Below are 40,844 nucleotides of genomic sequence, written 5' to 3'. Positions count from 1 at the left end.
CGGAAAGCGTGCACAAAAAAGTGCCAACAAAGTCGGAGACTTTGTCGACACTCTGTAAGGAGTCACTAACAAGTTGTTAGTGACTCCTCTTTTAATTCCATTTTTTATCGTAAGCAATCATAGATGCTACTAATGGGCATTATTTAAGCTAAGTTAAAGTTATCTAATACTTTCCATTTTTCATCTTTCTCATCGTAATAAACTAAAGAAAGTTGTTCAATTGTTTCTTTATAATCAATACCCGCTAATTTCAATTGTCCATAAATATCTTCGAACTCTTGGCTTGTTAGTCCTTGCGCAATTGTAAAATGTGGTACAAATGAGTGATCTGGCACGCCATGGAAATCACCATTGTTAAATTTGTAGAATAATTTTTCTAAAGTTTCAGTTTTTTCAACTTTAAAATAAATGACATTGGTAATCGGCGCGAAGTTCGATGCTTTTGTTGCATGAACATCCACGGCTGGTATACCCTCAAGTCTAGATTTAATTGTCTCTTTGACAGATTCTAAATCGCTATCGTTTATTTTAAATTGCCCCTTAATCGTGATATGCGGCATAATTGACGCATAATGAGCATCATAACGCTTACGATATGCATTCACTTCATCTTGAAACGCTTTTGACGGAATTAATGCTAATCCTAAAATCATTTAAATTCCTCCTTTGTTTAACATAATTACATTATATCAAATTTCTGAAAAATTCGTTACTTTAAACTAAATTTTATTCAGATTATTAAAATGAAATATTATCTGACAAAAAATACTTTAGCAAATCATCGAGTAAATGCTTCCATGATTTCCATCTATGGCCGCCTTCAAACTCTATGTAATGATGCGTGAAGTTATTTGCTTCAATAATCGATTTCAGTTCACGGTTAGGCGTTAGAAAATCTGCACGCTTACCGTTTGTTGGTAACTCAAAGTCTGCTTCTTCTAAACCAACCGCATGCCATATTGTTAACTGTTCTTGAAATTGACATCGTTCAATTAAAGTTTGAATCACTTCATCATGTTGTGGACTTAATAAACCAACTTGACTAAAAATTCTTGGATAAGATAAAGCTGTCATTAAAGCTACGCTTCCAGCTAAACTATCTCCAAGTACTATACGCGCATTACCTACTTTATATGTAGGAAACGTTCGATCAATAAAAGGTAAAATTTCGTTCGCTACTGCTTTAACTGTTAAATGCGTACGCGCACCTTGTGGATGAAATTCTGCACGTCGTTTATCAACGTCTTCATAATGAAAGCCAACAAAGATTGCTTTTTCAATTTCATTCGCTTCACGTAGACTTTCATAACTTCTATGAATTCTTCCAAAACTAAAAAAATCTAAACCATCAAAACAAAATACAACTTTATACTTAAATAATTCCGAAAAATCTTTTGGTAAATAAATAGATAGTGTGACATCTCGTTCTAATAATTCGCTAGGAAAACTAATTTTATTAATTCTTCCTGGTTGAAAATCATACATAAATAATGCGCCCCCTAGTAGTCTTAATGACATTGTACCAAGAGACGCATTATTTTAAAATATTTCAACTTAATTTTTTATAAAATGAATACTGAGTTATTCCTCAAACTTTTCTTCTTTTAGTCGTTTAGGATAATCTTTATGCCAAAAGACAGCATTAGGCAATTTCTTAGGATCTGGTTTATAAATTGCTTTTTTACCTGATCCAAGGTCTTTCTTCTGTTTCTCATAATCTTTCAAGGCGTTAATTGCAGGCTTATGCAATATCCAAATTGCAATGATATTTAGCCAAGCCATCATACCTACACCTAAATCACCCATCATCCACGCTACATCAGCAGTTTTCACTGCACCATACACTGTAGCTGCAATGAGAACAATTCTAGTGATATTAATATAAACAAAAGTCATTTTTTTCGAACTTTTTCTAGTTAAATACGTAATATTGGTTTCAGCAATATAGTAATATGCCAATATTGTTGTAAAGGCAAAGAAGAATAGTGCAATCGCAATGAAGTATGACCCTATTCCTGAGAATGCAGGATCGAAATGATAACCACTTCCTTGGAATGCTTTATCAATACCAGCTTGCGCGTACATTGCTGTACCAGAATAATCTTTATCTCCATTCGACATCTCTACAAAAATACCATTATCTTTAATCAAACTGGCTTTACCGTCTGACATGTCAGCATTACCAGTGACATTATATGTACCTGAAAGTAAAATGATTAATCCTGTTGCCGTACACACAAAGAGTGTATCAATATATACTGAGAATGATTGTACTAGCCCTTGTTTAGCTGGATGAGATACTTCTGCTGCAGACGCAGCATGTGGTCCCGTCCCTTGGCCTGCTTCATTTGAATATAGACCTCTTTTAACACCAATTTCAATCATTGCCCCAACGATTCCACCAAATGCTGCTTCAAACCCAAATGCAGATTTGAATATTAAAGCAAATAGCGCTGGAACTTGTTCAATATTAATAAATATAATAACAACTGCCATTAAAATATATAAAATTGCCATAAACGGAACAACTGCAGTTGCAGCGTTTGCAATCCATTTAATACCACCGAATATAATTAAAGCAATTAATACTGCCAAAACTATTGCGACTAGCCAAGGATCAAAACTAAACGCATTTTTCATTGAACTAGAAATTGCATTGGATTGAACACCTGGTAATAATAAACCTACTGAAATTACTGTTACTACAGCAAAGATTAAACCATAAATTTTACCGAGTTTACCTTTGATACCATATTCGATATAGAATGCTGGTCCACCTCGATACTGCCCCTTTTCTTCCCTTTTATAAATCTGACCGAGTGTAGATTCAATAAATGCACTACCAGCTCCTAAAAATGCTGATGCCCACATCCAAAATATCGCACCAGGACCACCAATGAATATGGCAGTCGACACACCTACAATATTACCAGTACCTACACGACCTGCTAATGATAGTGCAATCGCTTGGAAACTGGATATACCTGTAGGTGATTTCTCCCCTTGAAACATTAGACGTATCATTTCTTTAAAATGTCTAACTTGGAAAAAGCGCATCATAAATGAAAATAATACCCCTGTAAGTAACAAACCATAGACTAAAGGCTTGCTCCATACAATATCATACAACCACGTAAGTAAACTCTCTAACATAACGTATCCCCCTTGTTGTACCATTATGTATAATGATATTTTTTATCATTATACACATATAAAAGGTTCCGCGCAACGCATTTCATAAGTTATCTTTTTCACAATTTATATATTTTTAATTGTGAATTAATAATAAAAATTTTTAATGACTTAAATTCTCCAATGAAATAATTTTACACTATTTAATGCATTATGTGACTTTAGTTAATATTCTATAAAGTTATTTGAATCGATTTCATTATTCATCGAATTGACATCAATTTTTATCTTTTGTTCTGTAGCTATTTGAGATATACTGAATAGTACTTCAAATACGATTTTTTAGGAGGAAAAGTCCTATGCTTAATAAGGTTTGGTTTAGAACAGGTGTTGCCTTACTTATCCTGTTTTTACTAATCAAATTAGTAATGGAAGTCCATAGTGTCTTCACACCATTTATTGTTATTATTCAATCAGTGTTGTTACCACTGTTACTTAGTGGCTTCTTATTCTATATCTGTTTACCTTTTCAAAAAATACTTGAAAAAAACAAAGTCCCACGTTGGGGTAGTATAACAATTATCTTGATTGCGTTAGTTATTATTATAAGCAGCTTTGTAGGTTATATTGCACCGCTGATAATAGAACAAATTTCAAGATTAATTAAACAAATCCCAGCGCTACAAAATGAAGTTCAACACATTGTTAATTTTGCTTTAGATCAAATGGAAAGATTACCAGCAGATGTAACAGACAGAATTAATAATATGATTAAATCAATGAGCGATGGCGCTACTAGCTTATTATCTAATTCATTAGGATTCGTGACATCATTTATTTCTACTATGTTTCTACTCATCATGGTGCCATTCTTCCTAATTTATATGCTAAAAGACCACGAAAGATTTATTCCTTTTATTGCAAGATTATTTAAAGGGGATAGAAAAGTGTTCGTAGTTGAATTATTAAAAGACTTAAACGAAACAGTTAAATCTTATATTCAAGGTCAAGTAACTGTAAGTATTATTTTAGGTGTCATTTTATATATTGGTTATTCTATTCTAGGACTTAACTATACTTTATTACTTGTTATGTTTGCCTGTCTGGCCAATATGATTCCATTCTTAGGCCCTTGGATGGCATTTGTACCTGCTGGAATCATTGGCATTATACAAAGTCCAACGGTATTTATTTGGGTCTGTATCATTACACTGATTGCACAACAGCTAGAAGGAAATGTCATTACGCCAAACGTTATGGGTAAATCTTTAAGCATACATCCATTAACAGTCATTGTTGTGATTTTAGCAGCAGGTAACCTTGGTGGTTTTGTACTCATTCTTGTTGCTGTGCCATTATATGCTGTTATTAAATCTATTGTCCGTAATGTATTCCGGTATAGACAACAGCTTATTGAAGCAGCTAATAGTGACGTCAAAGATTAGCTCGTTTATAAAAATTGTTATTTAACTAAAAAAGCTGAAAGATCCTTTACATTAGTAAGGATTTTTCAGCTTTTTAGTTTGTCATCATAGTGCCACTTTTTATAGTTTTAAAAAACACCTCTAACATGCAATGTTAATTACTACACATTGCGCATTAGAGGTGTTTTGATTATTATTTAACGATATGATAACCACTGTCAACATGAATGTTTTCACCAGTTACTCCACTAGAGAAATCACTTAATAAGTATGCTGCAGTTTTACCTACTTCTTCTTGATCAACATTACGTTTTAATGGGGCACGTTCTTTTATCTCATTTAAAATCGTATTGAATCCGCCTACGCCTTTTGCACTTAAAGTACGTATTGGACCTGCTGAGATTGCATTTACACGAATATTGTCTTCACCTAAATCTAATGCTAAATAACGGACATTTGCTTCTAAACTTGCTTTAGCAACACCCATAACATTATAATTTTGAACAGCAAATTCGCCACCTAAGTATGTTGTAGCTACGATACTACCACCTTCAGGCATCAATTTTTTAGCTTCACGTGACACGATTGTTAATGAGTATGAACTTATGTCTTGCGCTAATAAAAATCCATCGCGAGAAGTATCTATGAAACGACCACGTAAATCTTCCATATTTGCAAAAGCGATTGAGTGATAAACACCATTAATGTTTCCAACTTCTTCGCCAATTTTAGCAAAACCGTCGACAACATCTTCATCTTTTTGAACATCAATTTGATACATATGATGTGTTTCTTGATTCAATTGTTCTACTAATTTTTCTAACTCTTTTTTACTTCGATCTTTACGATATGTAAATACTAATTTTGCACCTAATTCATCTAATACTTTAGCTACACCAAATCCGATACTACGTTTATTAGCAATACCCATAATGACAAACGTCTTATTTTCTAAATTAAACATGAGAATAACTCCTTTATTAAAGTTTTCATTTTAAACCGGTTCGAGAAATCATCAGAAAGCTTTGACTCATTGACTCGATTCCAATTCCAATATCCCTTATTTTAACATTGGTTTGATTGTTTAAACAGTTTTTTTACTATATATAACCTATTTAATTAATATCTACGCTTTCTATCAAATGAAAGTTATTTTAAACCTAATTATAAAAGTAAGGCGTCAGAGGTACATAAAAATTACTTTTTTAACTTAACGCTATACTCGTTACTAATAATAAAATTCTAATTCACGTTTCAATTCATCTACATATTCTTTAGAGCCTGTTACAATCACTCTATCTCTATAGCGTAATTGCGTATCACCATGAGGCACGATAGACTCATTATTTCTAATGATACGTACAAAGATAATATCGCCATCGAATGGGAAATTACGTAATTGAATTTGGTCATATTGATGGTTTAACATTGCGATTTCATATAATGAAGTTTCAACATTACTTAAAAGATTAAGCATGTTTGGTGTTTCAATTAAACCTTTCAGTAATATCTTGTTACTCAAATAACTACTGAATACTTCTATGCCTTCTTTTTGTAGTTCAACATCACTAGAGCTTGATTCTAACCTACAAATTACACGTTTAACGCCATGTGCTTTAGCCATCAAAGCAACTTTTCGGTTAATGTCATCGTCATTAGTTGAACAGACTACAATGTTTCTTTCAAATAAGCCTAAACGTTCCAACAACTCTTCTTCATAATCAGCAATTTCAATCATAGAAATGGCGTCAGATAACTTGCGTTTATCACTTAAATCATTTCTATAATAAAGTGAAACTTGATAAAGCTGTGAAGTTAAATTTTGAGCAATAGGTATTGTTAATTGGTTTTTACCGATTAAGCTAACTTCAATTTGTCTTGTTGCTTCATCTGGCATTGGGAACATCTTTTTAAAGACAATAGGTACAAATACACATGTAATAACTGAACTTAGTATTAAAATACCTGATATTTCACTAGAAATAGTACCTAATTGTTCAGCGATTTTCGCCGATGCGATTACTAAAGATAGTGTTGAAGTTAGTAGAAAGGCCGAAGAAATCGTTGTTTTCATATCAAACCATCTACGTATGTAAAACACAGGAACTAATTTCGAAATTAAAAATGCTAATATTAAAAAGGGTATAATTAATAATAACGATGGTTCTTTAATTAACTCTGGAATGTTTAAATCTACCCCTACCATTATAAAGAATATAGGAATAAAGAAACCATAACCAAATGAATCTAACTTCTCTACCATATCTTCATCTGGACCTAATAATGATACAACGACACCTGCTAAGAATGCCCCAAGTATATTTTCAGCACCTACGCCTTCTGCTAATGCTACTAACAAAATGATCAATGCAAAGACTGCACGTATTCCAATTTGTGTCGTACCATCCATCAACATTTGCAGGAATTGCGCTTTCTTGAAGATACCTCCTAAGAAATAAAAGATAAGTGTAAATACCACTAAACTACCAATTAACCAAAGTGATGTGCTGCCAGAAGCATGCATCGCACCATAACCTGTAAGTAGTATCATTGTCACTAAATCTGCTAGTACAGCAACAAGTAGGATAAATTGTCCTATTGTAGTGCGCATAATATTCATTTCTTTTAAAGTTGGTACTACTACACCTAAAGAAATTGTGGAAATAATAATTACCATAAGTAAAACATCATCTATTAATCCGAACCATTTAAACATATAAGCAAATACAATTGAAATAATCATAATAGCCATAAATACAATAACTGCTAATTGTAAATGCCCAGGTTCTTGTTTTTTAGATTTTTCTTCTTGTGTAGTCGAACTTTTATCTTTTTTAAATGCTTTAAAATCTATTTCTAAACCACTTAAAAACATTAAAAAGATAAATCCTAAAGTGGATAAAATATTAAGCATCGCATCGCGCTCTACTAAATTTAAAAATGAGTGACCAATAACGATACCCATTAATATTTCAGCAACTACAACAGGTAAAAAACTAACACGTAGTCTATTGACTAAAATTGGTGTTAAAAATGCCGCTAATACAACGACAACAAGCGATAGAAATTCCATATAACCCTCCTACGTTAAATAAGACATAAATGACGTTGCTAAACCAAAATAAATTAACATACTTACGATATCATTAATTGTTGTAATAAAAGGGCCACTCGCCACTGCGGGGTCGATTTTCAATTTATCCATAACTAACGGAATCATTGAGCCTACTAATGTACCGACTGTCATTGCTATCGTCAAACTAGCGCCTACAATCACTGCTAATATGGGTTGACCATAAAGTATCAGTATAATTAAAAATAGCAATATTGAGCAAATTAAACCACTTAAAAAACCACTTCCAGTTTCTCTCAGTGCTACTTTGAATTTACTTTGCTCGTAAATTTCACCAGTTGAAATATTACGCACAGAAACGGCAAGCGATTGTGTACCAGAATTACCTGACATCCCACTTATAATTGGAATAAAGGCAGCTAATAATGCCACTTGCGATAAAGTATCTTCGAATGAGCCTAAAATTGTGGCAGTAATCATACCTAGAAATGTTAATATGATTAACCAAGGCAAGCGTTTTCTAGCTGTTTTTATAATGGAATCATTCGTCGCATCAACATCTGACACACCGGCTAAGCGTGAGTAGTCCTCGCTAGCTTCTTCATCCATAACATCTAAAATATCATCGATAGTTATAATACCAAGTAAATGATCTTGATAATCTACTACAGGCATCGCAATAAAATCATAATCTCGCATTTTTTGAGCAACATCTTCTTGATCATCTGCCGCATTTGCACTGATTACACGTTCACTCATAATATCTTCAATATATGCATCATTTTCAGCCACAATTAAATCTCTTAACGAAAGTACGCCTGCGAGTTGTTTATTATCATTCACTGTGAAAATAACATAAATTGTTTCGGCATCTGGTGCTTGTTCTTTTACATGCATCATTGCTTCTTTAACTGGCATTGTCGCTTTTAAAGAAATATACTCTGTCGTCATGATACCACCAGCAGTATCTTCTTCGTAGTGTAGTAATGCTTTGATTTCTTTAGCATCTTCACGTTTCATTAATGTGAGTAAGCTAACAATTTTTTGCTTAGATAACTGATTCATTATATCTACAGCATTATCATAAGACATGTCTTCTAGCACTTTACTCGCATATTCGGCATCCATAGTGTCAAAAAGTGATTCATATTCATCTTCGTCAATTTCTAATTGCTCAAAGAAATCAGCTACTTCTTCTGGTGATAATACTTCAAATATTCTTTGTCGAATTTCTTCATTGCTGTCTTCAAAGTATTCACTTTGTTCATATGTATGCATCGCTAAAAATTCATTTCTAAATTCATCGATATGGTTTTCAAGCAACAAATTATCTAACAACGCTTGATCATATACTTGTTCGTCCTCTAAAGTGATTGAATCCTTTTCATTAGCCAATGGCCCCACCTCCATGAATGTTAAAAATCATATCATATTAAATATAGATTCTATTGCGCTATACTCATCATTAATCTCAATCTTTTTATACGTGATTGGATGAATAAAAGTTACGCGTACACAGCGTAATAATTGATGTGTATATATTGGATGCTTTTCTCCATATAAATCATCGCCCACGATTGGATGTCCTATATGTTGAAAATGCACACGTATTTGATGTGTCCTACCAGTTAATAAATGTACTTCACTCAAACTATAATCTTCAGAACGTTGTAGGCATTTAAAACGTGTTCTCGCTTCTTTACCCTTCACGTTAACTTGCCGTTGAATAATACTAGCTGGATCTCTTGCAATAGGTGCATCAATCAAGCCTTCATCTTTCAAACTCCCATGGCATATACATAAATATCGTTTATCAACCTGTGTCTGAGACATTAAATGATGGATAAATCCATGTTTGGTAAAAATAACGATGCCAGATGTATTCCGATCTATCCGAGTTACGATATGAGGGTTAATTGAGAGGGATGATTGTTTAAAATATCCTAATACTTGCTCGACTAAACTCAAATGTTTATGATCTCTCGACGGTGCACAATTTTGAAGTGCAGGTTTCGATACAACAAGTAAATATTCGTCTTCGTATAAGATATTCAATCTATCCGTAAAAGGCAGCAAATTCGAACTTGGCGTTTCATGCCCTAAATGAACTTGAAGCACATCGCCAATTTCTAACTGTTTTCTAACTGTAACTGGCTGTCCGTTAACAACTAAAGCGCCATTATGTTTAATGGCGCTTATAGTCCGCTTAGAATAATGGTTTTTTTGTAAAAATGTTCTTACCATTTCTGGACATTCAATATCATATGTGAATTTCATTACTCATCTTCCCCACTAGAGATAAAGGAATCATGTACTCTTTTCCAGAAAGGAAATGGTCTAAATCTAGCAAACCTTACTTTTTCATTAGCTACTCTAAATTGTATAGCATTAACGTTTTTATGTTTAATACTTACATGATCAATAGTAGTTAATATCGTGTCATGGTTAACAGGTGTTATCAAACAGGTATGGTGTTTAGGCAATACTAAAGGCGAGCCTACTGTTCTAAACACTCTATTATTAATTGATGCAATTTCTGCAATTTGCATTGCTTCTAGAGATGGATGAATTAACGCGCCACCTAAGGCTTTGTTATACGCCGTTGAACCTGATGGTGTAGATACACATAAACCATCACCTCTAAATCGTTCAAATTGATTACCTCGTATGTTCACATCGACCACTAAAGTAGAACCATTTTCTGTTTTCATAGTTGCTTCGTTTAAAGCTAAATATCTTGTTTCGTAACCATTATCGTTATAACGCACAATAATTTCTAACAAAGGATATTCTATGACTTGGAATTCTGAATTATTAATTTCAATAATTAACTTTTCTACTTCATGTGGTAACCAGTCCGCATAAAATCCTAAATGACCAGTATGTACCCCTACAAACGCACAACGAGATAGCATGTGGCTATATTGATGGAAAGCTTGTAACAATGTCCCGTCACCGCCCACTGATATAACTATCTCTGGATTATCTGGGTCTTCAACCATTTGAAAATCCTTCATATGGTTAATCATTTTATGTTTCAGTGCATTCGATTTCGAATCACCTTTAGATAGTATCGTATAACGCATGATCACACCCCCTAATCATTATTATGTTTCTTAGAGCGTTTTTTAGAATAATATTTTTGTGCTTCTTGAATTTCTTCTTTGATTTCTGACATTTCTTCATCAAGTAAAAACGCTGCTTCTGCTGCCCGTTCAAGGCGATGTTGAATCTCAGGTGGGTAATCTCCATCATATTTATAACGTAATGTATGTTCAACAGTGGCCCAAAAGTTCATGGCTAGCGTTCTGATTTGAATTTCTGCTAATATTTTCTTTTCTCCTTTTAGTGTTTCAATAGGATATTCAATAATAACATGGAATGAACGGTAACCACTTTGTTTGGTATTACTAATGTAATCTCGTTCTTCCACAACTTTAAAATCTTCACGTTGTCTTAATAAATTAACTACAACTTCAATGTCATCAACAAATTGACACATTAAGCGTAACCCTGCGATATCATACATTTCTTCATGTAATCGATCAAAAGAAATTTGACGCTTATTTGCTTTATCAATAATGCTAGTCATTGGTTTGACACGACCAGTTACGAATTCAATTGGCGAAGCATTGTCTTCTACTTCATATTGTTTTCTAAGGCCTTTTAATTTAATTTTCAATTCGTCCACTGCTTGTTTATATGGAGATAAAAATTGATCCCATTGATTCATAATGCCTCACTCCGCTTCACTCTAATTCGAAAGTATCTTCTACAACGGAAACAAACGCTTTACCATAATTTAAATTACCTTGTATGTTATCCAATATGTAATTAAATTCCCTTTCGAACTGCTGTAATTCTAATTTATCATTTATTATTATTTTCTTACCTTTGTTTTCATGTAGCATAGACCAAGTTTCTTGAACAAAAATTAAATATGAATACGATTGTCCATCATCCAAGATGTAGGCAAAACTATAATTATCACTGTCAACAAGCATTTGTCCTGCTTCTTCCAGACCTTCTGTAGACGCTTCTGTATAACAATTGATACTATCTTCTGTTACTTTAATTTCATTTACATAAATACGCATGCTTGTTCCTCCTTATTCTCCATCATTTTAACATAATTCTATCGCACATAACACGTTACAAGGCTAATGTTACGACAACAATTTAGCATAATACCTAAAGTATTTTAAATTTAAAATGCAGTTCAATTTAAATTATGTCGTAAGTGTTTTAGAATAAATCATTATATGCATTAAAGGAGTGTTTCTCGTGGCAACTAACAATGAAATTGAATTCAAACAATTATTATCTCAATCACAGTACCAATCTATATATAATAAATATTTCCCAGATATGCAACCCTTCAGTCAAACAAACTATTATATAGATACTGAGCAATTTGATTTACGCTCACATAAGTCTGCACTAAGAATACGCGTAAAAGATGAATACTATGAAATGACCTTAAAGATACCTGCCGAAGTTGGCTTAATGGAATATAATTTTGAAACAGATGTTATACCCGAATTAAATAAAAAATTAGTCGAGAATGATTTACCATTAGAAATCACCGAACAATTAACTAAAATGAATGTTGACATTAATCAGCTTGTTATTCTTGGTGCTTTGACTACTTCACGTTTAGAAAAAGAAATCCAAGGCAATTTACTCGTTTTAGATAGAAGTGACTATTTAAATTATCAAGATTATGAATTGGAATATGAAGTTGAAGATTATGATGATGGTTTAATTCAATTTGAAATGATTCTTGAAACATTCGATATTAAACACGAAACACCCGAAAATAAAGTACAAAGATTTTTCAATCGCAAATCAAATTTGAACAACAACTAATTGCGCACAAGTTTAAAAAGTCGAATTACTTCCAAATGTAAATATTCGTGTTATATTAGTTATATATTAAGAGAATATGGTGATAAAATGACACAGACACCTTACGAAATCATTGGACATGACGCATTATATAAGATGATTGACCATTTCTATTTCTTAGTGGAAAAAGATGACAGGATTAACCATTTGTTTCCTGGAGATTTTCAAGAAACAAGTAGAAAACAAAAACAATTCTTGACTCAATTTTTAGGTGGACCAAGCCTTTATTCAGAAGAACATGGTCATCCAATGTTAAAAAGACGTCATATGGAGTTTATTATAACAAATAACGAACGCGACGCATGGCTTGAAAATATGTATAGTGCTATTCAGCATGCAGATTTCCAAGCAGGTGTCGGCGATTATTTGTATGAAAGATTACGTTTAACAGCGAATCATATGGTTAATACCGAAAACTAATTGTAGGTGAAATGTACATGACTGAAGAATTAAAATTAATACATGCTAATAGTCGTGAAGATGCGAATCTTTCACCTGTGAGTAAGATAGAAATTTATTCTTTTTTCGACCCATTCAGTAAAGATTGCTTCAAATTATCAGCAATTCTCTCTAAATTACGTATAGAGTATAAGCAATATATCAGTATAAGACATATATTAAATCCATCTTTACGTGTCTTAACAAAATGCCAAGCACAGAGCACGTCGGACTTAGATAATATTGCACTCGCATATAAGGCTGCTGAACTTCAAGGCCGCTTACGTGCAGAACGTTTTATACACCTTGTACAAAATGAAATTATACCAAAAAGAGATATAATCACTGAATCAATGGTCAATAATTGTATAAGTAATGCAGGGTTAGATTATGAAGTCTTTAAAGAAGATTTGCATAGTAGCTATTTAAAAGAAAGCTTACAAGTAGACTTGCATATTGCACGAGAAATGGAGATTGAAGAAGCGCCTTCACTTGTATTCTTTAATGAAGACGTTCACGAAGAAGGATTGAAAGTTGAAGGTCTCTATCCTTATCACATCTATACGTATATCATAAATGAACTAATTGGAACACCAATTGAAAAAAAATTACCGCCTACACTCGAAGGTTATATACAACAACAGCAATTAGTTACTAAAGAAGAGTTACTTACCATTTATGAATGGCCTGAAAAATTAATGAATAAAGAACTTAAAAAATTAGCACTGCAACAAAAGATAGAAAAACTTAAATCTCCAGATGGAAAATTTTGGAGATCTAAAATTTGAATGTGCAATAAACAGATAATCACACTTTTTTAACAAATAAAAAGATAGCCTTTTGGGCTATCTCAGAATGCCAACAAAGTCGCAGGCTTTGTTGGCATTTTTTGTGCATGCTTTTCGCTAGCACAGCTTCAGTCTATAGTCTTCTTCTAGTGCTTTTCCCCAAGTATCAGTCCAAATCACTATTTATATTTCGGAGCTGAGACATAGCCTCATCTTACTATAGTTTTCATTATTATTTTATTTCGCAAATACTGCAAAACGTTGTTGGATATGTTGTGCATCTACTGCTTCATCTACCATTGCTTGAGCAAAATCTGCATAACTTACATTTGAGCCAATAACTTCGTCTGCACTCAATTTATATTCTCCTGTTTTCTCACCATCATATTGGAAATCTGGTGCTGGACAAACAAATGTCCATTTTACATCTTTTCGTTTTTGTATTTCTTCTAGTGTTTTGATTTGTGCTTGGCTAGTCTTTTTAAATTGTTCAGGAAAATCTGGCGCGTCTATCAACTTCAGCGTATGTGCTTCATCTACATATAAACTACCTGCCCCACCAATAATTAACAAACGCTTGTTGCTGTTACTTACTAAATCGCCTAGATGTTTCATTGATTTACTATGTTCATCTAATTTATTTTCATCAGGTTGCCCAAAAGCATCGATAACTACATCAAATTCTGCAATGTCAGCCGTTGTTAAATCGAATAAATCTTTTTGAATCACTTGATCTGCTACTGTTTTATTTGAACTTCTTACAATGGCAGTCACGTCTAGCCCTCTATCATAAGCTTCTTTTGTAATGAGTTGCCCTGCTTTACCATTTGCTGCTACAACTGCTAATTTCATATATACAACCTCTTCCTTGTATTTATTTTAAGTACAAGTTAATTCTATAACTTTAATTTTTTAAAGTCAAACGAATAGTTATTCATATTTTTGAATTTAATTAAAAAAGGATATAAAAAAAACGCCGTGTCTGATTACACGGCGCTAAACAAAGGGGATGGGAGAAATTTTCTCACTTCAAACAAAGGGGTATGTTTGTTATGTGATTAATTTCATGTTTATAATATAACACGCTAAAATGCGTCTTTCAACCATTTAGTTTAAATAAAATCACTTTGTCACAAACTTGTCATATTGAAAACGAATACATTCACACTAAGCTTTCATAAGCTTTTCAAAAGCGTCTAATTTTTGTTCGAATACTTGGCAAGCTTGTTCAATTGGTTCAGGAGTTGTCATATCTACACCTGCATTTTTAAGTATTTCAATTGGGTAATCTGAGCTACCTTTTTTCAAGAATTCATTAATATATCTGTCCACTGCTGGTTGGCCTTCAGCCAAAATTTGACGACTTAAACTTTGAGCTGCACTATATCCAGTTGCATATTGATACACATAATAATTCATATAGAAGTGAGGAATTCTTGACCATTCTTTACTAATATCTTCATCTGTTTCAACAGAATCACCAAAGTATTGTCTATTCAATTCTGCGTATTCTTCATTCATACGGTTTGCTGTAAGTGGTTCTCCTGCCTCTTCGATTTGATGAATCTTATGCTCAAATTCAGCAAACATTGTCTGTCTAAATAATGTTGCACGGAAACGTTCAAGTTCTTGATTAAGTAATAATAGTCTACGTTCATCATCTAAATGTTTGTCCATGTAGTCGCTTAATAATGCTTCATTACATGTAGAAGCTACTTCTGCTACAAAAATTGTATAACCACTTGAATTGGCTGGCTGGTTTTGACGACTGAAATAACTATGTGCAGAGTGACCAAATTCATGCACTAATGTATATAAATCACTCACTGTATTGGACCAATTTAATAATATAAAGGGATTAGTTAAATGCGCACCTGAAGAATAACCACCTGAGCGTTTACCTTTATTTTCGTATACGTCTACCCAGCGATGATTCAACCCTTCTTCAACAACTTTCATATATTCTTCGCCCATAGGTTGTAAAGCTTTTACCATCCAATCTTTAGCTTCTTCATACGGCATTTCAAATTTCACATCTTTAACTAAAGGTGTATAAAGATCGTACATCTTCATATCTTCTAAACCTAATAAGTCTTTACGTAATTTCGTATAACGATGTAATAATGGTAAGTAGTTATGCACAGTTTTAACTAAATTATCATATACTTCTTCTGGTATATGATTATTACTTAATGCTGCTGCTCTTGCAGTTTCGTAATTATGTGTTTTGGCATTAAACACATTCTTTTTCACTTCGCCAGCTAAAGTTGCGCTTAATGTATTGTTAAATGAACCATAGGCTTTATATAAATTTTCAAATGCAGATTTACGTAAAATACGATCATCTGATTCTAAACATTTTATAAACGTACCTTGAGTTAATGAATGATGATTACCATCTTTATCAATTGCATCTTCAAATTCTAAATCAGCGTTACTAAACATACCATATACATTATCTGATGTTGCTAAAGCATCTTGTGCCTCAGTAAGTAATTTTTCTTTATCTGCACTTAAAACATGAGGTCGTTTTTCATTAATCAGTTTCAAATCAAATGCATAACGTTTTAAATCATCATTAGATTCAATGAAATTTTGGATTTGTGCTTCATCAATTTGTAAAATTTCTGGAACTAAGAAACTCCATCCAGAACTAAATTTAATAATAAGTTGATGTGCACGTGACTCGTATCCCGTGTACTTATCATTTGCAGTATCTTGATCTTGTTTTAGATGTGCATATACGTATACTTTTTCTAATTGAGAACCCAGTTCGTCTTCTAAAGCTAATGCGTTATAAAGTGTTTCTGCACTATCAGCTAAATGACCTCTAAATTGTTCTTCTTGTCCTATGTTATTTTCCACTTCTTTAAATGCTGCTTCAAAAGCCTCATCTGATTCGAAAATAGTAGTTAAGTCCCATGTATATTCAGGGTATTTACGTTCTTGTTCTTCTCTTGTTAATTGTTCAGTCATAATATTAAGTAAACCTCCTATAAAGTTCATTATTATAATTTTCTCACGTAACAATCATTTTTGCACGTTATTACGTCCAATGCTATAATTCAATTTCTGAAATTTCCTAACCATTTCCCTAGCAATTTCTTCCTTATTAACATCCCCTGTATAAAATTCATTATACTCAATTAATTTTATAAAATCACTTAACTTAAATTGTACATGCTTTAACATAAATAGAAGTTGTAATTGCCAATATACTGGATGAGATTTCACATATAATTGTTCTGGGAAAATGATACCAAGATGTTTACTTACCCATGACTCTGATAATTGTAATTGGTACATAACGCTAAGACTCGGCTCAAGTACCGAACGTCTATTACGACAATGCTTCAAGTATTTAATGATTGCAGTTTCACTTAACTTTAAAGTTAAATTGTTATATTGAATATCTACATGAGTCGAGTTATGTATCAAAGCATCATTTGGAACAATCTCTCTTTTCGCAACATAACGTTTGCCACCAAGATATTGTAATATCTTATATTTGTACAGTTCTTGTGTGTAATCATTCCAAGCAATTAAATGGCGGTCTTTTAAATTAATATAAGTCCGTTCATAAGTTGTAAGCATTAAAATTTTTGTTATCTTATCATAACTTGGATTATTAATAATCCATACAACATCTAGTCCACATTTTTGTAAGGATATACTGCGTTTTTTTATATTTGATATCGTAATTCGTGAAAATTGTATTTCAATTGCTATACTGTGATTTATGATTAAATCAGGGTATTGATAACATCCTGTAATATAAGGTTCTATGGCAACATCATAATTATATTTTTCAAACCATTGAGCAAGATAGTATTTAAGACGATAGTGTTCATAAGTTTCTCCTTTATTGCATGTAAGCTCCCTTTTACTTACATGGGCAAAATGAGGTGCAATGAATTGGCCTTTTTTAAATATAACTTTATTATTACAATGCGGACACGTATATTGATGCCCTTTTTGAGCAATCATTGCTGATATGATTTGGTTACTTTCATTTCTTGCACATAACATAATTTTACCACCTCATTTTATTACACTGTTACAAACGAATCATTACTTTTAAAATATAGTAATGATAGAAAATGATTTATATACCACTGACAATTGAACATAAATAAAATAAGGTACACAAAAAGACCTGCTGAAAATTAAATTTCAACAGGTCTCAATTTTAAATAAAAAAATTTATATTATTCTGTCGCACTTGGGAAATAACGACGTACTTGCGACGCAACATTATGACTCATAATAATTTTTGCATAGTCGTTTAAATATACTTCTGATTTGTCAGTAGGATATGCGAATTCAAGTAATTGACTATAACTATCATTAATTGATTCTTGATCCACTGTTTCATCAAAATGAACAGCATAGTAGTATATATTATTAAAACTGTATAATAAATCTTCAAAGTCATCTACTGATTGATTGTTGTGATGTGCATAATCAATAACTTCTTCTAAATCGTTAAATTTAACAATTACTGTACGTGTGCTTTGTTGTTTATGGTCGTTATTTTCTTGATCGTGGTTGCTTTCTTTTTGTTGTTGACGTTGTTCAAATAAATCTTCTAAACTATCATCTTGATCAAACGTCTGTGATAATAAATCGTTCACTTGATAATCAAGTTGTTCGTTATCACCATTCTCTGACATATTAATAAGGTCTTCATTTTTAGATTTAGATATTGTTACTTCAACACCTTTTTCAAAAGCATGTACTTGTATCCATAAAGGGCCTTCAACTACAAAATCTTCTTCTTCGTTGACTTCTTCCATCATGTTCCAAAAGAACTCTTCACCACGCTTACGATTTGTCCACAAATCCTCACGTTTAAAACCTCTAGCCTCTATATCACTATATGTTATAAATAATTTAACAGTAGTATCGTCAACACGCTCTATTCTCATATCATCTCACTCCTTACAGTCGATGAATAGTAATCATTATTGTATTAGAACGTAGTAATAATTACAATTGATTTGTTTCATTAATTTTTACTATTTCCTAATTGGTCTCTTATATTAACACATACCCTAACATAAGCCAAAAAAACAGCACTAATTACCAAGTGCTGTTTCGCTTTTATCATTCTTCAATCAAATGGCCCATTGTTTTTAAAAGTCTTGAAATATAAAATAATCGGTTCATTTGACTTCACTCTGAGTCTATTTGTTATGCTAAATATAATAAAGCCATAAAGCAACATCATAAATATGCTACTTTATGGCCAATATTGTAAATTATAATTTGTTTTAGTCAACCATACGTTGCGCTTCTTGTAATTGGAACGTACGTACTTTTCTTGGTAAGAAACGTCTGATTTCATCTTCGTTATAACCAACTTGTAAACGTTTTTCGTCTAAAATAATTGGACGACGTAATAAACCAGGGTTATCTTGAATAATTGAATATAAATCTTGAAGCGGTAATGCGTCTATATCAACGTTTAACTTTTGGTAAGTCTTAGAACGTGTAGATATAATTTCATCTGTTCCGTCTTCAGTCATTTTTAAAATTTGTTTGATTTCGTCAATTGTTAAGTGTTCTGAAAAAATGTTACGCTCCGTATACGGAATGTCATGTTCTTGTAACCATGCTTTCGCTTTACGGCAAGATGTGCAACTTGGTGAAGTAAATAATGTTACCATACATCTCACTCTCCTATTTTTCATGAATTTAAATTCATTAGATTTCAATATTTATATGATTAAGAAACTTTCAAGTAAACTTCGTCTTCCTTAACCTTACAATCAAAGTATACCCTTTCAACATTAAAATTAAATGAGAATTCTTTAATTTTTATCAAAAAATTTAAAATAAAAGCAATTCTCAATAAATTCGGATAGAAATATTGATATGTCTATAGTTTAACATAAATTACAAATGATTGAAATACTGTTATAATGTAGGTAATATGTATTAAATTAAATTTTAGAAGGTAGGCATCTAAAAATGGAAACATTATTTTCAGGTATCCAGCCCAGTGGTATTCCAACACTTGGTAATTACATTGGTGCATTGAAACAATTTGGTGAAGTCCAAGACGATTACAATTGTTTCTTCTGCATCGTGGATCAGCACGCAATTACTGTTCCACAAGATCGTTTGAAGTTACGTAAACAAACAAGACAGCTTGCAGCGATTTATTTAGCTTCTGGTATCGACCCAGAGAAATCCACATTATTCATACAATCAGAAGTACCAGCGCATATACAGGCGAGTTGGATGCTCACTACGATCTCTTCTATTGGAGAATTGGAACGTATGACACAATTTAAAGATAAAGCTACAAAACAGACTGAAGGTGTTCCAGCAGGTTTACTTACATATCCACCTTTAATGGCTGCAGACATTATAATCTATAACACGAATATTGTCCCTGTGGGCGACGACCAAAAGCAACATATAGAATTAACAAGAAATTTAGTAGATAGATTTAATTCTCGTTTTAACGATATATTAATTAAACCCGAAATACGCATACCAAAAGTGGGTGGTCGTGTCATGAGTTTACAGGATCCGACTAGAAAAATGAGTAAAAGTGATGATAATCAAAAGAACTTTATTTCCTTACTTGACCAACCAAATACTGCAGCTAAAAAAATCAAAAGTGCAGTAACTGATTCAGATGGTATTATAAAATTTGATAGAGAGAACAAACCAGGTATTTCTAATTTATTATCCATTTATTCTAGTTTAACTGATGAATCTCTAGAATCATTACAAATTAAATATAAAGACTCTAATTATGGCGTGTTTAAATCAGATTTAGCAGAAATCGTAAAAACATTCTTAACAGATTTTCAAGAAAAATATGAGTATTACTTTAATTCAGATGAATTAGATACTATTTTAGATAATGGTAGAGATAAAGCTCAAAAAGTTTCTTTCAAAACATTGAAGAAAATGGAAAAAGCTATGGGCTTAGGTCGTAAAAGATAATTATAACGGGCACATTCTATTTGATTAGAATATGTTGAAATGCCAACAAAGTCAGTAACTTTGTTGGCATTTTTTGTGTTAGCTTTCCATAATTACTGTCTCATTCTGAAGTCTTCAGCCAGTGCTTTAAATACATGTATAACTAATTGAGCAAGAAATGTTGTCTCAATTTCAAATAGTAATAACTAGTAAAATTTAGTTTAATATACAAAGTAAACAGCACACCAACCTTATGTTGATGTGCTGTTTGTAATTTTTATTTTGTTTTTCAAAAACTATACTAGTTATTCTTTCTTTTCACCAGTTTCGCGATCAATACTCTTATCTATTTTTACATTTTTCAGAGATGTATCTCCACCAATTTGGTGATAGATTAAGCCTTTAACTTGTGGATTTGTTAAATGCGCTTCCCCTTTTTGATAAATCGGTGCGACTGGTGCGTCATTTAGCATGATTTCTTCAGCTTTCTTCATAGCAGCATTACGTTCTTCTGGTTTTTTCAATAGTTCGCCATTAGCGTCTTTCACTAATTTGTCATATTCTTTGCTGCCCCATCCAGTATTATTTTGAGCGTTACCAGTTGTCATAATATTTAAGAATGTTAATGGGTCTGGATAGTCTGGTCCCCAACCTGATAATGAAGCTTCAAAAGTTTCTGATGATTCTTGATTTAAACGTTGTTTAAATGGCAATTGTTTGATTTTCAATGTCACACCAGGCAACGTTTTTTCTACTTGAGCTTTGATATACTCAGCTGAAATTTTTGCATCCGGTGTATCTTCTGTATTCATCGTAAATGTCAGATCTTTTATACCCAAGTCTTTTTTAGCTTTTTCATAATGTTCTTTTGCCTCTTTCGGGTTATATGTTAATGGTGAATCGATAGATTCTGTAAAATCTTTACCATCAGGTGTTTCGGCAGTTAATTTAGCTGTGAAACCATCTGTAGCTTCAGAACCATTATTTTTCACTGAGTTAACATAACCTTCCTTATCGATAGATTGCGCTATCGCAAGCCTCATATCCTTGTTTTTAAATGCAGGGACATTGTCTTGGCTTAACTTAATATAAAATGTACTTGCTAGCAAGCGTTTTTTTAGACCAGGGTTATCTGAGTATTTCTCTACTTGGTCTGCAGTAATTGTAGTATCATCAACCGATCCCGTATCGTATAAAGAAGCACCAGCTTGTTGGTCTTTTAACACTTTATAATTTACTCGGTCTAAATGAACTTCTTTTTTATCCCAATAGTTTTTGTTTTTCACAAGTTGAATTTTATCTTCAACTTTCCAATCTTTGACTTTAAATGGACCATTAAATACAGTTTTGTCAGCGGTAGTCGCATATTGTTGACCGTTCTTTTTAACAACTTTTTCATTTTGTGGCATAAATGTACCGAAAGCGAACATTTCATTAATATACGGGATTGGTTTATTTAATTCCACCTTTAATGTATGGTCATCTAGTGCTTTTACACCTAATTCATCTACATCTTTTTTACCCATATTAATATCTTCCGCATTTTTCAAATCGTACATAATATAGGCATACTCAGATGCTGTTTCAGGATTCACTACGCGCTTCCAGGCAAACTCGAAGTCATGCGCAGTAACTGGATCCCCATTCGACCATTTCGCATCTTTACGCAATTCAATCGTTAACGTTTTACCGCCATTACTTTCTTTAGGCAATGCTTTAGCCACACCTGGTTGTGCTTTATCATCTTTATCTAATGTATATAGTCCTTCATAAATTTGATTATATAAATCAAATGTTACTGTATCAGTTGCCAATGCAGTATCTAATGATGAAATATCTTGCGGTAATACTTTTCTAAATACTTGTCCTTTATCTGAGTACACACCCTCAGCACTACCACAACCTGCTAATACTACTGTCAGCGCAATAAGTATCGTAAATAACTTAAATTTTTTCATCGTAATCCCCCTTTCCCCTTTTATACAGACGTCTCATGTGTTTCAGATTGCAGTGCTTCCGCTTCTTCATCTGTTGTAAATACATAGTGTTTTGGTCGTACTTCATGCAATGAACGTTTGTCATTGTTTTCTGCGTCTTCTTTAAAAACTGTTCTCTTTCTCACTCTTTCACTTTCAGGGTCTGGCTGAGGTACAGCAGAAAGCAAAGATTTGGTATAAGGATGCATAGGATGATGATAAATTTCATCCGCACTGCCTAATTCAACGATTTTACCAAAATGCATTACTGCAATTCTGTCAGAAATGTATTTCACCATTGAAAGATCATGAGCAATGAATAAGAATGTAATGCCACGCTCTTTCTGTAATTTTAATAACAAATTTACAACCTGTGCTTGGATAGAAACGTCTAATGCAGATATCGGTTCATCAGCGATAATAAACTCTGGCTGAACTGCTAATGCACGTGCAATACCAATACGTTGACGTTGTCCCCCAGAAAATTCATGCGGGTAACGGTTGGCATGCTCTTTACTTAAACCTACTGTTTCCAATAAGTCATAAACACGTTTCTTACGATCTTTAACACCGGAAGCAAGTTTATGTATATCAATACCTTCAGCTACGATATCCATAACTTTTAAACGTGGATTTAATGATGCATAGGGATCTTGAAAGATCATTTGTATTTTTTTATTAAATTTCAATGAGTCTTTACGATTTTTAATCTTTTGAATATCTACGCCTTCATATAGAATTTCTCCATCTGTAATATCATTCAATTTAATAATGGCTTTACCTGTAGTTGATTTACCACAGCCTGACTCTCCTACTAAGCCAAATGTTTCCCCTTTAAACACATCGAAAGAAATATTTTCGATGGCTCTAACTTCATTTCGCTTACCTTCATTAAAATATTGTTTTAAGTTTTTCACTTGTAATAGCACATCTTTATTATTCTCCATCGAACGACACCCTTTCTACTTGTTGAGGTTTATCGTAATTATTCGGCATTTTACGTAAACGCTTTTTCACCATTTCTGGTGGCTCGACATGAGGGGAACGTTCGTCCAACAACCACGATTTCACAAAATGTGTAGGCGATACTTGAAACCAAGGAGGTGGCGTCTTAAAATCTATATCTAATGCAAATTGACTACGCTCTGCAAAAGCATCTCCTTTAGGTGGATGTAATAAATCTGGCGGTGTTCCTGGAATAGCTAGCAATTCTGTTTCTGAACCTGTAGTTAAATCTGGCATAGATGATAATAATCCCCAAGTGTATGGATGCTTAGGATCATAGAATATTTCATCTACATCTCCAGTTTCTACCATTTGCCCCCCATACATTACTGCGACACGATCTGCGATATTCGCAACCACACCTAAGTCATGTGTAATGAATATAATTGATGTACTAATTTTATCTTGGAGCTCTTTCATCAACTCTAAAATTTGTGCCTGCATTGTTACATCCAGTGCAGTTGTTGGTTCATCAGCAATTAATACTTTAGGTTCACATGCAAGTGCTGTTGCAATAACGATTCTTTGTCGTTGTCCACCTGAGAATTGGTGCGGATAAGCAGAGAAACGTTTTTCTGCATTTGGTAAACCTACTAAATTTAATATTTCTAAAGCACGTTTTTTCGCATCTGTTTTATTATAATTTCTATGCTTCATCAATGGTTCCATAACTTGTTTGCCAATCTTCATCGTTGGGTTTAAAGAAGTCATTGGATCTTGGAAGATCATAGATATATCTTTACCTCTAAGTTTAATTAATTCTTGTTCTGATTTCTTTGCTAAATCTTCACCTAAGAAATTAATTTCACCTTTTTTAATTCTCCCTGCATCACCTTGAAATAATTTAGTGATTGCTTTCGTTGTTACTGATTTCCCTGAACCAGACTCACCAACAATTGCGAGCGTTTCACCTTTATCGACAAAGAAATCAACACCTCTAACTGCTTGCACTTCCCCAGCGTCGATATCAAAGGAAACATGCAAATTACTCACTTCTAATACTCGTTCTGACATAAATGTTGCCCCCTTTTATTATCTGCGCATTTTAGGATCAAATGCATCGCGTAATCCATCACTAAATAAGTAGAAGAATAAAATTAATAAACTTAATATCACTGCTGGTATGAATAATTCATGAGGATGTATTAACAACATCGCTCTACCATCATTTACTAACGAACCTAATGACGTCTTAGGTGCTGGTACACCAATACCAATGAAACTTAGGAATGCTTCGAAGAATATGGCATTTGGTACTGTAAACATAGAAGTTACTACGATAACGCCAAGTGTATTAGGTAAAATATGTTTGAATATTAATTTTAGTTTTGATGCCCCTAATGTTGTAGATGCTAAAACAAATTCTTGTGTTTTTAACTTTAAGAATTCACCACGTACCACACGACTCATACCAATCCAACCGGTAAGTGCCATGGCTAAAATGATGGTCCAAATAGATGGCTCGAAAATTAATACGAATAAGATAACCACAATCAGTGTAGGTATCGAAGCAACCACTTCTATAATACGCTGCATGACATTATCTATCCGTCCGCCAAAGAATCCAGATATTGCCCCGTACACAACACCTATAAATATATCGAGCAAAGCTGCTACTACACCAATGAATAAGGATACTTGCGCGCCTTGCCAAGTTCTTGACCATAAATCTCTACCTAACTGATCTGTACCAAACCAAAAGTTCTCTGTAACGCCTGCTTCTTTATAAGCATCGACACCTTTTGCGCCTTCACCATCAAATGGCAAGAATGGTATTTTATCTAGCACAGGTATTTTAGCTGGTAAGTTACGTCTATCTACATCTTGTTCAGCATAATCATGTGAACTTAATAACGGACCAATTAATGCAAATAATACGATGAGGATTAAACCAATCATCCCAACTACCGCTAGTTTATTTCGTTTCAGTTGCGTCCATGCATCTTGCCAAAAGTTTTTACTTTCTCTTTGCATTTCCGGTTCTTTTTCAATGTCATTCTTGCTTCTAATAAAATCAGAAGCCGGTATACCTTCTGAAGTATGTGTCATAACTGCATTTGAATGATCATCTGTTAATTTTTCATCTCTTTTATCAGCCATTATTTTTTACCCCCTTGTACACGGATACGCGGATCAATTAAACCGTATAAAATATCTACAATGAAAATGGAGACAATAAACAATGTACTGAATAAAATTGTCGTCGCCATGATAACTGGGAAGTCATTCGTAGTGATTGATCTCACGAATTGGTCCCCTAACCCTGGCACACCGAAAATATTTTCAATTGTCAAAGTACCAGTTAAGATACTTGCTAACATCGGTACAATAATCGTAATAACCGGTATCAATGCATTCCGTAATGCATGTCCAAATAGTACTCTCATTGTTGAATTACCTTTTGCACGTGCTAACAAGATATAATCTGAACTTAAAACTTCTATCATCTCTGCTCTTATGTATCTTGCCACCGTCGCTAGTACTGCTGCCGATAGTGCTAATGATGGCAGTATCGCGGTCGATATGCCTTCCCAACCTGCAACTGGTAACCACTGTAATCTAACTGCAAATAAGTATTGTAACAATACTGCTAAAACAAATGATGGTACTGATACTGCAATAACCGAAATGACGGTGGCTGTATAATCGACCCAACTGTTTTGCCGTACTGCTGCTATAACCCCTAAAATCAACCCTAATATCACACCAATAACCATAGCTGTCAGTCCCATTTCAAGCGATGGTAATAATCTTGGTTGTATTAAGTCCCACACAGGTTGGTTATCATATTGGAATGAGTTACCAAAATCCCCTGTAACGACATTCTTTAAATAACTTGCATACTGTACTGGAACAGGTTCATTCAAACCATACTTTTCATTTAAAATTTGCTTCTGCTCTTCATTTAATTTTTCATCATTAAATGGTGAACCTGGCATAAGCTTCATTAAGAAAAATGTAATCGTAATGATTATGAATAATGATAAAATCATATATCCCAAACGCTTTAAAACATACTTAAGCATATTTTATCCCCCTTTAAATTCAGAATAAACATTCCCTTTAAAATATTCAGAATATTTATTAACATTATACTTTTCCTTTACCCGTAAAGCAATATTGTTTTGCTTTACATTATTAAAGACTTTTTAAACAATTTATTTTATAATCTTATACAAGTGTTGATATAATTGAATTTATAGAAGTTTATATTCATTTTTTAGGTTTATTAAGTTACAATAAATTTATTGTATAATTGGAGGAGTTAATTTGAAATACATAAAAAGTTTACTAATTTGGGTTATTTTTACACCTTTACTCTCTTTATTAGTCTGGTTATTTGCTTCACATACGTTAGTGCTTTATATTAATACCTTTTTCTATATTTCCATTTCATTGGCTATTATCTTCTTTATCGTTATCGTTGTTCAAGAAGGCATTTTAGATCCTACAAGCTATGGTTTTAGAAGACTAAAATATCAACTTACTAACAAAAAACATAAAGACACACTCGAAAATGATGAGTTTTTCAAACCGACGCAAGCAAAAAAAGAAAATTATTTTGTTACGCCATGGGTTAAAATTGCATTTGTATGTAATTTATTTTATTTATTACTCTCTATTGGTATTTCTTTTGCAATATAAAAGACTGCATTAGATATTGTTCATTTTTCCACAATACTCTAATACAGTCTTTTTATTATCTTGTTTCTATATTGGGGTTAAAGAATAAAGCATAGTAAAGTAAAACAAAACCGATTAATACAACTACTGCAACATAGACTGACATCATCCATGGCAGTAAAAATGCACCCAAAATTAATCCGAATCTAGATAATACATTGGCACCATAATATGAGACCATACCAAATGTAGAATACGTACTGCGCTTGTCATCAGGTATCATTAAAAAGCGTTGCGCATTTTGAATTGGTGAATAAATTAATTCTCCTAACGTGGCAATGATTGCAAATAAACACAATATCCAAAACGCACTGGCTGACGTCAATACACTATAACCAACCGTATACAATACTATACCGATGATAAAGACCACTCTTTTAGAAGTTTGCGCTATAAGTCGATTCACTGTAAAAGTTAACGTCGCTACCACAATCGTATTGATAATCATAATGACAGTAAACATCCTTACGCCATCTATGTAAAATCCTAAAAAATGAAAGACTTCAAACTCATCTTTCAATCTTACTACGACATATGAATTTAAACTGAGTTCTGCCATAAAAATCAGCATCATTCCTAAATTAAAAATCATATAGTATTTATCTTTTAGCACAACATGATAACTATTCACAAAATGTTTAAAGCGAGAGGTCAGTGGCTCTTTTTTATTATAAATTTGTTCTACATCATAATATTTTTCAAATAAATACCAACTCACTAACATAGCGAAGAAGAACATAATAAATAATAAATGCTTGTGACCTAAGTATAGTAATGCACCTAACATCATTCCTATCGCCGTACTAATATTAAACATCCAATAATTAACTTGATATACATATTCCCTTACCTCTTCGTATATCGCATCCATGATAGCCGCTTCAAAAATAGGTTGACTCGCCGCAAATAAAATTTCAAAAATAAATACAATAGCACAAAAAATAATTAAACCGATACCGTCCATAGTTACAGTTATACTTAATATAATTAAGCATATAGCATATAAGAAATGTATATAATTAACGACTCTCTTCCTATTATAATTGTCTCCTAAGTATCCACCTAGAAAAGACACGAAAAAACTAACAACAATATTTGTGATTAAAAAGGCACCGGCAAAAATCGCATTTGTTTTGCTCGTTAGATATAAAGCCATGAAGGGTAAAATCGCTTGACTCGCTACATTCAAGATGAAATCCGCTATTAGTCTTGTTTTCAAAGTGGTTGATAACGTCATAAATTTCTTCAAATCTCATCCCTCCTGACTCCGAAATTATTCCTATTATACATTAATTGTTTGTTGTGTACATACAATTTTCAAAATTAATATTTTTTCATCATAAAGTTAATAATGATAAATATGTATTCTAAGTGCAATTATCGGAAGCGTATTGATGCTGAAAAAATAAAATAAACCTAAAAAAACAGCCGGAATTTTAAATTCCGACTGTTTTCATTAATATATATCTTAGACATAATTCATTTTAACTCTTTTAAAATGAAAGTTTATAGATTTAATCAGCGAACTTTTTCAATACGATTACGGCATTGTGTCCACCGAAACCTAAACTATTACTCATCGCGTAATTAATTTCTAAGTCTTCCGCTTTGTTTGGTACAATATCAAGATCACATTCTGGATCTGGAGAATCTGCATGAATTGTTGGCGCTATACGACTATCTCTAATAGAAAGTGCAGAGAATATTGCCTCTAATCCACCTGTCGCACCAAGTAAATGACCTGTCATAGATTTCGTTGAACTTATCTTTAATGATGCAGCAGCTTGTCCAAACGTATTTTTAATTGCTTGGATTTCTGTTAGATCTCCAACTGGTGTACTTGTACCGTGTGCATTAAGATATTGCACTTCCTTAGCTTCTATACCAGCATCATCTAAAGCAGCTTGCATTGCACGTGAACCACCTTCGCCCTCTGGTGAAGGTGCAGTAATATGATGTGCGTCGCCACTTGAACCATAACCTACAACTTCAGCATAGATTTCTGCGCCACGCGCTTGAGCTGACTTTAGAGATTCAAGAACTACGACGCCAGCACCTTCGCCCATAATAAAACCATCACGACCTTCTTGGAATGGTCTACAAGCTGTTTCTTTATCATCATTTGTAGATAAGGCACGACTTGCACTGAAACCTGCTAACGCCATATGCGTTATAGGTGCTTCAGCTCCACCTGAAATCATTGCGTCTGCATCTCCACGTTGTATAACTTTAAATGCTTCACCAATTGAATTCGTACCTGTCGCACATGCAGTCACTGTCGCACCATTGGGTCCTTTAGCACCTAAATCAATTGATACTTGTCCTGCTGCCATGTCTGGAATAAGCATTGGTACAAAGAAAGGACTCACGCGTCTAGGGCCACGGTTTAATAATTGGCTATGTGAAATTTCAAATGTTTCCATACCGCCAATACCAGACCCAATCCATACACCTATTCTATTAGCAGTATCTTCGTTAATAACTAATTTAGCATCTTGTACTGCTTCTCTAGCTGCAACCACTGCGTACTGTGTAAAGCGATCCATGCGTCGTGCTTCTTTTTTAGGCATATGGTCTTCTATATTAAAATCTTTTAGCTCACTCGCTAAATGAACATTATAATCTGTTGTATCTACACGTGTAATCGTATCAATACCACTTACACCGTTTAGAGCATTATTCCATGATGTTTTTGCATCATTACCAAGAGGTGATAATGCTCCAACTCCTGTAATTACAACACGTTGTTCTTTGGTCATATTTTATCCTCCTATTTTCCCCATCTTAAAGTTACAGCGCCCCATGTAAGACCGCCACCAAATCCTACTAATACTAGAACATCATCATCTTTAATCTTGCCATTTTCTAATTCTTGAGAAATGCTTAACGGTATTGAAGCCGCTGAAGTATTCCCATATTTATCTACTGAAACACTCATTTTTTCTTTTGGAATGCCTAAGCGTTCTCGCGCTGATTCCATAATTCTTATATTTGCTTGATGTGGTACAAACATGTCAACGTCTTCAGGGGTTAAATTTGCTTTGGCTACTGCATTGTTAGACGCTTCACCCATAATTCTTACAGCAAATTTAAATACCTCGCGTCCGTTCATGGATATTTTTCCATTTTCAGGATTTAAATATAGATATTTACCGCCTGAACCATCTGAACCTAATTCATAGCTTAAAATACCACGTCCTTCAGATACTTCTCCAATTACAACTGCGCCAGCACCATCACCAAATAAAATTGCAGTTGAACGGTCTGTAAAATCAGTGATTTTAGATAATTTATCTGCACCAACAACAAGTATATTTTTATAGTCTCCTGATTGAACAAATTGCTTAGCATTTATCATGGCATACATAAACCCACTACATGCTGCAAGTTGATCCATTGATGCAACTTTGCCAACGCCTAATTTTTCTTGTAATATGTTAGCAACTGTAGGAAATGGAAAATCCCCAGTTGATGTTGCAACGATAATCATATCAATTTCTGATGCTTCGATATTCGCATCTTCTATCGCTTTTAAACTTGCATGATAAGCTAAATCTGAAGTTTCTTCATCTTCATCTGCCCATCTTCTTTCTTTAATGCCAGTCATTTGTGAAATCCATTTATCTGAAGTTTCTAAAAATGATTCAAAATAGGTATTGTCTACAACATTTTTAGGTGTGTATGCACCAAAACCTTTAATACCCACGTCCATGGTTGTACACCTTCTTATTTTTGATTTTAATTTTAATACCAGGTATTAATTTAACATAATACACATTTCAAATACAAGAACAACAGCTAACTTATAAGATGTTTTACAGATTAATTATAATTTAAACCTTCTATTATAACAATGTAAAACTATGAATCTAACTTTGCTACTATACAAATAGCGCTTTCTTATTTATAATGAACTTATATATATTATATTGGAGGCATTACATAATGAAATACCTCGCAACTTTATTTTGGTCTATTGTCTTATTGCAAATGATTAACTTTGTGCTTAATAGTTTAGCAGGTGGTGGCGAGCTCAACCTCATCACACCTATTGTAGGCGCGATATTTTTCACTGTTATTATTGTTTTATTTGAAATGGTTATTAAAGGCAATAATGATGATACAAAGGAACAACATTAGAGCGCGTCTATAATTAGACTCGTATAAAATGCCAACAAAGTCAGAGACTTTGTTGGCATTTTTTGTGCACGCTTTCCACGGGCACAATCTCATCCTGTAGTCAGCAGTCGCATCAAATCACTGTCAGCTTTTAAATCTTGATTGCTCATTTCTTCATTCATCTCTAATTTGAGCTTAGGTAAAATCTCTGTTTGTATGAGTTCTTCATAAAGTGATTTCGACTTTTCAATCACATTTTTATACTTCTTATACATAAGACACCTCGTTTTAAAGTTATGTTAGAGTAACTTTATTATACGAAAGTGGCTTATTTTTTTGTATGAATTTATATAATTGTACCGATTTTAACATAGAAAAGCAGCAATCCATTAGAAACTAATAGATTGCTGCTTTTAATTTGAGAATGGGATATTTATGTCTCAGACTCTTATCTACGTGATACACCATTCCTGTTATTGGGTTCGTATTATTATTTTAAGGTGACGCTCTATTTAAATGTTTTACTTATCAGAAGCTTGTTAATTAAAATTATACTTATTCCGTGTCTGGTTTAATTTCTTCAAATGTCAAACCATCATCCGATAAGTCTATGTTTACTTTCGTGCCTTCTGTTAAGTTTTCTTTAATCATTTTACGTGCCAACGGTGTTTCAATTTGTCTTTGAACAAAACGTTTCAATGGTCGAGCACCAAATTGTGGTTCATACGCTTCTTCACCTAGCCATGCTTTTGCTTTATCAGACACATCAATTGAGAGTCGTTGTGACATAAGTCTGATGTTCAATTGCGCTAATATTTTATCTACAATTAAACTCATATCTCCAATTGTTAATGGTTTAAAGAGTACAATATCATCCATACGATTGATAATTTCAGGTTTGAAGTATTGGTTTAAGCTATTCATCACAGCTTTTTCAGTTTCATCTGTGATGACACCTGCATCCTTAACGTTTTCTAATAGCACTTGAGAACCTATATTACTTGTCATAATAATAATTGTATTTTTAAAATCAACTTCTCGCCCTTTAGAATCCGTTAAACGACCTTCTTCTAATATTTGTAAAAGCACATTAAATACATCTGAATGCGCTTTTTCAATTTCATCTAACAATATCACTGAATATGGATTACGGCGAACAGCTTCTGTTAATTGTCCCCCCTCATCATGACCTACATAGCCTGGAGGCGCACCAATTAAACGTGAAACTGAGTGTTTTTCCATATATTCACTCATATCAATACGAATCATATGTTTTTCAGAATCAAATAACGTTGATGCTAATGATTTAGCTAGTTCTGTTTTACCGACACCTGTTGGACCTAAGAATAAGAAACTACCGATAGGTCTATTTGGGTCTTTAATACCTGCACGTGCTCTTACAACAGCGTCTGCAACTAAATCTACTGCTTTATCTTGTCCTACTACACGTTCATGTAAAATATCAGATAGATTTAATAATTTTTCTCTTTCAGTTTCAACAAGTTTAGATACTGGTATACCCGTCCAAGAACTAACGATATCGCCAATTTCTTCATCTGTTACTATTTCACGAATAATACGATCATTATCACCGTTTTGTTCGTTTTGGAATGCATCTTCAAGTTCACGTAATTCTTTTTCTAATTCTGGAATTTTACCATGTTGTAATTCCGCTGCTTTTTCTAAATCATAATTGTTTTCAGCATCTTCTAATGCTTTTCTACTTTCATCTAACTCTGTACGTTTTTCTTGTAGTTTTGCTATTTTACTTTTTTCTTCTTCAACACGAGATTGTATCGCATTTTGTTTTTCTTTTTCATTAGATAATTCTTGTTGCAATTCTTGTAAACGCTGTTTACTTAAATTGTCAGATTCATTTTTTAAGGCACTTTCTTCTATTTCTAATTGCATCACACGTCTATTGACTTGATCTAGTTCAGTAGGATTAGAACCCATTTCAGTACGGATTGTTGCACAAGCTTGATCCACTAAATCAATCGCTTTATCAGGTAAGAAACGATCTGTGATATAGCGATCTGATAATTCTGCAGCTGCTACGATTGCTTTGTCTTGTATACGGACACCGTGATACACTTCGTAACGCTCTTTTAGTCCACGTAAAATTGAAATTGTGTCTTCTACATCAGGTTCAGATACATTTACTTTTTGGAAACGACGTTCTAAAGCCGAATCTTTTTCAATATATTCTCTGTATTCATTTAACGTTGTTGCACCAATACAATGTAATTCACCGCGTGCAAGCATAGGTTTCAACATATTCCCAGCGTCCATAGCACCTTCTGTTTTACCCGCACCAACAAGCATATGGATTTCATCAATAAATAATAAAATTCTACCATCTGAATCTTTCACTTCTTTTAATACTGCTTTCAAACGTTCTTCAAATTCACCACGATATTTGGCACCTGCTACAAGTGCACTTAAATCTAATTCAAAAATCGTTTTATCTAGTAAAGATTCAGGCACATCTTTACGTACAATACGTTGGGCCAGACCTTCAACAATAGCTGTTTTACCAACACCAGGTTCACCAATCAATACTGGGTTGTTTTTTGTTTTTCTACTTAAAATTCTGACTGTATTTCTAATTTCTTCGTCACGACCAATGACTGGGTCCATATTACCTTTACGTACTTCTTCAACTAAATCGCGACCATATTTTTCTAATGCTTCATAATTTGATTCTGGATTTTGTGACGTCACGTGATTACCCCCTCTTATTTTTTTAATAATTTCTTTGATAACCTCTTTTTTGTTACCGATAAACTGTTTTGTTGTTTCATCAATTTCCATGGCAGAAAGTATAAGATGTTCCATAGATATATATTCATCTTCATAGGACTTCATATAAGATTCTGCTTTATTTATAAGTTCATTTGCTTTAGGACTGATGTATTGCCCATATTGAATGTTTTCTCCTTGAACCGATGGATAACTTTTTAATTTTTCATTATATGCTTTAACAAGTTGTTCTGTATCAATATTTGCTCTTTCTAGAACACTTTTAAATAAGCTTTCATTTTCTTCAAGTGCTGCTTTAAGCACAGCTTCAATTTCTATATTTTGATTCTCATTTTCTTTTGCCAATTCAACTGCTTTTTGTAAAGCACCTTGAACTGCATAGGTCATTTGATTAATATCCAAAATGATTCACCTCACCATTAAGAGTTTGATCAAAACAAATCAAGTTTGACTTTGACTTTCTTTGACCTTAATTTAATTATAGTCCTTTTCATTTAAATAATCAACAAATTAGTCTACATTTTAAAATTTATTTTATTCTTTTATAAGTCAATGTATATCAGTGTTTTGCCCATTTTCTACTACGCTTAAACACTGTTTTTATACTTTTAAATAACATTGTAAAAATTGGATTAAAATGTATACTCTGCTAGACTGCTTGTAACTTTACAATAAAGGATGTGTCCAAAATGACTGAAGAAATGAAAACGCCTGTGCCACCTTTCAATGCGCAGACCGCCTTACAAAAAGTGAAAATGGCAGAAACTGCATGGAATACTAGAAATCCAGAACAAGTGTGCTTAGCATATACAGAAGACTCAGTTTGGAGAAACCGTAGTGAATTTTTCGAAGGTCGTGAGCAAATTAAAGCATTTCTTTATAGAAAATGGGATAAAGAACTAGATTATAAATTAATGAAAGCATTGTGGTGCTATACTGACAATCGTATATCTGTTAGATTTGAATACGAATGGCGAGATGCAAGTACAAATCAGTGGATGCGTACACATGGTAATGAACATTGGGAATTTAATGCCAATGGACTCATGACAAGACGTGATATGAGTGCGAATGACTACCCTATTCATAAAGAAGATAAAAAATATTAAAGATAAAGATGCAATTCATCATAGTGCTACTTTATGACCACTCTTGACTAGTTAATACAGCACTAGTCAAAGACTACAGTTTGAAGCTATAGCCTTGGAAAACATGCATAAAAATGTCGACAAAGCATAAGACTTTGTCGACATTCTGAGCGTTCTCAAAAATTGGGGGCGTTTTTATATTACTTTTAATCACAAACTTTCACATATTACTTCCTACATTATGCATTATTTTTTAGATAGTATATGTTTTAATATTTCATCAGTCATAGCTTCAACACCTGACTTTTCTAAATGAATACCATCTGGTGCAAAGTATTCAGAGTGCCCCTCAAAACGTTTGTACCAATCGATGAGCGTGACATTATCATGCTTTTTAGCTGCATTATTCATCAACGCATTAACGTGACTCTCATAATTTCTTGGTAGACGCGTGTTTATTAAATAAACTTTAGCGCTACTAAATTTACCAATTAATTCATCTAATTGTTCTTCAGATGGTATGGTATGTACTAAATTTTTCTCAATTTTTTCTGTATTAAAAGTTTTTTATTCGAACCTGTATCTTTACCTCAATGATCAAAAGCCCCTACAAAAACGAATAGCCTTGGAATCAAAATAATAATCAATATTACAGTTCTAATAAATCTGTCCTTATTAAGCTTATTTAACGTAAATGTTTTGAAGCCATTCTTTCTAAATGGTGTCTTAATATAACGATAAGGTAATTCTGCGTAGCAACCTATTACCGCAACATTTTAAATGAATTGGATAATATAAAAATAAACACCTTAAATTGCTCGAAATTTTCAGACAAAAAAAACTAGCCTAAGTGAAAGTACATTTAAAACGTACTTACTAGACTAGTTTTCATTCTAAATATTAAAGCTTAGCTTACGCCTAAAGCTATCTTAGCGTAACGAGACATCTTATCTTTGCCCCATGGTGGACTCCAAACGATATTAATCTCTGTATCCTTAACTTCCGGAACTTCAGCTAATACTTCTTTCACTTGATTCATAATCTGCGGCCCCATTGGACAACCCATAGAAGTCAGTGTCATATCTACTGTACATAAGCCTTCATCATCAACATTCACATTATATATTAAGCCTAAGTTCACAATATCAATTCCTAACTCAGGGTCAATTACCATTTCTAAAGCACCTAATATGCTATCTTTTAAATCTTCCTCCATAAATTTCACCTCTCCGTATTTAATCTTATTAACAATATATCAAATATCTTACAAAACGCCAATAAAATGCTATGATATTCATACATCAATTATCAAAGATTAAGGAGATTTACATGAAACCTTATTTAATTTGTCTAGATTTAGACGGAACACTTTTGAACGACGAAAAAGTGATCACACCATATACCAAAGAAGTACTAACAACTTTACAAAATCAAGGTCACAAATTAATGATCGCTACTGGTCGACCTTACAGAGCAAGCCAAATTTATTATCATGAACTTAATATGAATACACCTGTCGTTAACTTTAATGGCGCATTTGTACATCATCCAAAAGATGATCAATTTGAAACAATGCATGAAAGATTAGATTTTGATTTAGCTCGAAATATTATTCAATCTTTAAATGATTTTGGCGTTACTAATATTATTGCAGAAGTGAAAGATTATGTATTTCTTAATAGCTATGATCAAAAATTATTCGATGGTTTTTCCATGGGTACGCCAAAAATTGAAACAGGCGATTTACTTACTTGTTTAAATGAATCACCGACTTCAATTTTAGTAGAAGCAGAAGAATTTATGATTCCTAGAGTTAAACAAATGCTTACACGATTCTATGCAGAAAATATTGAACACCGTAGATGGGGTTCACCTTTCCCAGTTATAGAAATTGTAAAACAAGGTATCAGCAAAGCACGCGGTATTGATTATGTTAAAACACATTTAGACATTGATAGAAATCATATTATCGCATTCGGCGATGAAGATAATGATTTAGAAATGATTAAATACGCAAAACATGGTATCGCAATGGAAAATGGCTTGGATGAATTAAAACATATTGCGAATGAAATTACGCATTCAAATAATAATGATGGTATTGGTCGTTACTTAAATGATTACTTCCAATTAAACATTCCGTATGAAGTAACTGTAAAATCTTATATTTAATATGATATTTACTCACTAGGAGGCAATTTATTATGAATAAGATCATAGTCGTTGGTGCTGTTGCTGGTGGTGCGACTGTCGCCAGCCAAATAAGAAGATTGGATCAAGAAAGTGAAATCGTGATCTTTGAAAAAGATCGTGATATGAGTTTTGCGAACTGTGCATTGCCCTATTATTTAGGAAATGTCGTAGCATCAAGAGATCAAATATTAGAAGCAACACCAGAATCATTTTATGATGCTAAACAGATTGTAGTGAAACCTTATCATGAAGTAACCTCAATCAATGATACTTCACAAACCATAACTGTTTACGATTACACACAAGATAAAACCTTTGAAGAACGATATGACACATTAATTCTAAGCCCTGGTTGTAGCGCTAATACGTTAAACTTAAACAGCGATATGTCATTTACTTTAAGAAATATGGAAGATACAGATGCAATTGAATCCTTTATAGAAGCAAACCAAGTTAAAAAAGCGCTCGTAATCGGCGCTGGCTATATTGGTTTAGAAATTCTAGATAATTTATATGAAAGAGGTATCGCACCTACATTAGTCCATCGTTCAACACATCTCAATAAATTAATGGACGAAGACATGAACCAGCCAATTATCGATGAAATTAAAAAAAGACATATAGACTATCGTTTAAATGAACAAGTGTCCAAAGTCATTGGTAATGAAGTACACTTTGAGTCAGGTAAAGTCGAAGATTACGACCTTATAATAGAAGGTATCGGAGTCAAACCAAATTCATCATTTATTGAGTCATCCAATGTCATTCTAGATGACAAGGGCTATGTACCAGTGAATAATCAGTTTCAAACTAATATTCCTAACATCTATGCTTTAGGCGATATTATCACTTCACATTATCGCCATGTAGATTTAAATGCACATATCCCATTAGCTTGGGGTGCTCATCGTGGTGCAAGTATCATTGCAGAACAATTAGCCGGTGACCCATCTATACAATTTAAAGGCTATTTAGGTTCAAATATTGTGAAATTTTTCGATTATACATTTGCAAGTGTCGGTGTATCTCCACAAGAACTTTCGAACTTCGACTATGAAACTGTTGAAGCCAAACAAGGAGAACATGCAGGTTATTATCCAGGTAATTCAAAGTTACATTTACGCATTCATTTTGACAAAAGGAACCGACGTATTTTACGTGCGGCTGCTGTTGGAAAGAAAGGTGCAGACAAACGTATAGATGTGCTCTCTATGGCAATGATGCATAAACTAACTATAGACGAACTAACAGAATTTGAAGTTGCTTATGCCCCGCCCTATAGTAGACCTAAAGATATCATTAATATGATTGGTTACAAAGCGCGTAATAAATAGCACTAATGATTCAAACTAAAAAGGGATCTTCCAAAATTGGAAGATCCCTTTTTAATTGAACTTGATTTATGTTTCAAATTTTTTATAAACCAAATAGTTGCGTAATTGGTCCCCATGGCAAGATAATACCTAAAAGCATAGTAATTAAAATAACAATAATCGTTGTCCACAATAAACTATGACTTGATTGACCTTTTTTACGTTTTGCAAGTGACACTTCCATAAGTGCAACTACTGCTACGCCACCAATCATTTTCAATGTAAGTAACATATGCCCACCAGCGTTACCAGATGAAAATGCTTGAATCCACGTCCAAAAACCTGAAATTAAAACTAATACCATAAACACTCTTAAGAGCATATGAATCGGTTTAAAGTAAGGTGATGCGCCTTGTTTTACTGAAAAATTAAAATAAGCAGCAAAGAACAAGATTATTAATAACACCCAACTTGCAATATGCATGTGTAACATAATATATAACCCCCACACAATTTTTACTTCAATAATATGTAAAACAGAAGTATGTTGCACCTTTTAATTAGTAAAATAAAAGGTACCTTTCTTAATCATACTCAAAATAAGTATATTTTTCAAAAAAGAAATTCTGCACTACTTATTTTATTTGAATATGCCCATTATTGCAATGTTAATTCTATTTTTCGCATATTAAAACCGGGCATCACATACGTCAGCCCGGTTAATATATCTATCGTTTATTTTTCTGCGATAAAATTAGTCAGTGTACCAATGTTATCAATTGTAACTTTAACTTCATCACCTGGTTGTAAAAATTGCGGAGGATTCATTCCTGCGCCTACGCCAGCAGGTGTGCCAGTTGCAATAATGTCACCTGGATGTAAAGCAACATATTTAGAAATTTCTTCAATTAATTCATCTATTTTAAGAATCATTGCACTCGTATTACCATCTTGACGAATATCATTGTTTACTTTTGTAACAATATTCACGTCTTCAGGTGTAGGTAATTCATCTTTAGTTACGATGTAAGGTCCAACTGGGCATCCGCCAGTTAAACTTTTAGATAAGAATGCTTGATCTTGTGCGTCTTGAGCTTTACGGTCTGTAATATCATTAATAATTGTATAACCGTAAATGTAATCTAATGCTAAGCCTTTTGGTATTTTTTCACCAGATTTTCCAATAACAATACCTAATTCCCCTTCATAATCTAATTGATCTGTAATATCTTTATGATTAGGAATTGTACTATTATCTCCAGTTAATGAAGAAGCGGCTTTAGTAAATACGTACAAGCGTTGAACTTCGTGATTTAATTCGTTAGCATGATCTTGATAATTACGTCCAAAGGCAATGACATTATTAGTTGGTGTTACTGGTGGTAAAAATTCAATGTCATCAAATTGTACTTTATAATCTTCGCCTTTACCACTATCTTCTGCAGCAACAACTGCTTTACGAACTTCTTCTTGAAAATCTACGACTTGGTTTTGTTGAAGGCCGTCTAATAACGTTTTAGGATGGAACGTGCCCTCAGAAAAATCTGCAAAAACTTTTTGTAAGTCCCACGCAGCTTCTTCACGTTTTACTTTCACACCATATGATGTCTGTCCTTCATGTCTGAATGATAGGAATTTCATTCAATATCAGCTCCTCATCTATATCTTATTACATATTATAACTATATTTACTACTAAATAACAAATAAATAACTAGAATTTTCAAAATTCTATTGTTTTGTCTCTAATGTGTCTTATTTTAAGTAAGTAATTTTTCGCCATAACCACTCGATGGGTCCATATTTAAAGAATTTCAAATAATAATAACAAGCTAAAAGTTGCAAACTATATACGACTACTACAATAATATAAGATTGATAGAGCGGTAACTTGTTGTATAAACTTAAGCCTACGTCATAATAAATGAATGTGAAAATGATACTTTGTGATATATAAACTGATAAACTGAGTTTTCCAGGATATTTAAAAATGTCTAGT

At 33.1% G+C, this 40,844-nt stretch carries 39 protein-coding genes and 1 pseudogene (1 of these 40 cut by a window edge); 10 read left to right on the top strand and 30 right to left on the bottom strand.

What is annotated here, in order from left to right; genetic code table 11:
* Positions 1-143 precede the first annotated feature (143 nt).
* The 3 genes from AST02_RS12445 to AST02_RS12435 all read right to left on the bottom strand — a co-directional run bounded on the left by AST02_RS12445 (position 144) and on the right by AST02_RS12435 (position 3,153).
* Complete coding sequence (locus AST02_RS12445; protein WP_002508084.1) at positions 144-653, bottom strand: YjcG family protein; 510 nt, start codon at positions 651-653, stop codon at positions 144-146.
* 85 nt (positions 654-738) lie between these two features.
* Positions 739-1,485 carry an esterase family protein gene (locus AST02_RS12440; RefSeq protein WP_069818049.1) on the bottom strand — a complete coding sequence of 249 codons (747 nt, stop codon included), beginning with the start codon at positions 1,483-1,485 and terminating at the stop codon, positions 739-741.
* A gap of 96 nt (positions 1,486-1,581) precedes the next feature.
* The gene (locus AST02_RS12435; RefSeq protein ID WP_069818048.1) at positions 1,582-3,153 is read right to left on the bottom strand and encodes an alanine/glycine:cation symporter family protein; all 1,572 of its coding nucleotides are present in this window, start codon (positions 3,151-3,153) and stop codon (positions 1,582-1,584) included.
* 338 nt (positions 3,154-3,491) lie between these two features.
* On the opposite strand from AST02_RS12435, the gene cozEa reads away from it, so the two are divergent.
* Complete coding sequence (cozEa, locus tag AST02_RS12430) at positions 3,492-4,577, top strand: lipoteichoic acid biosynthesis protein CozEa (RefSeq protein ID WP_069818047.1); 1,086 nt, start codon at positions 3,492-3,494, stop codon at positions 4,575-4,577.
* Between the two features lie 172 nt (positions 4,578-4,749).
* Here cozEa and fabI read toward each other — a convergent pair whose 3' ends face one another.
* From fabI to AST02_RS12395, 7 genes are all read right to left on the bottom strand, one after another.
* Positions 4,750-5,520: an enoyl-ACP reductase FabI gene (gene fabI, locus AST02_RS12425; RefSeq protein WP_069818046.1), complete on the bottom strand. Its 771-nt coding sequence runs from the start codon at positions 5,518-5,520 to the stop codon at positions 4,750-4,752.
* 264 nt (positions 5,521-5,784) lie between these two features.
* Complete coding sequence (locus AST02_RS12420) at positions 5,785-7,629, bottom strand: monovalent cation:proton antiporter family protein (RefSeq protein ID WP_069818045.1); 1,845 nt, start codon at positions 7,627-7,629, stop codon at positions 5,785-5,787.
* A 9-nt stretch (positions 7,630-7,638) separates the two neighbouring features.
* Complete coding sequence (mgtE, locus tag AST02_RS12415) at positions 7,639-9,039, bottom strand: magnesium transporter (RefSeq protein ID WP_141714377.1); 1,401 nt, start codon at positions 9,037-9,039, stop codon at positions 7,639-7,641.
* A gap of 12 nt (positions 9,040-9,051) precedes the next feature.
* Positions 9,052-9,906 (bottom strand): RluA family pseudouridine synthase, encoded by an 855-nt coding sequence (locus AST02_RS12410; protein WP_069818043.1) that lies wholly within the window; start codon positions 9,904-9,906, stop codon positions 9,052-9,054.
* On the bottom strand, positions 9,906-10,715 hold the full coding sequence (locus AST02_RS12405; protein WP_069818042.1) for an NAD kinase: 810 nt from the start codon (positions 10,713-10,715) through the stop codon (positions 9,906-9,908). The genes AST02_RS12410 and AST02_RS12405 overlap by 1 nt, the downstream gene beginning before the upstream one ends.
* An 11-nt stretch (positions 10,716-10,726) precedes the next feature.
* Positions 10,727-11,362 carry a GTP pyrophosphokinase gene (locus tag AST02_RS12400; RefSeq protein ID WP_002508093.1) on the bottom strand — a complete coding sequence of 212 codons (636 nt, stop codon included), beginning with the start codon at positions 11,360-11,362 and terminating at the stop codon, positions 10,727-10,729.
* A 16-nt stretch (positions 11,363-11,378) separates the two neighbouring features.
* Positions 11,379-11,726, bottom strand: a complete 348-nt coding sequence (locus AST02_RS12395) for a hypothetical protein (RefSeq protein ID WP_069818041.1) — start codon at positions 11,724-11,726, stop codon at positions 11,379-11,381.
* 187 nt (positions 11,727-11,913) lie between these two features.
* On the opposite strand from AST02_RS12395, the gene AST02_RS12390 reads away from it, so the two are divergent.
* The 3 genes from AST02_RS12390 to yjbH all read left to right on the top strand — a co-directional run bounded on the left by AST02_RS12390 (position 11,914) and on the right by yjbH (position 13,763).
* Entirely contained in the window at positions 11,914-12,498 is a 585-nt protein-coding gene (locus tag AST02_RS12390; protein WP_069818040.1) for a CYTH domain-containing protein, read from the top strand.
* 87 nt (positions 12,499-12,585) lie between these two features.
* Entirely contained in the window at positions 12,586-12,957 is a 372-nt protein-coding gene (locus AST02_RS12385; RefSeq protein WP_069818039.1) for a truncated hemoglobin YjbI, read from the top strand.
* A 17-nt stretch (positions 12,958-12,974) separates the two neighbouring features.
* Positions 12,975-13,763, top strand: a complete 789-nt coding sequence (gene yjbH / locus AST02_RS12380; RefSeq protein WP_002508097.1) for a protease adaptor protein YjbH — start codon at positions 12,975-12,977, stop codon at positions 13,761-13,763.
* 237 nt (positions 13,764-14,000) lie between these two features.
* Here yjbH and AST02_RS12375 read toward each other — a convergent pair whose 3' ends face one another.
* From AST02_RS12375 to spxA, 5 genes are all read right to left on the bottom strand, one after another.
* Positions 14,001-14,615: an NAD(P)-dependent oxidoreductase gene (locus AST02_RS12375; RefSeq protein ID WP_069818038.1), complete on the bottom strand. Its 615-nt coding sequence runs from the start codon at positions 14,613-14,615 to the stop codon at positions 14,001-14,003.
* A 315-nt stretch (positions 14,616-14,930) separates the two neighbouring features.
* Complete coding sequence (gene pepF, locus AST02_RS12370; RefSeq protein ID WP_069818037.1) at positions 14,931-16,739, bottom strand: oligoendopeptidase F; 1,809 nt, start codon at positions 16,737-16,739, stop codon at positions 14,931-14,933.
* Positions 16,740-16,793: 54 nt separating this feature from the next.
* A complete protein-coding gene (locus AST02_RS12365; RefSeq protein ID WP_069818036.1) occupies positions 16,794-17,792 on the bottom strand; it encodes a competence protein CoiA in 999 nt (332 codons plus the stop codon).
* Between the two features lie 179 nt (positions 17,793-17,971).
* Positions 17,972-18,691 carry an adaptor protein MecA gene (gene mecA, locus AST02_RS12360; protein ID WP_069818035.1) on the bottom strand — a complete coding sequence of 240 codons (720 nt, stop codon included), beginning with the start codon at positions 18,689-18,691 and terminating at the stop codon, positions 17,972-17,974.
* Between the two features lie 345 nt (positions 18,692-19,036).
* Positions 19,037-19,432, bottom strand: coding sequence for a transcriptional regulator SpxA (gene spxA / locus AST02_RS12355; protein ID WP_002483765.1), 396 nt, complete (start codon positions 19,430-19,432; stop codon positions 19,037-19,039).
* Positions 19,433-19,736: 304 nt separating this feature from the next.
* Here spxA and trpS point away from each other — a divergent pair, with 304 nt between their 5' ends.
* Positions 19,737-20,726: a tryptophan--tRNA ligase gene (gene trpS / locus AST02_RS12350; protein WP_069818034.1), complete on the top strand. Its 990-nt coding sequence runs from the start codon at positions 19,737-19,739 to the stop codon at positions 20,724-20,726.
* Positions 20,727-21,010: 284 nt separating this feature from the next.
* On the opposite strand, the gene AST02_RS12345 is transcribed toward trpS, so the two are convergent.
* From AST02_RS12345 to opp3b, 5 genes are read right to left on the bottom strand one after another with little or no spacing between them, the layout of a single operon-like run.
* Positions 21,011-22,663 carry a peptide ABC transporter substrate-binding protein gene (locus AST02_RS12345; protein WP_069818033.1) on the bottom strand — a complete coding sequence of 551 codons (1,653 nt, stop codon included), beginning with the start codon at positions 22,661-22,663 and terminating at the stop codon, positions 21,011-21,013.
* A gap of 20 nt (positions 22,664-22,683) precedes the next feature.
* The gene (locus AST02_RS12340; protein ID WP_069818032.1) at positions 22,684-23,628 is read right to left on the bottom strand and encodes an ABC transporter ATP-binding protein; all 945 of its coding nucleotides are present in this window, start codon (positions 23,626-23,628) and stop codon (positions 22,684-22,686) included.
* Positions 23,618-24,700 (bottom strand): ABC transporter ATP-binding protein, encoded by a 1,083-nt coding sequence (locus AST02_RS12335; protein WP_069818031.1) that lies wholly within the window; start codon positions 24,698-24,700, stop codon positions 23,618-23,620. The genes AST02_RS12340 and AST02_RS12335 overlap by 11 nt, the downstream gene beginning before the upstream one ends.
* A gap of 18 nt (positions 24,701-24,718) precedes the next feature.
* A complete protein-coding gene (gene opp3C, locus AST02_RS12330) occupies positions 24,719-25,786 on the bottom strand; it encodes an oligopeptide ABC transporter permease (RefSeq protein WP_069818030.1) in 1,068 nt (355 codons plus the stop codon).
* Positions 25,786-26,712, bottom strand: coding sequence for an oligopeptide ABC transporter permease (gene opp3b / locus AST02_RS12325; RefSeq protein ID WP_069818029.1), 927 nt, complete (start codon positions 26,710-26,712; stop codon positions 25,786-25,788). The genes opp3C and opp3b overlap by 1 nt, the downstream gene beginning before the upstream one ends.
* Before the next feature lie 244 nt (positions 26,713-26,956).
* On the opposite strand from opp3b, the gene AST02_RS12320 reads away from it, so the two are divergent.
* Positions 26,957-27,331: a DUF3899 domain-containing protein gene (locus AST02_RS12320; RefSeq protein WP_069818028.1), complete on the top strand. Its 375-nt coding sequence runs from the start codon at positions 26,957-26,959 to the stop codon at positions 27,329-27,331.
* A gap of 55 nt (positions 27,332-27,386) precedes the next feature.
* Here the strand turns inward: AST02_RS12320 and AST02_RS12315 are convergent, their stop codons facing one another.
* From AST02_RS12315 to AST02_RS12305, 3 genes are all read right to left on the bottom strand, one after another.
* Positions 27,387-28,619: an MFS transporter gene (locus AST02_RS12315; RefSeq protein ID WP_069818027.1), complete on the bottom strand. Its 1,233-nt coding sequence runs from the start codon at positions 28,617-28,619 to the stop codon at positions 27,387-27,389.
* 265 nt (positions 28,620-28,884) lie between these two features.
* Positions 28,885-30,129: a beta-ketoacyl-ACP synthase II gene (gene fabF / locus AST02_RS12310; RefSeq protein ID WP_069818026.1), complete on the bottom strand. Its 1,245-nt coding sequence runs from the start codon at positions 30,127-30,129 to the stop codon at positions 28,885-28,887.
* Positions 30,130-30,140: 11 nt separating this feature from the next.
* Positions 30,141-31,082, bottom strand: coding sequence for a beta-ketoacyl-ACP synthase III (locus tag AST02_RS12305; protein ID WP_069818025.1), 942 nt, complete (start codon positions 31,080-31,082; stop codon positions 30,141-30,143).
* A gap of 233 nt (positions 31,083-31,315) precedes the next feature.
* Between AST02_RS12305 and AST02_RS12300 the strand changes: the two genes are divergently transcribed.
* A complete protein-coding gene (locus AST02_RS12300) occupies positions 31,316-31,510 on the top strand; it encodes a DUF2929 family protein (protein WP_069818024.1) in 195 nt (64 codons plus the stop codon).
* 89 nt (positions 31,511-31,599) lie between these two features.
* Here the strand turns inward: AST02_RS12300 and AST02_RS14420 are convergent, their stop codons facing one another.
* Together AST02_RS14420 and clpB are read right to left on the bottom strand one after the other, a co-directional pair.
* Positions 31,600-31,764, bottom strand: coding sequence for a hypothetical protein (locus AST02_RS14420; protein ID WP_176721526.1), 165 nt, complete (start codon positions 31,762-31,764; stop codon positions 31,600-31,602).
* 280 nt (positions 31,765-32,044) lie between these two features.
* Positions 32,045-34,654: an ATP-dependent chaperone ClpB gene (gene clpB / locus AST02_RS12295; RefSeq protein ID WP_069818023.1), complete on the bottom strand. Its 2,610-nt coding sequence runs from the start codon at positions 34,652-34,654 to the stop codon at positions 32,045-32,047.
* Positions 34,655-34,941: 287 nt separating this feature from the next.
* Between clpB and AST02_RS12290 the strand changes: the two genes are divergently transcribed.
* Positions 34,942-35,361 carry a nuclear transport factor 2 family protein gene (locus AST02_RS12290; RefSeq protein ID WP_069818022.1) on the top strand — a complete coding sequence of 140 codons (420 nt, stop codon included), beginning with the start codon at positions 34,942-34,944 and terminating at the stop codon, positions 35,359-35,361.
* Positions 35,362-35,586: 225 nt separating this feature from the next.
* On the opposite strand, the pseudogene AST02_RS14640 reads toward AST02_RS12290, so the two are convergent.
* Positions 35,587-35,853 (bottom strand): annotated as a pseudogene (locus AST02_RS14640) (acyltransferase family protein); the annotation flags it as partial.
* A gap of 394 nt (positions 35,854-36,247) precedes the next feature.
* The gene (locus tag AST02_RS12285) at positions 36,248-36,556 is read right to left on the bottom strand and encodes a metal-sulfur cluster assembly factor (protein WP_002508116.1); all 309 of its coding nucleotides are present in this window, start codon (positions 36,554-36,556) and stop codon (positions 36,248-36,250) included.
* 113 nt (positions 36,557-36,669) lie between these two features.
* On the opposite strand from AST02_RS12285, the gene AST02_RS12280 reads away from it, so the two are divergent.
* Complete coding sequence (locus AST02_RS12280; RefSeq protein ID WP_069818021.1) at positions 36,670-37,512, top strand: Cof-type HAD-IIB family hydrolase; 843 nt, start codon at positions 36,670-36,672, stop codon at positions 37,510-37,512.
* 32 nt (positions 37,513-37,544) lie between these two features.
* Complete coding sequence (locus tag AST02_RS12275) at positions 37,545-38,867, top strand: CoA-disulfide reductase (RefSeq protein ID WP_069818020.1); 1,323 nt, start codon at positions 37,545-37,547, stop codon at positions 38,865-38,867.
* An 82-nt stretch (positions 38,868-38,949) separates the two neighbouring features.
* Here AST02_RS12275 and AST02_RS12270 read toward each other — a convergent pair whose 3' ends face one another.
* The 3 genes from AST02_RS12270 to AST02_RS12260 form a co-directional block, all read right to left on the bottom strand.
* Entirely contained in the window at positions 38,950-39,339 is a 390-nt protein-coding gene (locus AST02_RS12270; RefSeq protein WP_069818019.1) for a YisL family protein, read from the bottom strand.
* A 242-nt stretch (positions 39,340-39,581) separates the two neighbouring features.
* Positions 39,582-40,487: a fumarylacetoacetate hydrolase family protein gene (locus tag AST02_RS12265; RefSeq protein WP_069818018.1), complete on the bottom strand. Its 906-nt coding sequence runs from the start codon at positions 40,485-40,487 to the stop codon at positions 39,582-39,584.
* Positions 40,488-40,600: 113 nt separating this feature from the next.
* On the bottom strand, positions 40,601-40,844 hold the 3' portion of the coding sequence (locus tag AST02_RS12260; protein ID WP_069818017.1) for a DUF418 domain-containing protein. 896 nt of this gene lie beyond the right edge of the window; the window shows 244 of its 1,140 coding nt (coding positions 897-1,140); the start codon falls outside the window, past its right edge — the gene reads right to left on this strand; it ends in the stop codon at positions 40,601-40,603.

Source organism: Staphylococcus equorum (assembly GCF_001747895.1).
GTDB lineage: Bacteria > Bacillota > Bacilli > Staphylococcales > Staphylococcaceae > Staphylococcus > Staphylococcus equorum_A.
Note: the sequence above shows the minus strand (reverse complement) of the source record. Positions and strands in the feature narration are given on the sequence as shown.

Excerpts from the sequence above, each read along its gene's own strand:
- opp3b (WP_069818029.1), bottom strand. The coding sequence starts at position 26,712 with ATGCTTAAGTATGTTTTAAAGCGTTTGGGATATATGATTTTATCATTA.
- AST02_RS12365 (WP_069818036.1), bottom strand. The coding sequence starts at position 17,792 with ATGTTATGTGCAAGAAATGAAAGTAACCAAATCATATCAGCAATGATT.
- AST02_RS12335 (WP_069818031.1), bottom strand. The coding sequence starts at position 24,700 with ATGTCAGAACGAGTATTAGAAGTGAGTAATTTGCATGTTTCCTTTGAT.
- AST02_RS12265 (WP_069818018.1), bottom strand. The coding sequence starts at position 40,487 with ATGAAATTCCTATCATTCAGACATGAAGGACAGACATCATATGGTGTG.
- opp3C (WP_069818030.1), bottom strand. The coding sequence starts at position 25,786 with ATGGCTGATAAAAGAGATGAAAAATTAACAGATGATCATTCAAATGCA.
- AST02_RS12395 (WP_069818041.1), bottom strand. The coding sequence starts at position 11,726 with ATGCGTATTTATGTAAATGAAATTAAAGTAACAGAAGATAGTATCAAT.
- AST02_RS12440 (WP_069818049.1), bottom strand. The coding sequence starts at position 1,485 with ATGTATGATTTTCAACCAGGAAGAATTAATAAAATTAGTTTTCCTAGC.
- trpS (WP_069818034.1), top strand. The coding sequence starts at position 19,737 with ATGGAAACATTATTTTCAGGTATCCAGCCCAGTGGTATTCCAACACTT.
- AST02_RS12300 (WP_069818024.1), top strand. The coding sequence starts at position 31,316 with ATGAAATACCTCGCAACTTTATTTTGGTCTATTGTCTTATTGCAAATG.
- AST02_RS12305 (WP_069818025.1), bottom strand. The coding sequence starts at position 31,082 with ATGGACGTGGGTATTAAAGGTTTTGGTGCATACACACCTAAAAATGTT.
- pepF (WP_069818037.1), bottom strand. The coding sequence starts at position 16,739 with ATGACTGAACAATTAACAAGAGAAGAACAAGAACGTAAATACCCTGAA.
- AST02_RS12435 (WP_069818048.1), bottom strand. The coding sequence starts at position 3,153 with ATGTTAGAGAGTTTACTTACGTGGTTGTATGATATTGTATGGAGCAAG.
- AST02_RS12290 (WP_069818022.1), top strand. The coding sequence starts at position 34,942 with ATGACTGAAGAAATGAAAACGCCTGTGCCACCTTTCAATGCGCAGACC.
- AST02_RS12275 (WP_069818020.1), top strand. The coding sequence starts at position 37,545 with ATGAATAAGATCATAGTCGTTGGTGCTGTTGCTGGTGGTGCGACTGTC.
- AST02_RS12410 (WP_069818043.1), bottom strand. The coding sequence starts at position 9,906 with ATGAAATTCACATATGATATTGAATGTCCAGAAATGGTAAGAACATTT.
- AST02_RS14420 (WP_176721526.1), bottom strand. The coding sequence starts at position 31,764 with ATGTATAAGAAGTATAAAAATGTGATTGAAAAGTCGAAATCACTTTAT.
- AST02_RS12340 (WP_069818032.1), bottom strand. The coding sequence starts at position 23,628 with ATGGAGAATAATAAAGATGTGCTATTACAAGTGAAAAACTTAAAACAA.
- AST02_RS12420 (WP_069818045.1), bottom strand. The coding sequence starts at position 7,629 with ATGGAATTTCTATCGCTTGTTGTCGTTGTATTAGCGGCATTTTTAACA.
- AST02_RS12345 (WP_069818033.1), bottom strand. The coding sequence starts at position 22,663 with ATGAAAAAATTTAAGTTATTTACGATACTTATTGCGCTGACAGTAGTA.
- AST02_RS12280 (WP_069818021.1), top strand. The coding sequence starts at position 36,670 with ATGAAACCTTATTTAATTTGTCTAGATTTAGACGGAACACTTTTGAAC.
- fabF (WP_069818026.1), bottom strand. The coding sequence starts at position 30,129 with ATGACCAAAGAACAACGTGTTGTAATTACAGGAGTTGGAGCATTATCA.
- AST02_RS12400 (WP_002508093.1), bottom strand. The coding sequence starts at position 11,362 with ATGAATCAATGGGATCAATTTTTATCTCCATATAAACAAGCAGTGGAC.
- AST02_RS12285 (WP_002508116.1), bottom strand. The coding sequence starts at position 36,556 with ATGGAGGAAGATTTAAAAGATAGCATATTAGGTGCTTTAGAAATGGTA.
- AST02_RS12270 (WP_069818019.1), bottom strand. The coding sequence starts at position 39,339 with ATGTTACACATGCATATTGCAAGTTGGGTGTTATTAATAATCTTGTTC.
- fabI (WP_069818046.1), bottom strand. The coding sequence starts at position 5,520 with ATGTTTAATTTAGAAAATAAGACGTTTGTCATTATGGGTATTGCTAAT.
- spxA (WP_002483765.1), bottom strand. The coding sequence starts at position 19,432 with ATGGTAACATTATTTACTTCACCAAGTTGCACATCTTGCCGTAAAGCG.
- AST02_RS12375 (WP_069818038.1), bottom strand. The coding sequence starts at position 14,615 with ATGAAATTAGCAGTTGTAGCAGCAAATGGTAAAGCAGGGCAACTCATT.
- mecA (WP_069818035.1), bottom strand. The coding sequence starts at position 18,691 with ATGAGAATAGAGCGTGTTGACGATACTACTGTTAAATTATTTATAACA.
- mgtE (WP_141714377.1), bottom strand. The coding sequence starts at position 9,039 with ATGGAGGTGGGGCCATTGGCTAATGAAAAGGATTCAATCACTTTAGAG.
- yjbH (WP_002508097.1), top strand. The coding sequence starts at position 12,975 with ATGACTGAAGAATTAAAATTAATACATGCTAATAGTCGTGAAGATGCG.
- AST02_RS12445 (WP_002508084.1), bottom strand. The coding sequence starts at position 653 with ATGATTTTAGGATTAGCATTAATTCCGTCAAAAGCGTTTCAAGATGAA.
- AST02_RS12405 (WP_069818042.1), bottom strand. The coding sequence starts at position 10,715 with ATGCGTTATACGATACTATCTAAAGGTGATTCGAAATCGAATGCACTG.
- cozEa (WP_069818047.1), top strand. The coding sequence starts at position 3,492 with ATGCTTAATAAGGTTTGGTTTAGAACAGGTGTTGCCTTACTTATCCTG.
- AST02_RS12385 (WP_069818039.1), top strand. The coding sequence starts at position 12,586 with ATGACACAGACACCTTACGAAATCATTGGACATGACGCATTATATAAG.